Origin of the sequence: Streptomyces sp. NBC_01520 (assembly GCF_045040375.1) — a bacterium.
Taxonomy (GTDB): Bacteria; Actinomycetota; Actinomycetes; order Streptomycetales; family Streptomycetaceae; genus Streptomyces.
The window spans coordinates 6,358,751-6,416,421 of the sequence record NZ_CP109404.1 but is presented as its reverse complement, the minus strand read 5'-3'; the positions used below and the strand labels follow the sequence as shown (position 1 = coordinate 6,416,421).

The following is a 57,671-nucleotide window of genomic DNA, read 5'->3' as shown; positions in this document are numbered from 1 at the left end:
CTGCCCAACGAGTACGTCGCGGGTGGCCGTACCACCGCGGTAGCCATCAGCCCCACCTGCGTACCGGGTCGCTGCAAGATGTGGATCACGGCCGCAGGTGGTGGCATCTGGCGGACCGACAACGCGCTCGCCGACGAGCCGTCCTGGCGGTACCTCGGCGGGCCGCTGGGCATCAACGCCGCCGGTTCGGTGACCATCGACCGCAACGACGCCACCGGCAACACGATCTACGTCGGCACCGGCGAGGCCAACGGCTGCTCCTCCGGTTGCGTGGCCGGCGTGGGCATCTACAGGTCCACCGACGCCGGCGAAACCTGGACCGGGCCACTGGGCCAGGCGGAACTCGGTGGCAAGGGCATCGGCCAGATCGCGGTCAAGCGGGGTGACCCCCGGACGATTTACGTCGCCACCTCCACCGCGATGCGCGGTATGTCGAGCACCTGCTGCTCCGGGATCACCCGTCCGGTGCCCGACTCGGCCAAGTGGGGCCTCTACAAGTCCACCGATGGTGGAGCCACCTGGGCCTTCGTCCACAACGGGTCGGCCGACGCCGCGGCCTGCACCGGCAGCCAAGCCGAGTACGCCAACCAGACCGCCTGCTCGCCGGGGGGTGTCCAGGGCGTCGAACTGGACCCCAGCGACCCGGAGATCGTGTACGCGGGCTCGTGGGCGCGGGGCATCTGGCGGTCGCCGGACGGCGGCACCACCTGGACGCAGATCAAGCCGTCGCTCAAAGCGACGAACGCCTATACCCGGCCCGCCTTCGACGTGACCCGGCTGCCGAACGGCAAGACCCGGATGTACGTCCACGAGGGCAACATGAGCCAGCCGGCCTCCCGGATGTTCCGCACTGATGACGCGGCCGCCGACACCCCGGCCTTCACCGATCTGACCAGCTCCGACGTCACCAACCCCGGGTTCGCCTGGCTCGGCCTGTGCGGTTCGCTGTGCTGGTACGACATCTTCGTCCACACCCCGGAGGGGCACCCGGACATGGTCTACGTCGGCGGTTCCTACGCCTACGGCGACAGGATCGCCAACAAGCGGGGAGTGGTGCTCTCCACCGACGCCGGGGTGAGCGGCACCGACATGACGTTCGACGGCACCGACCAGCTGCATCCGAACGGCCTGCACCCGGACCAGCAGGCCCTGGCGACGAACCCCAACAACCCGTTCCAGTTCTTCGAGGCCAGCGACGGCGGCATGGTGCGGTCCAGCGGCACGCTCGTCGACCGCTCGGCGTGGTGCGACGACCCTCGCCGGATCCTGGACGAGAAATCGAAATCCCGCTGCAGGCAGATGCTCTCCCGCATCCCGTCCGAGCTGCGCAGCATCAACAAGGGTCTGTCCACATTGCAGTTCATCAGCCTGTCGGTCAGCCCGCACAACAGCAACGTGCTGCAGGGCGGGACGCAGGACAACGGCACCTGGCAGACCGACGGCAGCCCGAACCTGTGGCGGAACACCGCGATCGGCGACGGCGGCCAGTCGGGCTTCGACGTCGGCCGGCCGGAGTTCCGCTTCCACACCTTCAGCAGCGCGTCTGTGGAGGTGAACTTCAACAACGGGAACAACTCCGACTGGATCTGGACCGGCGACCCGATCAACGGGAAGGGCTTCAGCGAGTTCTACCCGCCGGTAATCAGCGACCCGAAGGTCAGCGGCACGATGTTCGCCGGCGCGGGACGGTCGGTCTACCGGACCAAGACGTTCGGGCTCGGTGACCGGACGCTCGAGGAGGCCAATCGGCTCTGCAACTCCAGGACCCGCGACCGCACCGTGGTATGCGGCGACTGGGTCGAACTCGGGTCCGAACCGCTCAACTCCACTTCCTGGGGCGACCGGTCCGGGCGCGGGGTGGTGGCCGTCGAGCGCACCACCGCCGACACCGCCACCGCCTGGGCGGCGACGGCCACCGGCCGTCTGTTCATCTCCCACAACGTCGACGCGGAGTCGGCGGCCTCGGTCTCCTGGACCCGGCTCGACGACGACGCGGTGACCCCGAACCGGTTCATCAGCAGCATCCACGTCGACCCCGCTGACGAAAACCACGCCTGGATCTCCTACAGCGGCTTCGACTCGGTCACGCCGACCACCCCTGGGCACGTGTTCGAGGTCCGGTTCGACCCGGCGACCGGCAAGGCCGACTGGACGGACCGCTCGTACGACTTCGGTGACCTGCCGGCCAATGACCTGGTGCGCGACGACGCCAACGGTGACCTCTACGCGGCAACCGACTTCGGCGTGCTGCGGCTCGCGGCCGGGACCACGACGTGGACCAAGAGTGCTCCAGGGATACCCAACGTCGAGGTGGCGGGCCTGACCGTCGTGCCGGGCAAGCGGATCCTCTACGCCGCGACCCACGGGCTCGGAGCCTGGAGGCTCAATCTCGGCTCTGAATGACACCGAGGAAACACCACGCGAGGGGCCGCACCCGCGGCCCCTCGTCCTGCCCCATCACCTCCTGGAGGTGGCAAGGCTCAGCTGATGTGCAGCTGCGTACAGAGAAAAAAGTGAGAAAGATGATCAAGCGTCGAATGGCCCTCGCGGCAGGTGTCGCTGCCCTCCTGGTCGGCTGCGGAACCACTTCCACGCCCGCCACCGGCGGCGACACGACCATCCGTGTCCAGGTCTCGGGCGAGCCTGAGGAGACTGCCGGATACAGCGCGATAGCGAAGTCCTACGAGCTGAGCCATCCCGGGACGAAGGTGCAACTCGTGCCCGTCGCGAATAAGTCCGATCACCTCACCCGCCTGTCGACGGCGTTCGCCGGCGGCGAGCCGCCGGATGTCTTCCTGATCAACTACCGGGAGTACGCCCAGTTCGCGGCCCGCGGCGCCATCGAACCGATCGGCCCCCGCCTGGCCGGCGTCGGCGTGGACACAGCGGACTACTACCAGCAGCCGATCAGCGCGTTCACGTACGACGGGCAGGTGCAGTGCATGCCCCAGAACCTCTCCTCGCTGGTCGTCTACTACAACCGCACGCTGTTCGCCGAGGCGGGTGTGCAAGCCCCGAAGCCGGGGTGGACCTTCGAGCAGTTCAAGGAAGCGGCCACCCGCCTCACCGGCGACGGCGTCCATGGCCTGGGAATGGATCCCTCCATCGTTCGCCTTGCTCCGTTCGTCTGGAGCAACGGCGGCGACATCGTCGACGACCCCCAGCACCCGACGCGACTCACGCTCGACACGCCCGCTGCGCGGCAGGCCCTGGAGTCGCTGGTGCAGCTTGTGCGCAACGACGGTGCGGGACCGGACAGAACCGAGCTCGCCGGTCAGGACCTGCAGGCCCGGTTCGCCTCCGGCAAGCTCGCGATGTTCCTCGATTCCCGTAAGGAAACCCCGGCCCTGCGCGAAGTGCAGGGTCTCGACTGGGACGTTGCCGCCCTGCCGGTGACCCGCAAGCCGGCCGGCGTCCTGCACTCGGACGCCTACTGCATCGCCCGCAAGTCGAAGCACCACGACGAAGCCGCCCGCTTCATCGCCTTCGCCACCGGGAAGGACGGCCAGCGGATCACCTCGCTGAGCGGACGTGTGGTGCCGTCCCTTCGCGAGGTCGCCAACTCGTCGGCCTTCCTCGCCCCTGTCAAGAAGCCGGCCAACTCCCAGGCGTTCCTCGACGTCCTTCCGTATCTCAAGAGCCTCCCGGTCCTGGCGACCTGGCCGGAGATCGAGGACATAGCCGGCGAGGAACTGGCCCGCGCCTTCTACGACGGCGCACCCGTGGATGACGTGATCAAGCGGATCGACAAGCGCACCCGGCCGTTGTTCACCTCCGGTAACGACACCCGATGAGGAGGAGGCTTCGGGCAGTGCTGATCACCGCAGGGGCCTGCGTAGCCCTGCTGACGGCCTGCACCCCTCCCACGGCAGACACCGAAGCCGGGCCCGGCACGGCAGACGGCGCTGCCATCTGCCCGAGCCCCAGCCCGGCAGCCAATATCTCGGACATACCGTCCGGGTTCAAGGTCGGCGACCTCGGCGTGGTCACCACCGTCAGCAAGCAGCACGACTTCACCTCCGTGGTGATCTCCACCCGGGAATCGATCCGGGAGGCCTTCGGACACGTGCACAAGCTGGCGGACCAGGCCGGCTTCACCGTCCTCAGCTCGCAGAATGACGGTATCGACGCGGAGATCTTCGTCAAAACGCCCCACGGCCAAGGGTTCGTCGGCATGAGCGAGGGGTCGTGCGGCAAGGCAATCGCGATCGTGGAACTACCGGAGCCCCCGAAATGACAGTGCATCAGGAGGCGCGTGTACGACGCCGAGCCCGACTTCGTGGCAGCACGGCAGGACGGGCCCTGGCAGCCTGCATGGTCGGGGTCGTGTTCTCCTTCCCGCTGGCCATCATGGCCATCGGCTCGCTGCGCAAGCCCGGGCTGCCGCCTCCTGGCGGGCTCGAACTCCTGCCGGACGTGATCCGGTCGGGGAACTACGAGACCGCTGCAGGGCTGATCCCGCTCGGCCAACAGCTGCTGAACTCGGTTCTTGTCGTGTCAACCGCGGTACCGGTCACCGTGCTTGTCGCCTCCTGGGCCGGGTTCGCGATCGTCATGGCGCGCCCCGCCGTACGACGCCTGCTGATCGGCATCGCGCTGGTGGTGCTCAGCATGCCCGCGTCCGCCATGTGGGTGCCGCGCAAGGTGATGCTGGAGCAGCTGGGGCTGACCGACCACGCCCTCGTCGTCGCGCTGCCCGCGGTCATGGGAACCACGCCGTTCTACGTGCTGCTCTTCGCATTCGCCTACCACCGCATCCCACGGTCCCTGTATGAGGTCGCGGCAGTCGAACAGGCATCGGTGTTCCGTATCTGGAGGTCGGTCGCATTCCCACTCGCCCGGCCGACCATGTTCGCCGTGGCCGCGCTCGCCTTCGCCACCTACTGGGGGAACTTCATCGACCCGCTCATCCTGCTCAGCACGGAGGAGGACTGGCCGCTCGCACTCGGCCTGCGCGCCCTCTCCGCACTCGAGCCGACACTGCATCCGCTCTACATGGCAGCAGCCGTCATGGCCACCGCCCCCGCCGCGCTCGCCTTCCTCGCCGCACAACGAGCGCTCGCCCCCCGCCGCAACTTGGAGACATGACCATGGGCATCGCAATCCACGGTGCGCACAAGTCCTACCGTTCACGCCGTAAGCAGCCCATCGCCGCCCTGACCGAGGTCGATCTGCACGTGGCCAGGGGCGAGCTCATGGTGGTCGTAGGACCGTCAGGTTCCGGAAAGAGCACTCTGCTCAGAGCGACCGCCGGACTCGAGACACTCGACGCCGGCCGAATCGAGATCGGTGGACGCGACGTCACGACGGCCGCACCGGGCGACCGGGACCTTTCACTGGTCTTCCAGGACTACGCGCTCTTCCCCCACCTCACGGTCGCCGAGAACATCGCCTTCGGCCAGCGCGCCCGAGGCGTGCCCAGGACCCAGATCACCACCGACGTCGACCAGGCCGCAACCATGCTCGGCCTCACCGCAGCTCTGGCCCGGTACCCCCGCGAACTGTCGGGCGGAGAGCGCCAACGCGTAGCACTCGCCCGGGCCTTGATCCGCCGCCCCAAGGCCTTCCTCCTCGACGAACCTCTCGCCAACCTCGACCCCGACCTGCGACTGCGCACGCGAGCCGAAATCCGCGAACTCCAGCGCCGCCTGGGCGTGTCGATGCTCTACGTCACCCATGACCAGACCGAGGCACTTGCTCTGGGCGACCGTATCGCCGTCGTGCGAGCAGGCCGCATCGAGCAGGTGGGCACACCTGACGAGCTCTACTCGCGCCCGAGCACGGCATTCATCGCACGCTTCATCGGAACTCTGCCGATGAACCTGCTGCCACCCGAAGCGCTGGGCCGCGAGAACGGTCCCGTGACCGGCATCCGACCTGAGCGCACACACCTGGCACAGGCCGGACACGGGCATCTGACGGGACGCGTCACCACCGTGGAGCCGAGCGGCGAAGAGACCGTCCTTCACGTCGTGTGCCCCGACACCACGCGCATTCTGGTCAGGGTGCCGTCCTCGGCCGATGTGCCCCGGCCCGGAAGCGAGACCGGCATCACCTGGAGCAATGCCGACGAGCACCACTTCGCTTCGGCAGAAGGACCACGCACCGCATGAACGAACAACACTGCCAACCCACTCGGCCCGCCCCTCGCCGCAGATGGGGCAGCGCGCGCACACCCTCACTCAGGCATCGGCCGACAGCACTGGCCCTGCCATGGCTCGTCGCCACAGCCCTTCTGGTGGGCGTCCCACTCATCGGCTCGGTATGGCTCGCCTTCACCGACTACTACGGCTTCGGCGCCCCCTCATTCACCGGCCTCGACAACTGGCGCCGGCTCGCCACCGACGAAACCTTCTGGCACTCCCTCGCCAACTCGGCCAAGATCGCGGCCATAGCCATACCCCTGCGAACCGCACTCGCCGTCGGCTGCGCGCTCCTGCTCCACCGCCGCAGCAGCGTGAACAGCGCCGCCCGCACCGCGGTATTCCTGCCGTCCATCATTCCTGACGCGGCCTGGGCTCTCCTGTGGCTCTGGCTGCTCAACCCTCTTTACGGGCCGCTTCCTCTCACCCTCGAAGCATTCGGCCTCCCCTCACCCGGCTGGTTCACCGACCCCACTGCCGCACGAGGCGGACTCGCGCTCGTCGCCTCCCTCCAGATGGGCGAGGGTTTCCTCGTCGCCCTCGCGGCACGCCGCCTCCTGCCGGACTCCCTGCACGAAGCCGCCGCCATGGAAGGCGCGGGACGCACCTTCACCTTCAGACGCATCACGCTGCCGCTGATGGCACCGATCCTCATATTGCTCGCACTGCGGGACGTCGTCCTCCTCCTGCACACCACGTTCATCCCAGCCCTGCTGATCACAGCCGGCGAACCGCACTCCGCGACACTGGTGGCACCGCTCTACGTCTACCGCCGCGCATTCCTGTACGGCGAGCTCGGGTATGCCAGCACCCTCTCGATCATGCTGCTGATCACCGCTGCCGCCGTCGCAGCCGTTCAACTGATCGTTCTTCACCGAACGCGTCTTCTCGAGCTGCTCTGACCTGAATCCGCAGGTAGTGGTGGAGGGCCGACGGCTGATACGTCGACAGGTGCGCTTCCGGTTCGAGAAGACCGGCCACTCCAGCAGCGGAGCCCGCAAGCAGGCAGGCTTCCCCCGCTGGGATGACTCGCGAGGGGACGCCGTTGACGGGCGGGCCACCTGACCACCAGTCACTGGTTCCGACCGGTGGCAGCCGCCCGCAAGGGCGTCAGGAAACGGCTTGCTTCTGCGTTCCACGAGATCACGAGGGCGTCCCGCGCACGGGTCACCGCGACGAAGAGCAGCGAGCGGGCGCGCTGGAGCTCACGCCTGTGGCGGGTACGGTCGGTCTTCTCCCACTGGTCCACCGATGCCCGGGGAACCAGGCCCTCGGTGACGCCTGCGATGATCATGCGCTGGTACTCCAGGCCCTTGAAGCGGTACATGGTCCCGATGTGTACCCCCTCGGGCTTCTTCGGACCTTCCGGGGTGATCTCGGTCGGCTCGACACCCCGTTGCTTCAGCCGGTAGGCGACCTGGGTGACCATGTCGGTGGGGGCGCGGTGCAGGAGACCCCGGCGCGACTGGCCGGATCGTGCATGACCCCCATGCCGCAGGGAGATCGATCGGACGGATCCTCACGTCCGCCACAAGATACATACGAGAGTGCTGCGAGGTCACACGAACAGCAGTCGACCGCTGCAGAGCCGGACGTTCTTCCCCCTACCGCCGCAACGTGGCTCCCCACCCCTCACACGCCGCGACCGCCCGCGCCACCACGCCGTTCGCCTCCGCACGCGGAACCGTCCGCCATCGTGATGACATCGCGATCCGGAACGTGATGCACCGGGTGCCCTCGTCCTCCGTGCGGGTGTGAACTCCCACGACGTCCACACCGGTCACCAGCGGGTCGGCGCTGTGCAGGACAGCCAGCAGATCCCCGACAGACGGTCCGGCCTCGGGCACGGCGAGCGTGACGTCCCGGGTCGCGACGGGCCAGGCCGTGGCCGCGTGTGGGCCGCTGGTGCGGAACGAGGATGCCACGGCGGCCTACAAGTGCCGAGATCATGAGCTCCGCCGCCGCCACAACGAGGAGCCGCCCGTCCCGGGCCACGACCTCGACCAGCCCCAGGTTCCCCACCGGTCGGCCCCCGACCTGCACGGTGACGGCGGAACGGGGCAGAAACCCTGCGTCGTCCCCGGGGACCAGCGCGACGTTGCGCCCGGCACCGGCCACCCGGTGCACCGCGCACGACGTCGCGTACCTGCTGCGCCTGACCGGTCTCCCTTCCGACACGGCACCATGACAGACCACGGCGACCCGCCGCTGCTCATCGCCGTCCCGCGAAAGCACCGTCCCCACCTCGAACAGGTGCGCCGGTCCCGGTCCGAGGCGGCCCGCACACGTCCCGGCCAGACCAGGCACCAGCGCCGGACGCACATGTGTGTGTCCCCCGTCGCCGCCGCGCGGCAGCAGGTCGGCCGCATCCGTCCCGGCCGGCCCCGCGGACCTCGTCACGAGCGAAAGGACCAGCTCCTGTACGTCACTCGGTGGAGTTCGAAGGACTCCCACACCGGCAGGTCGATGTGCAGCTGCCACCGCTGGCCCATCACGAAGCCGAAGCGGCGCAGGAAGTCGGGGGACCTGCGGGAGGGGTCGTGGCCCAGCACCTCGACCGTGCCCGAGGTGGGGTTGAGCAGGCCGGCGACACACTTGAGGGTCGTCGTCTTGCCCGCCCGTTGGGGCCGAGGACGCCGAGGACCTGACCGCCGTGAGCCTCGAAGGTGACGTCGCTGACGGCGGTGACGGTCCGTGTCTCGCGGTGCACGACCGAGCGCAGGGCGCCGCGCAGGCCGGGCTGACGCACCGTGACATCGAATTCCCGTGTCAGGTTCCGCACGGTGATCACGCGTCCACGTTCCCTTCGTCCACACGGTTCACGGCCTTGCGCAGCCGAGTGACCGGCTCCGGCAGGACACTGCGCTCACCGGCCGTGATTTCCTCGAGCAGGGCCACGGCCTCGCGGCCGAAGCTGCCGCGGTCCCCGTCGAGTGTCTCGAGCATCATCGTGCGCAAGGTCCACGCCTGGCGTTCCATGCGCCGCAGCCGGGGCAGCAGCACCTCCACGTCGGCGCCGAGCTCAAGGCACCGCTCGGTCCGGGCGACCATCATGCGTTTGTGCTCCCAGAGCACCTGCAGCCCCAGGACGTCGAACTCCCGCTCCCCGCGGCCGTACGCGTCGAGGTCCGCCGCCAGCGGTGCGAGGCCTTCGATGCCCCAGACGCGGTCCATCGCGGGTGCGGAGTCCTGGTACCTGCGGGAGGTGTCGCCGCGAGAACTGTTACGGCAGCTGTAGATAGCTGTTGTTGAACCTTTCTGATCATGGTGTGGTGTCGGCGTACGCGTGCCAGCGGCGGGCGCGCTGTTGGTGTCGGCGGCGCCAGGTGGACCACCACAGCAGGTGGTCGCGGTCTCGTCTGGGCGGCGGAAGGACCAAGGCCCGTAGCAGGCGGAGGAGTTCGTGGCTGCTGAGGGGGACGAGGTCGGCCTTGTGGGGATCGTCGCGGGTGGTCTGGGTCCACGTGGACGGCGGGCCGTTCCCTTGTGGCCCCCGGTGCAGCGCGTGGCTGTGCCGAGGGCCGATCGCCTTTGGGCGTCTACTTGATCTGTTTCGGTACTGGTCCCGGGGCTATCGGTCGATGCCGAGGTAGCGGGCGAGGTGGAGGATGATTTCTTGGGTGTATGGGGTGAGCCGGAACAGCGTTTTGCTGATCAGTTGGGTGGCGGCGGTGGTGAGGTTGGCGAGGCTGGCGGTGTTCGTCGGTACGTTCTTGATGTCGGGTTCGAGGGTTTGGACGAGGTCGTAGATGCTGGCGAAGCCTTCGCTCTGCAGGGCTTTGGCGAGGGAGGCGGGGGCGTTGGTGGTGGCGGCGACGGGGTCGAGGAGGCGGCTCACGAAGGTGACCCGGTGGAAGACGCGCCAGCAGGGGGGTTTCTGGTCGGCCTGGTGGGCTTGGCGCAGGGCGGCGGCCTGGGGTGAGGTGGCGAGCCAGAGCGGGTCGATGACCTTGCCGTAGAAGTCCTCGAAGTTGTCCTTGGTGACGTCGAGGTAGAAGGTCATGAAGCGGTAGGCGTCGACCCGGCCGGGGGCGTTGACGGGTTGGTTGGTGGTGGGGTCGTAGACGGGGGTTCCGCTGCCGGTGTAGCGCTGGAGGTCCCGGCCGCCGGGGCACTCGACGTCGAGCCCGAACGTCTTGGTGGAGGTTTTTGCCCTGGTGCGGGTGACGCTGCTGCCGCCGGACATGCTGGCCTCGAAGCCCATCTTCGCGCCGCCCGCCGCGCCCTTGAGTTCGAACATGCCGCCGCCGCTGATGGTGCCCTTGATGGAGTAGGAGCCGCCGGTGGTCTCGGTGACCGTGTCGGTGGTCTCGTTGGACTCGGCGAAGAAGCCGCCACCGGCGGTCCAGACGTAGGTATTGGCCAGGTTGCGCCGGGCGGAGGACTTGCTGGCGATCTCCTTGACCTTCTCGGTAGTCCGGTCGGGGGCGTGGGTTTCGGTGGAGACCGAGTCGTAGAAGCTCTGCAACTGTTGGGCCTGGCGTTCGACGCGGCGTTTGAGGGCGTACGCCTCGCGGGGTTTGAAGTAGCTGTACTCGGCGCCGTCACCGGCGGTGGGGTAGTGGGCGGGGTCGGAGAAGGGGCCGGTGAGGCCGTAGCCGACGAGCCCGTCGAGGGTGCCCTGCTTGGTGTACAAGGGGTTGATCTGGAATTCGATGATGTTCCAGTCGCGGGGGATGTCGGGGTTGGGCATCATCCGGTAGGCGACGAGCGCGCCGGTGTGTTCGAGGCGCAGGGCGAAGACGTCGGCGGTTTCGGACTGGACCAGGGCGTAGCCGGTGTTGGCCGGTACCCACCGCTGGCCGGCGGCCGGGTTGAGCGGGTGGTCCGGGTCTTCCCACGCGCCGCTGAGCGCGACGGCGCTGGTGCGGGTGGTGTTGCTGCCTTCGGAGACCTCGGCGTCGCTGGTCCAGCCGTTGGAGTAGTCGAGGCCGAATTCGAGGTTGCCCTCATTGGCGAGTTTGAAGATTGGTGCAGCTTTACCGAAGCCGAAGGGTGCAGCGATGCCGAGGACGTCGGCCGAGACCTCCCAGGAGAAATTCATCTTCGCCGAGACATCCATGCTGGTCTCCCGGCTGGACGACAGGGTGTTGGTGACCTCTTCGGCCTGGACGAAGGAAACCTTGGTGGCGTCGACGTAGTCGTCGGTACCGGGTCGCTTGACGAGGTTCTCGGAGGGGACCGGGGGCGCTCCCTCGATGTAGCCGACGAGTTGCGGGTCGAACTGGGCCTGGCCGACCCAGGTGCTGGCAAGGTTGCCGACCTTGTAGCCGGTCACCAGGTACCAGCGGCCGTCCTGCTGGTAGGTGTAGCAGCGTTTCATCACCCCGCGAACGCCCCGGTGCGGGACCCGTTGGACGTCGGCGTACTCGGCGACCGCCGGCGCGGTGCTGATCAGTTCGTGGAAGGTGGTGCGGATGCCGGTCAGGGCGGAGCGGACCTCGGCGGTGTCGGTGGAGATCGGTGCGGTGGACAGCACGACGGTGGGCTCGCCGCCGCTGGTGGTGGTGAGGTTGTTCCCGCGCGGTCCGGCGTCGAGGACCGGGGCGCCGGTGACGGTGGAGGCGGCGTCGAAGGGGTAGTAGCAGACCAGGTCTTCGGACTCGCCGCGCAGGCGGGTGAAGACGTTGTCGAGGATCTGTTCGCCGGTCCTCGCGGTCTGCCACACCCGGATCTCGTCCAGGTTGCCGGTGAAGGCGTCGCGCAGGGTGTTGTCGGTGGTGGTGACGCCGCCGACGGTGAACTGCTCGGGGCCGTAGCCGGCGGTCACGACGGTGTCGGTGGCCGGGACCGGGTCGGCGGGGGTGGCGTCGCCGTCGTGGTAGAGCCGGAACAGGTTGGCGCCCGGGTCGGGTGTCTTGACCCAGGTGGCGCCGTGCAGGCGGCCGGTGTAGGTGCTGGCGACGTCAGCAGTGGTGTTCCCGGTGTCCTCCGGGAACGTCCACTGGGCGACCAGCCCCGGCGTGGTTTCGGTGACCGCCACGCCGATCTTCGCCGCCTCCCGCGCCACGCTCCACAGCCGTACCTCGCTGATCACGCCGCGCAGCCCGTAGCCGGTCTGGCCGCTGCGGCAGCGGCCGATCTCCAGGACCTGATCATTGCCCGTCTGCGCCGTGCCGGTGAGAGTGGCGCTGCCCGCTGCTGCGCCGTTGACGTAGAACTGGATGTCGGAGGCGTTGAAGTTGTTCGGGTTGGGTTTGCGGGTGACCGCGACCCGGGTGAACACGCCGGCCTGAAGTCTGGTGGTCGAGACGGCAACGCCCGGCTGGACGGCCGCGGTGTTCTCGTAGGTGAAGGCGAGCGCCCCGTCGGGCTGAACATAGAGGTTGTACGGCACGGTCCCGCCGGCGCCGTCGGCCAGCCCGCCCTTGCAGACCAGGCCCTGAGTGCCGCCGAGGGTGTCGAGCCGCAGGGAGACCTCGATCGTCATGTCGCCGGTGATGTTGAGGGCGTCGGCGCGGCCCGTGTCGAGCCACGCGGCGCCGTCGAAGCGCAGTGCCCAGTCCTGCTCGAACGCCGCCGCGAGGTGGCTCCACTGCCCGGCAGGGTAGACGTCGCGGCTGCGGACGAGCTGGTCCCCGACCCCGGCGAGGACCTTGTATCCGGGGAAAGCGGAGCCAACGACCCTGGGGTTCCCGGCGATTGTCGCGTTGTTGCCCCGCCCGGTCAGGTCCGTGGTCCGCCGGCCGAGGAAGTTCCAGTAACCGAGCAGCCCCGCCTCCCGGCCGGTCAGCCGGCGGTCCTTGTCCGCCTTCAACTCCTCCGCGGTTCGGGCGCGCCCCCAGACGCGCACCTCGTCCATATGGACATATGCCAATCCGCCGGTGCCGGCTTGGCCGAGCCAGAGCTTGCCAGTACCTGAGAAGTGACCGGTCGCGGTGTCGCGAGCGACTTCCACACCGTCCCGGTAGATGATCTGCTGACGGTTGGTGCCCTCACGGTCGTACACGCACGCCCAGTGGTGCCAGCTCTGATCGCTGTAGCTGCTCGGGACTTCCACGCCGTCGCCCCAGAAATCCATGGTGAAGCCATTGCCAGCGCGGAACCCGATGTGCAGGCTTTTGTCCGTTGTGCCGTCGGCGCCGAGGCCAACCATGTAGTCGTTCCGGCCGGTCGCCAGGCGCTTGGCCCAGAACTCCACGGTGAAGGAGGTGCTGGTCAGGTTGATGCCGGTGCCGCAGTCGAGGGAGTCGTTGCTTCCGTTGAACTCGAGCGCCGAGGGGTAGGGCGCGCTGCAGACGCCGAGGGTGTACCGGGTGGCGGGGGTGCCGGGCAGGCTGGCGTGCACGATGCGGGTCTGCGGACCGATAGACCCCTGGTTGGCCCAGGCTTCCAGGGTGAGGTCGCCGACCATCGCCGCCCGGGGACGCTGGGCCGCCGGGAGAGCGAGCCGCTTGGTGCCATCGAAGGCGAACGCTCGCCCGGGGGCGTGGCCCCGCCACCTGTTGCCCCGACCGGCGACAACGTCGGCGGCCGTGCCGTCGGGGACGGCACCGGTGGCGCCACCGGCATCGACGGCGACGATCAGCGAGCCGTTGTCCAGGCGCTCCCCGGGACGGCCGGCGACGGCGGCGGTGTAGCTGTAGACGACCGTGCGAACCGGCGCGCCCGCCGGGACGGCGGCCGGGCTGACGCTCAGGGTGAAGGTGGTGGCGCCGACGGGCGCGGCGTCGCGCAGCGTGTGGACGACCCCTGCGACGCTGACCCGGGCGCTCGCCGCCAGCGCCACCGACAGCGGCGCGGCGAGGGTCACGGTGGCGGCCTGGACCGAGGCGACCGCGCCCAGCAGATCCCCGGTCGGGGTGCCGTTGAGAACGGCCGCGAACAGGTCGGCACGCCGGGGCACCAGAGCAAACGTCTCGGTGTGGGTAGTGCTGTTGACCGTACGGGTGATCGTCACCGTGCAGTGGTCGGCGTCCGGGCCGGCGGAGACGGTGAGGCTCAGCTCGGGCAGGGCGACCCCGATGTCCCGGCTGGCCAGCGTCAGCCGGCCGGAGGGCAGCGCGATCTGCTTGGCTGCCCGGGAGGCGGTGACGTCGTAGTAGACAGAGAAGAACTGCCCGTCGACACCGCGGAAGTACAGCACCACGTCACCGGTCGCGCTGTCGAGCAGGACCGGAGTGTCCTGGCTCCACGCGAACGCCAGCACCGCGCCGAAAACGCTCAGCCCGGCACTGTCGACCGAGACCGTCGGCATCGCCAGGGTCACGTCGTCGCCGCCCTGCAACCCGCCGCTGAGCACGGCCAACCTCGCCTGCTGGTCGGCCAGCAGCGTCTCGTCCCGGGCCAGTTGCGCCCGCGACTCCTCCTGACTGCTCAGCGCCGCGTTGTAGGGGCCGGCCACCGACCCCAACGCTCCCAGCAACTCGCTCGCACGGGGCGAGCGATCGGACGGCGATATCCAGCCCCCTTGGTCGTAGCAGTAGCCGGAGTTCACGAAGCTCCAGTACCTGTCGTTCCAGTACTGGTACGACGGCTGAAGCTGCCGCGCGGACTGCTCCGCCTCGTCGAGGAGACGCTGGGTCGCGACCATCCTCGCCTGCGTGGTCGTGACCGCGGTCTGGGCCGCGCTGAGCAGATCCATGTCGCTGGTCGGGTTCGGGCGCCCGATAGTGGACAGCGTCACCGACCGGGGCACCCGCGCGAGCCGCCCGTCGGCCGCGAGAGCCAGGTCGAGGGTTGCGAGCAGCGGGCTCCCGCCCGGGACGGCGGTCTCGACCGTCGGGCACGCCAGCAGAACCCTCGCCTGCCGCTTGGCCGCGCTCGGCCGGTCGGCGTAACCGGCAGCAGTCTCCTCCTGCTGGAAGTACAACACCGCCGACACCCCGGAAACCAGCGACCGGCCCGCAATACCGAACGTCTCCCTCGACAGGCCCGGACTGTCACCCACCGCCGCACCCGAGGTCAGCCACACCGCGCGACCCCGGACGGTGCCGTCGAACCCGTTGTCGGTGTGGTCGGCGACGCTGCTCCCACCACCCTCGTCAAAGCGGTAGTAGGTGACCAGCCCCGGCTCGACCCCGGCCAGCCGGCGACGGAAATCCCGAGTCAGGTCAGCGGCCGGCCGCGCCCTGCTCCAGACGCGAACCTCGTCGAGGTCACCCTTGAAGAACTCGGCGGCGCCGGTTCCCGACGGCCGGGCACCGACAAGCGTCACGACTCCCGAAGGAGCGGAAGGGGTGAACGACATTGGCCCGGAGGCCACCTCGACCCCGTCCACGTACAGCCGGCCCTTGGGTGTCGTGCCGCTCTCGAACACCGCCGCGACGTGGGTGAAGCGGTTGGTCGACACCGCCGCGTTGGGCGAGGTGACGGTGTTCCCGGCGCCGGGATGGGCCAGCGCGAAGGCCCCGGAGGCAGTCAGCCGCAGCGTGAACGATCCCGCCTGCGTCCCGTCCCCGGCGGCCACGATCACCCCACCGGCCGTGGCCGGGCTGACCCAGGCCTCCACCGTATAGCCGCCCTGCAACCGTGCACTCGGCCCACTTCCCAGGTCGACGTAACCGTCCTGCCCGTTCAGCCGCAGCGCCGCCCCCGCCCGGTCGGTCGGCAGCGGAACCGGCACCAGCGGCTTCTTCGTAAACGGATCCACCCCGGGCTCACGCTCCAGCACTGAGGCCGCGTACCGGGGGTCCGAGCTGGTGTAGAACTGGGTGCCCGCGAGATTGAAGAGCCCGTCGTCGGCCCGCTCGACGTTGAACGAGTCGAGCCGGCCGGTCACCTTGTTCACCGCGAACAACTGCCACCGCGACACGCCGTCGACCTGGGTGGGCAGCAACATCACCGCGAACTCACCATCGGCGACGTTGCGGACGAAGGACAATTGGCGGGTCGGCTCGTAGAACGGGTCACCGTCCAGGTCCCTCGTGCCGAGCGTGTCACTGCTGGACGCGGGCACGGTCTTGCTCCGGCTACGCCGGTACCGCACCTCCAGCACCGGCTTCACCGTCGCACCCACCTGCACGAACCGGTCGCACAGCATGGTGTTGGTCACCAGAGGCACCTTCGCACCGGCCGTCTGGGCGTAGTCCGTCCGGGCCGCGTCCCCGGACGCGCCGCCGCCGGTCAAGCGGAACAACGCGTCCGGATGCATCTCGTCCACGGACTGGCGGAACAACAGCAGGTACCGGCCGTCGGAGACAACCTGGAACGGCGCCTGACCACCCAACCGAGCCGTCGTGGACAGGAACGGATCCAGATCCTCGGACTGTAACTGCACACCGCCGGACACCTCAGCCCGCCCACCCGACCGCACCGCCGGCACCTCAACCGTCTCACCAGCACCGAAGCCGACCTCGGTCACCTCGGCCGGAAACGTGAGCAACGGCGGATTGTCGACCCAGTACGAACTGTCGATCTCGCCCCGCTCGCGGCTGCCCAGATCCAGGTTCAGCACGCTGTAGTAGATACGCCGGGAGTCGTCCATGGCGAACGCCACCGTCGTCCCCTGGTGACGCACCATCGTCGTATACACGTACTTCCTGTCGCTGTACACCCTGACCAGATTCTTGTTCGGCACTCACGACCTCCAAATCGACGGCCCACGTACGTGGGCACGAGAAACGGCGGGATCAGCTCATGCACTGAACCCTTCTAGCGAAAACCAACTACCTGGGCATCCGAATTGGCCATCCGGAACCCGTGGAGCAGCGACGAACCGACGCCGAAAATATGAAGCATGTACGGCGGAAGACTCCTGCCCGATCGAGAAAAAATTCGGAATCTTGTTCGGCAAATTTTGCCCGGACCACCTGAAAAGCTCCGAAGCCCACACGCGCAAAGCGGATCGGCTCGCACTGCGCGGACGACCGCTTAGATCACTCGGTGAACATCGAATACGGCCAGTGGATCAAGAGACATCATGGTCGGCCCCGGGTGGCGACCGTAATCGAACACCCGGCTTATTTCTTTGGAGGAGGGCAACTTCCGCGAAAAGAGGCTAAGTCGACCTGTTCGGTCTCGTTCGATTTCGATTCGGAACGAAATGGTGATACGAGCGGTCGACGGCTCGGGCTGTTGAGCTCTGACGGGTCGCCCTCTCGCGACTTCTTCGCCGACTATCCCCATAGCCGACCATATTCTCTACCCCTCCCCTGAGCAGTGTCCCCGATTCTCGGATACCGAGTTGCTGTGCGTCAAGAGGCGGTCGACTCAGCGTCACAGCCCATTCTTCCCCCGATGTTTTATCGCATGGTGCGTCCTTGGTTCGGCGGTGTTGGTTCTCGCCAAGATGCGATGTTCCGGTTTCATGTCGGTGGAATGGTGTCAGTGACGGCACGTCAGGTGTGGGGGGTTTGTGCTGGTGGTAGCGAGGTTGGGGGATCGGGTCACTGACATGGGGTGGTACATGGGGATCATGTCGCTGACACGGAGCGGTACACCCCCTTGTGCTCCGCTGTCATGGGAACGGCACTTCTGATCCTTGAGCGGCTGTGTGGCGGCATCGTGGGCTGGTATGGAGAACGGTGGCGTTGTTGGTGCGGGCGGCGGACTGCCTGTGGCGTCGCGGGTGGCACTACGTGGTCCGGCGGTCCGGCGGTTGCTTGCGCTGCAGGTGGGGGGTGAGCTGACTGCAGGCCACGTCGGGGTGGCTGCGGTAGCGCTGGGGGTGGCGGAGCGCACGGTGTGGCGGTGGCTGGCCGCCGCTGCTGAGAGCGATGAGGCCGCGGCTGCCGCTCCGGCGGACCGTAGCCGGGCCGGTGTGAGGTTCACGATCACCTCGGAGGTGCGCGGTCTGCTGGTGTTGTGGAAGGGGAACGTACGGGCGGTCCACCGGGAATTGACGGTCCGGGCGGCCCGCCAGTCCCCGTCCGGTGCAGTGCCGTCGCTGACGACGCTGCATCGGGCGATCCGTCGTGATCTGTCACGGCAGCCGTAGTTCCGGCGTCTGGGCTGGTCAGCGCGCTGAGGGGCTGGGTGCGGGCATGGGTGCGGCCACCGCGATCATGAACGTTTGTGACGACGTATCAAGAGACGGTGGCCGTAGAGGCCACGATAGCCGAGCAGGCGTGGGCCGAGACGTTCGGGAGGGCGATGGCTGCGGTCGCGGGCTGTTTCGCGCGGCGCGAGACGCGAGCGACTATGGCGGAGCTGGTCGCGGGGCTGCTGATGGAGGTGGACACGCGCAACTGCTGGACGCTCGGGCAGGCGCTGGGGCACCCGGGTCCGCACCGGCTGCAGCACCTGCTCTCCCGGGCCCGGTTCGACCACGAACGGGCACGGGGGGAGATCGCCCGCCTGGTGGCCGGTGAACTCGCGGGCCAGGAAGTGGTGTTGGTGGCCGACGAGACGGGGGACGCGAAGTCCTCCACAGACTGCGTGGGGGCCGGCCCGCAGTACTCCGGTGCGCTCGGCGGCGTCGGCCTGTGCCAGGTGGCGGTGCATCTGGCGGCGGTCACCGCAACCATGAAGGTGATCGTGGACCGGGCCCTGTACCTCCCGGCGGACTGGGCCGCGGACGAGGAGCGCCGCGAGGTGGCCGGGGTCCCGGAGGAGGTCGTGTTCGCGACGAAACCACAGCAGGCGCTGTCCATGGTGACCGGCGTGCTCGCGTCCGGTCTCGATGCCCGATGGTTCGCAGGCGACGAGGTGTACTGCGGTCGTGAACTGCGCCGGGGAATAAGGGCGTTGGGCCTGGGCTACACAGTCGGTATCGCCGCGACCTACCAGGTCACCGACGGGGCCGGCCACCGGTGGGAGGCCCGCAAGCTGATCAACAAGGTGCGGCCCGAGCAATGGCTGCGCCGGCGGACAGGGCACGGCGCGAAGGGCACCCGCGAGTACGACTGGGCCTGGCTCGAGGTCCGCCCCGACGACACTCCCGACGGGAACGGGAACGGGAACGAGAACGCGGCTGGGGCTGGGGCTGGCACGAGTGTGCTGGTCGCACGGCGGCACCGCTACACCGGCGAGGTGTCCTACTTCCGCTGCTGGGCACCCGGCGACGTCCCGCTCGGCACGCTGGTGGAAGTGATCTGCCGGAGGTGGCGGATCGAGGAGACCTTCCAACTCGCCAAGGGCTTCACCGGACTCGACCAGGGCCAGGTGACCTGCTGGAACTCCTGGATGCGCTGGTCACTGTTCTCCCTGATCGCCGCCGCCGTCCTCGCCCTCACGGCCGCAGCTGTCCATGATGGCTCCGAGCGGCAGCCCGGACTCGTCCCGCTGACCTGTCCCGAGCTCATCCGTCTCCTGCGGGCCATCGTGCTGTCACCACCCGCCCGCGACCGTGACCACGTCCTGCACTGGACCGCCTGGAGACGCCATCACCAAGCCGTCGCAACCGCCTGCCACCAGCAACGACACCGCCGCCACGACCAGCCGTGATCAAGAACTACAGCTGCCGTGACTGTCACGGGAGGCGCACCCGCAAGCACCCTCTCCTGCACCGGCGCCCGCCACGAGACCACCACCGGCAACCTCGACCTCCACGCCCGCCGGTACAACACCGCCACCGGCCGCTTCAACAGCACCGACCCGGTGACCCAGAGGAACCCCGGCCGCCGAACGGCCGGGGTTCCTCGATGCGGTGGTCTCGGCCGTCAGGTGGAACCGGCCCCGCCGTGAACCGTTCGCCCACACGCCTGCAGACCGCACAACATCACGGTCACGTGAATCGGGAAGATCAGCGTTGCAGGGTGAGGACGCCCGGCCGCCACGGCAGGCGGTTGTATTCGCCGCCCGCGTTGGGGTCCTTGCCCTGGTAGAGGAACTGCAGGTTGCAGGGATCGATGGTCATGGTCTGGTCGGGGTTGTTGCGGACCAGGTCACCGTGGCTGATGTCGTTGGTCCAGGTGGCACCGCTGTTGGCCCTGCCCGCGAAGGGGTTGCTCTCACTGGCGGCCTGCGGGGTCCATGACCCGTTCAGGCTGGAGGCCGTGAAGGAGCGGAAGTAGCGCCCGTTCGCGCCCATCGCCTCGACGATCATGAGGTACTGGTTCTGGCCCTGGACCTTGTAGACCTGTACGCCCTCGAAGAGGTTGGCCTTCGTGTCGCTCATGATCGTCGTGTACGACGATCCGAAGTTGCCCGGGAAGTTCCCGATCGGCATGCTCGCCCGGTAGATCTTGCCGTTGTCACCGGCGAAGAACAGGTACATGTTCTGGCCGTCGGCGATCAGGGTCTGGTCGATCGGGCCGGTGTCGGAGCCGGAGATGCTCCCGGTGAACAGCGGCTGCGGGGAGGACCAGCCGTTGGGGTTGGTGGGGTCGCTCGACGTGCGGTAGATGAAGGGCCACGCACCCCACTGGTATGCCAGCACCCAGATGTTCTTGGGTGCGAAGTAGAACAGCGTGGGCGCCACCGCGGCCTGGCTCATCCCACTCTGGCCGGCCGACGCCATGTCCGACCAGTTCGTGAAGGGACTGAACATCATCGAGCCGTACGACGATCCCGACACGTTCGACGCGTAGACCAGGTGCCTGCCGTTGTGCGTCACGGTGGTGAAGTCCTTCACCGCGGCCCACCCGTTCGCCGGCTGCGCCAGCACACCCGTCGACGTCCAGCGGTACGTCGACGGAAGAGAACACGTGCCGTCCGTCGGCGGTGTCCCGGTCAGACCGGTCCACTTCTGGTTGCTGCCACCGTTGCACGTCCACAACTGCACCGCCGTGCCGTTGGCCGTACCGGCGCTCGCGGCCTCCAGGCACAGCCCGGACTCCACGCCGACGACCGTGCCGTCGGAGTTCACCCGCCACTGCTGGTTCGCGCCGCCGGAACAGGTCCAGATCTGTACCCGGGTACCGGCCGTGGTGGCGTGGCCCGGAACATCCAGGCACTTGTTGCCGTACACCGTCAACTGGTTGGCGTCCGTCCACGTCCACTGCTGGTTGGTTCCGTTCCAGCAGTCGTAGATCTGCAGGGACGCGCCGTCGGTCTGGACGGCACCCGTCACATCGAGGCACCGGCCCGAACCGACACCGCGCAAGGCGCCACTGGCAGCCGCCTGAGCCGGAGTGGCGACGAGCATCGCCGCCAACGCGGCCAGGGCCGCGACCACGGCGGCGAGCACCGCAGACGGATGCCTGAGGCTGAAACTTCCTCTGCGCATAGGGACTTCCTCCAACTTGAGTAGACGGTTCCGGTTGGCCTCGTCGGAGGCCGAGCGCCCGGGTTGCACGGTCGAAGAGAGGGCGACGGCAAAGAGTTGGCGAGGTCATGACATACGTATACGCACGACTCCGCGCGGCACCGCGTTCGGGCGGTGCGACCCGGGGTCGTTGCTGCGCGATGGAGCGACTCGACGCGTTCGTCGTATCGAACAAGGGTCGAAGTGTCGGCCGCCCCCAATGATAGGGAGCCGGTGAACGGCGTCAACACCTCTCGCATGTATCGCTGTCGATACCGAAACATTTGCGGGAACCGGTGGACGAAATGTCGCACACCTCGACCCATGGCCGAGCCGCAACACACTTACCACTGGAGTGGAGGTGACCCAGCGAGGCCCGGACATCAAATGCTTTACGCCGACACGGAAGCGGCGAACAAGGGGCGACGCCCGGAGGTCGCCCAACTCACTAAACTTCGAAAGTTTCGAAAGAGCAGCAGAAAGTTTTCCTGGCGCGAGTATTGACGATGCATCATCAATACCTCAATCATTCCTGTCTGAGGAACCGGCCACAGCACGACACTTCGAACCGCGCCGGCCTTGGGGAATCCGTTCCGCAGGGCAGATCCACTCGACAACTGCACACAGATCCGTGCGCCACCGCGCCACCCCGTTCGCTCCGGTGAGGTTCGCACCAGCACGTCCTGGCTCTTCACGCGGTTGGAGAGGCAGGCGACGCCGCGTGGGGTCCCCCGACTGAGCCGCGATGGAGTACCCCCCATGCCTGTGTCGGAGATCAACCCGTCCCATGACCGCGGTGCCCGGTGATTCCGTGCTGCCCGGGCTCCGGCCCGCCCCGTCCGTCGAATGGGCGCGGACGCCGCAAACCCCTGCTTCAGTCCTTCCGTGATTTCTACCTTGGAGGCACAGTCATGGGCTCGTATGCCCTTCCCGGACCAGTGGTCCGCCGGCAGATCCGCAACCTGCTGTTGGCGCTGGTCGTCGGCGTCCTCGGTGCGGTCGCCACACTGGTCGCGCCGCCGACCGCACACGCAGCAGAGAGCACGCTCGGCGCCGCAGCGGCGCAGAGCGGCCGCTACTTCGGCACCGCCATCGCCTCGGGCAGGCTGGGCGACTCGACGTACACGACGATCGCCGGCCGTGAGTTCAACTCGGTGACGGCCGAGAACGAGATGAAGATCGACGCCACCGAACCGCAGCGGGGCCAGTTCAACTTCACCTCCGCTGATCGCGTCTACAACTGGGCGGTGCAGAACGGCAAGCAGGTGCGCGGCCACACCCTGGCCTGGCACTCCCAGCAGCCCGGCTGGATGCAGAGCCTGAGCGGCAGCACACTGCGCCAGGCGATGAATGACCACATCAATGGCGTGATGGGCCATTACAAGGGCAAGATCGCCCAGTGGGACGTCGTGAACGAGGCCTTCGCCGACGGCAGCTCGGGAGCCCGGCGGGACTCCAACCTGCAGCGCTCCGGCAACGACTGGATCGAGGTCGCATTCCGCACCGCGCGCGCCGCCGACCCGGCGGCCAAGCTCTGCTACAACGACTACAACGTCGAGAACTGGACCTGGGCCAAGACCCAGGCCATGTACGCCATGGTCCGGGACTTCAAGCAGCGCGGCGTGCCGATCGACTGCGTCGGCTTCCAGTCGCACTTCAACAGCGGAAGCCCCTACAACAGCAACTTCCGCACCACTCTGCAGAATTTCGCCGCCCTCGGCGTCGACGTGGCCGTCACCGAACTCGACATCCAGGGCGCCTCGGGCACGACTTACGCCAACGTGACCAACGACTGCCTGGCCGTCCCGCGCTGCCTCGGCATCACCGTCTGGGGTGTGCGTGACAGCGACTCCTGGCGATCGGAGGACTCACCGCTGCTGTTCAACAACGACGGCAGTAAGAAGTCCGCCTACACCTCCGTCCTCAACGCACTCAACGGCGGCTCCACCACGCCCCCTGCGGATTCCGGACAGATCAAGGGCGTTGGTTCGGGCCGCTGCCTGGACGTGCCGAGCGCCGGCACCGCCGACGGAACGCAGCTGCAACTGTGGGACTGCAACGGCAACACCAACCAGCAGTGGATTTCCACCGCCGGAGGCGAGCTCCGGGTCTACGGCAACAAGTGCCTGGACGCAGCCGGGACCGCTAACGGAGCCAAGGTCCAGATCTACAGCTGCTGGGGCGGCGACAACCAGAAATGGCGCCTCAACTCCGACGGATCCATCGTCGGCGTCCAGTCCGGCCTCTGCCTCGACGCCGTCGGCAACGGCACCGCCAACGGAACCCTGATCCAGCTCTACTCCTGCTCGAACGGCAGCAACCAACGCTGGACCCGTTCCTGAGGGGACCTGCCACGAAGAAAGGGCGAAAACGATGAGGGCCGTTGGTGCTTCTCCGCCCTTTCAGGTAGACGTCGTTGATGGTCCCTGGTCGCCTCCGTGGCGGCGGTGACCCTCGCGATCGGCAGGCTCGCCGCGCTGAATCCGGCGCCCGCCGCGGCTACGACAGTGAATCCCAGCAGCAGGCCGGCCACAACTCGGCCAACCAGCAGTTGGCAGGACTCCCTGCGGCTGTTCGGCGACGGCGGCGTCATCACGTCCATGACCGTCTGGAAGACGGGCAACACGACCGGCTGACCTGACCACGTGTACAGGCAACACGACCGGCTGACCTGACCACGTGTACAGGCAGCACGGCGGCTACCGGGTCCCCGTGCCCACAACCTGTTCGGTCCGCAGCCTCGTGGCTGCGGACCGAACAGGCGTCTGTCCGCCGTGGAAGCCGTGGGCACCGGAGCCCTGGTTCCGCTGCGCCGTGGCACGGCTGCCCGCCGCGTCGTCGAGGCCGCCCGCGCATCCGGAATCTGCGGCCGAGGGCCACACGGCGCCCTCGGGCAACGGTCCTCGTCACAGCCACCCATGAACAGGGAAGCGGTGCGTGACTCATCCGAGATCGGCCAGCGGGTCGTCCACCGTGTCGAGGCGCACGGGCAAGGAGCGCCCGCCACCCGGGGCATGTCCAACAGCCACTCCGCCGCCATCCGTTGGTCCTCCGTGGGTGAGTTCAGCGATACACGCTCGTCCGCGACCTGGCCGCCGGCCTCACCGCGTCACGCAGAGCGGGCCGCCGAGCGCGTCGGTGCGGGCGGCGAGCCGACCCGCCGCGTCCACCTCGTAGCTGAGTGTCGGGGGTCGTGGAAGGCCCGAGAGTCCCGGGTCCAGATACGCACCGAACACGGCCCGGACGGGCCGCTCTCTCGGTTTCAAGGAGTGTGGATCCGGGACGGCAGCTCGCGCCGCCGCTGGGGAAACGTAGCGGGACGCCCGTGCCGGCGTACTTGCCCCCTTGCCGATGCTCCGGTCCGCACGGCCACCCTCATGAATTCGCAGGTCGGACCGCCCAACGGGTCGCCCCGTCCGCTCGACCCGCTGCGATGAGGAAAACAGGTCGAGCGACCCACCCAAGCCACATAATCGCAGGTCAGGCGCCCTTCTCTGCAGGTTCCAAACTAGCTACGCACTCAACATGCGACGTCATCGGAAACACGCCACCCGGGGTGAGGCTGGAAAAAACTGCAGGTCAGGTGCCCTCTCCCGCATGCATGCGGGCCGCCGGGCGCGCAGAGCGTCAAAGGGGCGTCACGGCGGTAGGCGAGAGCATGACCGTCCCATGACATCCGCTCCGCCTGGACGGCCTGATCCCAGAAGCCGCGCGCGGCTCCTTTGAGGCGGCGCCATCTTGAAGCGGCTGGTCAGCTGGGGCGGCGGGACCCCGGTTCGCGGTGCTCGTACTGGTCGTGCGCGGCAGCCTGGGGTGCAGATCGTCCGGCAGGGCGGTTTGCCGAACTGGCTGACGCGTCGCCGGTGACCCGCCGTCCGCCGACCGGCTCGCGCCGTGAGCGCCTTCGGCCCTTCGCAGCCTCCGGCGACCTCGGAGAGGGCCACTGCCGACCACAGTGGCGTCAGGGGACTGCGATCCGTCGAGGCTGCCCCTGCGTCACCGGCCGGACCTCCCGGCTCGCTCACCTGGCGACCGCCTTTTCGCGGCGCCCGGCGTCACGCGGCGGAGCGGTGTGCACGCGACGCTTCGGCCAACGACCGGTGGTAGGCCGCGAGACGGGCCGCCCGGCCGATCGTCAGGGCTCCGACCAGGCGTCCCGCCCGGTGGTAACTGGCCTCCAACCGCCGGGTGGAGGAGTCGATCTCGTGGATCTCCACCGTGTCGGCGACGGCGGGGAGACCCACGGAACGAATCCGGACGCCGTGCAGGTCGGACCAGAAGGACGGAACCTCGTCGAAGGCGGGGCTCCCCGCACCGCGCAGCAGGGTGCGGGCCGCTGTCACCGCCTGATCCACCGCGTTGGTCCAGTGGCCGAGCGCCAGGGCCGCACCGTCCGCCAGCGGTTGCGGAGCCCTGGCGACGTCTCCCGCGACGACGACGTCGGGTACGGGCGTGCCGTCCAGGGCCAGGGCACGCAGGCGGGTGTCGCAGTGCACGCCGCCATCGGTGCGCAGGCCGGAGTCGCTGAGCCAATCGGTGGCGGGCAGAGCACCCAGGGCCAGGACCGCGGCATCGGCCGTGACGTCGGTCCCGTCGGTCAGTCGCGCGCCGGAAAGACCGCCGTCGGCGGCGGTCCGGAATTCCGTCACCGCCGTGTCGGTACGGAGGTCGATGCCCGCCTCCCGGTGCAGCATGGCGACGAATGCCCCCACCTCGGGTCCGACAACGCGCTCCAGGGGGGCGGCCCCCGTCTCCACGAGCGTGACGTCGAGACCGCGGGCCCGGCCGGCCGCGGCGATCTCGCCGCCGAGGAAGCCCGCGCCGACGACGAGCAGGGAGCGGCCTTGGGCGAGTGCGCCCCGCAGCCGCGTGGCGTCGTCGTGGCCGCGCAACGTGAACACACCCCTGGACGGAGCCGGAGGCCCGGCGCTTCGGCGGGCCGTGGCGCCGGTGGCGATCACCAACCCGTCGTACGGCAGTCGTGTCCCGTCCGAGAACGCGACGGTCCTGGCCCGGAGGTCCAGTGCGACCGCGGTCCGCCCCAGCAGCCAGCGGGCGCGGAGTCCGTCGGAGACCGGGAGTCTCGTGGCCGGCGGATCGTGCTCGGCGGTGAGGAACTCCTTGGACAGCGGGGGGCGGTCGTAGGGGGTGAGGCGTTCGTTCCCCACGAGGGTCAGCCTCCCGGTGAAGCCTTCGGCCCGCAGCGTCTCCGCTGCTCTGACACCGGCCAGGGAGGCGCCGACGATCACGATGTCCCGGGGGCGGGAAGAGGTGGCGGTCACGAGGCGGTCGCCGAGAGGGAGGTGATGGCGCGGACGGGGCAGGCGGCGGCGGCCTTCTCCACCTTCTCGCGCAGCACGTCGTCGGGGGTGGCGTCGTGGACGAGATAGTCCTCGTCGTCGAAGGAGAAGACCTCGGGCGCCGCGAAGACGCACTGCCCGTGGCTCTCACACAGGTTCATGTCCACGGAGATCTGCATGGGGCTCCTGCGGTGTTCGGAAGTGGTCGGTGAGCGACGCGCGCTCAGGCAGCCGGCGGATTGAAACGGGAGTAAGCGGGTTCGGACCACCGCAGCGGGGAGGCCGCCATGACCTCCCGTACGCCCGTGACGGCGAACTCGACGATCCGCTGCGCGCCGGGGATTCCGGCGGTCTCCTCCGCGTCCCAGACCGTGCGGGCACTGCCGGTGAGGTGCAGGGCGGTCCCCGTGTTCCAGCCGGGTACGAAGATGCCCGCGGACGCGTTGCGTTCCAGGTTGCCGAGGGTCAGGAACATGGCGTTGCCGGCGTAGTCGGGCCAACGCAGCAGGGTCGGGGAGAGGACGCGGACGAAGCCGGGGTTGCCGCCCCGGTGGGAGGCGTCCGCGTCGCCCCGGTCCGACGCGGTGGCGATGAAGAAGGTGTCCGCCTCGCGCAGCGTCCGCTGCTGGTCGGGACTGAGTTCGGTGCCGTGGATGACGGTGCGCGCGGCTTCCCCGTCGTCCGGCGCGAACCTGCGGTGGTCCCGTTTCTGTATGTACTTGGGGCAGTTGGCGACGACCTGGTCGAGTGCGACACGCAGTTGGTCACCGGTTCGGACGGCCCGTCCGTTGACGCGCATCCTGCGGCGGGTGGCCGGTTCGATCGCGATCGTGCCGATCCGGGCGGGGGCGCCGGCCCGGGCCTCGGTGAGGAGTCCGGCCAGCGGGTCCTCGGGCCGCGGCAGCGCGCCGATGGTCAGGGTGGAGCCCGCCGCTTCGAGGAAACCGGGCGGGCCGGTGAGCTGGGTGGCCCAGATCCGGCCGTCGCGGTCCGTGCCGCCGATCACGATCATCGGTTGTTGGGCCAGGAACGCGGCCGCGACGTCGGGGACGGCGTTCTGGATGGCTCTGCGTGAGAACTCCGCCTGTTGGGCGAGGCCCGCTCGCCCCTGCACAGTGATCTCGCCGCGGTGATAAGCGATCACGGCATGTCCTTCCGGCTGCGGAGCCCGTGCGTACGCCGGGGGACGTGGCGTACGCACGGGGCGGGGTGGTGGCTCGACACCGTGCGGTGCTTAGAAGAAGCCGCAGGTGGGGGCGTCGGCGGTCGGGGCGTCGGCCGGGTCGGCGCCGGTGGGCGCGTAGATCTCCAGGCGGATGCCGTCGGGGTCGGTGAAGAAGATCCCGCCGGAGGCCCCGCTCTCGCCGTGCGGCACGACTCCCTGGTAGGTGAACTCCGCGCCCAGCGTGCGCAGGACCTCCTCCGTGGCCCTGACCTCCTCGATCGTGTCGACCTGGAAGGAGAGGTGGTGCAGGCCGGGCTTGTCGGTCGCGAAGCTGCCCTCGCTCTGCTGCCAGAGAGTGACGAGGAGTCGCGAACCGCGACCGAGGAAGGCCCAGCGTCGGCCGTCCTCCTTGCCCTCGGCCAGAACCTCGAAGTCGAAGACCTCCCGGTAGAAGGCGAGCGAACGGTCCAGATCGGTGACGTTGAGGCCGATGTGGCCGGTCTGCAGGTTCTTCGCCTTGCTCATGGTCTCCCCCAAGTTGTCGTGGGGCCGCGAGACGCTCTCGCAACCGTTGAAAATGACTTTAGTGGTTAGAGGTGAAAGGGGTCAACCGCTGATCTTCCTTTGGCCGGTTAGTATCGGGAGGGCAGCTCCGACTGCCCCGCGACGGAAGGACCCAGCCATGCCGCACCCCTTCGGCGCCGACCCGCGGCCGCTCACCGGCGAACCGCTCGCGCTCGATCTGCTCAACACCCGCTGGATCGACGCCGAGGGGCACCACGACCTGCTCGACTCGGTCGACGGGCTCGCCGTCTGGCTGGCCGGTGCGTCCGTGTGGGCCCGGACCGGCCCCCTCACGCCGACGGCGGACCGGGCCACCCTCGAACGGCTGCTGGAGACCCGCGCGGCGCTCGACGCCCTGGTCCTGCGGGAGGACCCGTCGCCGGCGCGGGCCGTGGCCGCGCTCAACGATGTCCTGGCGAACGGCCGCATACGCCGGCGGCTGGAAGCCGACGGAGCACCGGGGTCCGTGGTCGAGCTGACGCAGCCGGCGTGGGCTCTCGCCTGGTACGCGGCCGAGAACTGGCTGCACCTGGTGGCCGAACGGCCTGACCGGATCCGCCCCTGCGCGAACGAGGCATGCGTACTGCACTTCTACGACGTCTCCAAGAACGGCACCCGCCGCTGGTGCTCGATGGCCGGATGCGGCAACCGGGCGAAAGCGCAGCGCCACTACGCGCGCCGCAGCACTTCCTGAACCGGCCGGTGCCGCGCACGCCGGACTGGCCCGGACCTCCAGGGAGGTCCAGGCCAGTCCTCGGGCACCGCTCACGGCAGGGACGTCGGCCGCGGTTCCTCGGGCGCCGGCGGGAACCCCTCGCCGGCCCGGCGGTCGCGCAACTGCGCGCGGCGCACCTTGCCGGAGGCGGTGCGTGGCAGGACCGGCACGAACTCCAGCACTTTGATCCACTCCTCCGAGGGAAGCTCAGCACACGCCGGCGCCAGGAGGGTCCGGGCGGTCTCCGGGCCGGGCAGGTGGCCGTCGGCCGGAACCACATACGCCTTCGGAGCCCACAGGCCCACCGGACCGGGCACCGGCACGACAGCCGCGTCGTCGACCGCCGGATGGCGCAAGAGGACTTCTTCCAGTTCTCGCGGAGAGATCCGGTGGCCGAAGGACTTGAACATGCCGTCCGAGCGCGCCAGGTAGCTGAGCGATCCGTCCAGCTCCCGCCGTGCCAGGTCGCCCGTGTGGTAGTGACCCCCGCTCAGTACCTTGTGCGTCCGTTCGGGGTCTCCGACGTAACGGCGCATCAGCCCCAGCAGCCGTACGAAAAGAGCCAGGCAGATCTCGCCGGGTTCGCCGTCGGGACGGGCGACCCGGTCTCGGGGTCCAGGAGCACGACCGCGTAACCGGGCAGCGGGAAGCCCATGCTGCCCGGCCGGCCAGGGCGACCGGGAGGGTTGCCGATCTGGGCGGTGTTCTCGGTCTGGCCGTATCCGTCGCGCAGGTCCAGGCCCCAGTGCCTGGCCACCAGGGCCGGTTCCAGGGGCCTCGCCCACGGCGACGACCTCCCGCAGTTCGGGCGGCCGGTCTCCCAGCCCTCGCGCTGCCAGGCCGCGCCATACGGTCGGCGGGGCGCAGAAGGCCGGCACCGCCCGGGTGCGCAGGACTTCGAGCACGTGTTCAGGAGTGCTGCGGGCGGTGTCCAGCGCGAGCACGGTCGCCTCGGCGGTCCACGGTACGAAGAGCGAGCTCCAGGCGTGCTTGGCCCATCCCGGCGCGGAGATGCTGAGGTGCACGTCCCCGGGGCGCACACCGTTCCCGTACATGCCGGAGAGGTGGCCGACGGGGGATCTGACGTGGATGTGCTCCACCATCTTCGACTGGGACGTGGTGCCGGAGGTGAGGTAGCGGAAGAGCGGGTCGTCCGACCCGGTCGACGCGTCGGGGGTGAAGCCCTCGGGTGCGGTGCGGGAGTCCGCGTACGCTGCCGGCCCGCGGCTTCGCCGCCGACGGCGATGCCGGTCCACTCACCCGTAAACGGGCCGAAGCGCGGGGTCAGATGCGCCTCGGCGATGACGTGGCGCACGCCTCCGCGATCCAGGCGGTCCCTCAGCTCGGCGGCCGTCACCGTGGTGTAGGTCGGGATGACGACGGCCCCCCGTTTGATGGCGGCCGGCATCGTCTCCCAGACCTTGACGCGGTTTCCGAGCATGAGGAGCACGGGTCGCCGCGGCGCACCCCCTGTGTGCACAGCCAGTTGGCGACCTGTCCCGAGCGGCGGGACAGCTCGCGGTAACCGGTCGTCCGGTCCGTCCGCGGTCCGCCGGTCCCGACGATGCGCAGTGCGGTGCGGTCGTGCGGGGCGGCGGCCGTGTCGAAGTGGTCCAGGGCCAGTTGAAGTGCTCGAACCGGGCCAGCGGAAGTCCGCGACTGCTTTCGCCAGGTCCGTGCGGTGCGGCAGACCGCACTCACCGAGTCGCGTCACGGCCACGTCGGCTGTGCCGCGCCACCCGCACCCGGTTTCCGCACCCGACCGTGCACCACTCGCGGCGGGAATGACTCTTGACGAAGTAGAGGACACAACCCGGCGCGGGGCATGCTCTCAGCAGCTCCGCGCCGGTGCCCGCGCCCGCGAACAGGGCCACCGCCTCGGCCGCGATCCGGGCCAGAGCCGCGCGCCGAGGATCGTCCTCGGACCGGCGGCCGATCACCGTGATGAGCCCCTCCCCCTGCACCAGTTTCCTGCCACGAGGCGGCCCGGCGGGCCCAGGCGTTGAGCACGGCGAGATCGGCCGGTTCCGCGATACCACCCGCCGTACGCACACCGGCGAGCGCCCGCAAGGAGCGCCGCAGGCCCAGGAAGTCCTCGAAGAGAGACGAATCCGCAGGGGCAGCTCGGAGCATTTCGTCAGCGACCGGCGCGGGGAACCGGACACGCTGTGCGGCAAGCCAAACGTCGAGGTCCGGCGGTTGGGCGAGGGCGTCGATCATCCTGCCGCGAACACCGCCCTTGATGTAGACGGTGTTCACCGGATCGAGGGGCAGCGGTTCGCCGGTGAGCGGAAGCTCTTCGAGAGCGGTCGACCGTGGGTCCTGCATCTGACCGAGGCCTACCCGAAAGGCCACTACCTGAACATATACAGATTTGGCGGGGTGCAGTGACAACCGTGGGACTTCGCGCCCGAGGCCGGGCGATTCCGTCCCGATGTGTGATCCCGCTCCAACGTCCTGCGGTGTGGCGATCACTGGTTCCGATCGGTGGCAGCCGCCCGCAAGGGCGTCAGGAAACGGCTTGCTTCTCCGTTCCACGAGATCACGAGGGCGTCCCGCGCACGGGTCACCGCGACGAAGAGCAGCGAGCGGGCGCGCTGGAGCTCACGCTTGTGGCGGGTACGGTCGGTCTTCTCCCACTGGTCGACCGATGCCCGGGGGACCAAGCCCTCGGAGACACCGGCGATGATCATGCGCTGGTACTCCAGGCCCTTGAAGCGGTACATGGTGCCGATGTGCACCCCCTCGGGCTTCTTCGGCCCGTCCGAGGTGATCTCGGTCGGCTCGATGCCCCGCTGCTTCAGCCGGTACGCGACCTCGGTGACCATGTCGTTCGTGGGCACACAGACCGCCACCGATTCGCGGGGCACGTCGTGCCAGGCGAGCACCTGGTCGGCCACCAGATCCAACTCGTCCTGCCAGCTCCCGGCTGAGCGGAGGGTGGGGCGCAGGCCGTGCAGCACGGAGCGGTAACCCGACAGTTCATCGGCTCCGCCGTCGAGGTCGTCGTACTCCGTGCCTTCCAGGAGGCCGAGCGCGGAGCCCAGGATCTCGCGGGTCGTGCGGTAGCTGAGAGTGAGTCTGGCCGACCTGCCGCGGATGTTGATGCCGAGGCTCCCGAGGGTGACCTGATTGTCGTAGATGCGCTGGTGGGTGTCGCCGACGAGGAAGATGTCGTCGGGGCCGGTGGGAACCATGGCCCGCAGCATCTTCCAGTGCGCGGGGCTCAGATCCTGCGCTTCGTCGACAACGACGTGCCGGTAGCGGTAGCGCAGCCAGGCGCCTGAGCCGGATTCGACGTGGATGTTGCCGAGGCCGCCGTTGTCGTCCTTCATCCGCTGGGCCTCGTCGATCTTCGCCTTGCGGGCGATCTCCAGCCGGGCCGCACGTTCGGCGACCTGCCGGTGCGTCTCGAGGCCTTTGAGGTCCAGGCGCTGGGTGAAGCGTTCGGTGAGCTGCCAGATCTGGGCTCGTTCGGCACGGTTCACACTGCGTCCGCGTCCCGCCCGACGGGCCTGGAAGTAGTCGGAACGGGTATGCGCGGCCTGGCCGAGGACCACCTGGTTCCACTCGTCGCTCAGGAATTCGGCCTCCCAGCGTCCCTCGCCCGCCTCGACCAGCATCTGCCGCCATTCGCGCAGGGCCTGGCCGTCGTCGATGCGCCGCTTGGCACTGCCGGGGTCGGCCTCCCGGACGACCCGGGTCGCCAACTGGTCGACGTGCACGATCTCCACACGGGCCAGCGTGTCGATGCCTCCGAGGGACAGCAGTCTCGCGCGCAGGTCGGCCGCGAGGTTCTTGTTGAACGTGGTGAACAGGACCGGTTTGCTGTGCCCGGGGGGCAGTCGGTCGACCAGGTGCTTGACCCGGTGGAGCGCCACGATGGTCTTACCCGTCCCAGGGCCGCCGCCGACCTTGGCAGCACCCCTGTACGTACGGTCCACCAGCTTGCGCTGCGTCGGGTGCAGGAAGATCTTCCAGCGGCCGAAGTCACCTTCCTCGATGATGCTCTGCAGTGATTCGTCGTCAGTGATGACCACGGCCGGTGAGCGTTCACCGGCCGCCTGCCAGTCGTCCGCGTCGGTGGAACGGTCCGTCGCGGCGACGGCCACGGGCTCGGTGACCTGTTCCCTGACCAGTTCGTACGGTGTGCCGTCCCGCAGCCGGAGGAGGACTTCCGCGGTGTGCCGGGGGGCAAACGTGGCGAGGCCCCGGACCTCGTCGTCCGTGGTCAGTTTCAGGACGATGGAGATGAGCGGCTCAGCGACACCGAGCGCGGCGAGCTGATCGGCGGTGTAATCGGCGAAGAGCGGGCGCGCACCGTCAGGTACGGACTCGATCTCCTCGGGAACGGCGTCCGCGACATCCTTGAGGTCGACGTAGTCGATCGCTCCGGTGATGCGGTTGATGCCGTACGCCAGCCGGTCGACATGCTCGTCGATGTGCTCGCGGTGCTTGACGGAGACGAGCAGCCAGTCGTCGTCCGTCAGGCGCAGGAGCAGCGCGCGGTAGGTGGGGTCCTGCCGGTCGACCCGCGCGGACCACAGGCGTCCGTCCTCCGTGTGCTGTCTGAGGTCGAAGCCGCCTGAACGGGGGGCTTTGCGGAAGTCGCGCTGGAAGCCGTACACCGCCCCAAGGGTCTTCTGGTCAAGCTTGGCGATCTCCCGGTCCGCCTTGTCGAGCAGACGCAGTGTGGCGCCTTCGGCGGGCACGGAAGGAGTGTTCATCGGTCGTGCTCCTCGTCGTGGTTCGGGTCGTGTGCGGGCGGCGCGGACAGGACGTCGCCCAGTTCCTGTACGTCCCACTCGGTGGCGGTGCGGACCATCCAGCCCGCGTGCCAGTAGGCCTCGTCGCGGTCGGCCGCGTCCTGGTCGACGGCACCGTCCGCGCCCGTGCGGTGGGCCAGTACCACGCCGATACGGTGGTGGGGCCAGGCCAGTTCTGCGGGCCAGGCGGCGTCGCCGAGTTCGTACCCGGCCTGGGGTGCGGGGGTGCCTCGGTCGGCCAGGGCGGCGGCGAGAGCGGGCAGGCCGGGATCTTCGACAAGGTATTCGATGACCTCGTTCCACGCCTCGTCGCGCGGAGCCGTGGCAGCGGCAGCCGTGGTCCCGCCCGTCGGCTCGTGGATCCGGCGCTGTGTGGTGAGCCATCCGGCACCACCGGTGACGGCAAGTTCGAGCGGGTCGAATCCGGCCAGGCCGCTCGCTGCCAGCTGGATGCCGTCACCCTCGCCGTCGTTGAGGAACTGCAGCAGGTTCGTCCAGTACAACCACGCCTGCCAGCGCCTGCGATGGGCGCGCTCGTCCCCGCCGAGGGCTGCCGCGCTGTCGTCAAGGACGGCGAGGGCACTCCATACGGCTCCTGCCTGACCCTGACGCAGGTCGAGTGCGACCGTCAGCGGGCAGCCGGCCGCGTCCTGGGTGGCCATGATCTGGACGGCGCCCTTCCCCCCCGAGAGCCGCTTCCCGCCGAGTGCGTCGCCGATGCGTTCGGCGACGGCCGGCCCGTCGGCCAGCGCCCGGCTGGTCGCGGACACGGCGGCGAAGCCGGCGAGGGCGCTCTGGGCGCAGGCGCGCCACAGCGGTGCGTGCGGGCGGGTCAGATAGCCGATGAGCAGTTCGACGGGGTTGGCCCAGACGTGGCGCGGCAGGTCACGGGTGTCGCCGCCGTGCAGGCGTCGGTGGACGTCGAGCGCCGTCTTCTGAGCGGTGTTCTGGTAGGGGTGCCACACCGGGTCGGTGGGCACAGGTCCGCGTCCCGTCCATGCCTGTACGTCGTCCCAGGTGAACTGGAACACCTGCCAGCCCTGTTCGGCGCGCAGCCTGGTGCGCTTGGCCGCATCGCCCGCGATCTCGTTGTGCGTGGGGCTCGCGTGGTAGCGATAGCCGTCGAGATAGACGGCGACGCGTCGCCTGTCGTCGTCGAGGGATCGGAAGACCACGTCGGGGCGGGTGAATCCGAGGTCGGTCTGGGTCTCCATCTGCCATCCGCTGACGGTCCCGTCGGGTGCGGTGAACCGCAGCACGGTGGCGTGGTCGCCGTCAGGGCGGTGCGCCGTGCGGACGCTCACCTCGTCGTCCTTCTCGGCCCAGGCGAGCAGCCCGCGCCGGAACAGCGCTTCGAGTTCGCTCTCCAGCTGGGGGACGAGGCTGATCTGCTGGGTGGTGGTGGCCTCCTTGACCTTCCAGGTGCCGCCGGTCTCGCCGAAGAGTTCACCGAGCATGTCGAGGGCTTCGTCCCGCGAGACCATGGCGTACTCGCTGTCGGCTACGTGCCTGAGCAGGCAACGGTGACAGACCGGCCTGTTCTCCTTGACGCAGACACAAGCCTGAATGGTCTGCCGGGCCAGCTCCAGGACACCGCGCAGCCCGTCCCGGCCGGCGAGGCGGTGCAGGTAGCCGGTGCCGCCCGGAAGCGTGTCGTACAGGACCAGGAAGTGGCGCCGGATCTCGGCGTCACTGCCCTCTCCGGCGGGCATGGAGTCGGTGACGACCGCCAGGTGGTCGGGGTCGCCGCCGTAGCTTCGGGCGATGCCGGCGAGGAGGACCGCCTTGAAGGAGACCAATCGCTCCTGGGTCTGGGCGGTGACGGCGGGGATGAGAATGCGCAGGGCCTCGGTGCGCAACCGGTGCGCGAGCAGCACCCGTACGCCGCCGTTGCCCTGGCCCTCCGGTGCGGCGTCCCGGGCCCGGGGGCACCAGGGCCGGTGGTACGAGGCGGTCTTCACCGGTACGAGCGCGTCCTGCTGCGCCGGGCCGCCGTCCGCGTCGGCGAAGCCGCAGGACTCGCACACCCAGAAGGGGTTGAGGCGGACCTCCTTCCCGGCGAAGGCGTCGCCGGACGGGGCCCCCGACTCGACGCGGGAGGCACCCGTGTTGATGTGGCGGATGGTCGCCTGTCGGCTGAACTCCCAGCCGAACACCGCCGTATCGTGCTCCCAGGCCTGGTCGACCTTGTCGTGGGGGATGTCGACGGCGGCCACGGTCGTGTAGTGCCGGCGCCGCCGCTCCTCCGTGTCGTCACGGACCCGGACGTCGTCGCGCACGTCTCGGGAGTGGACCCGGTGGGGCTCCAGGACCCGGTGGAGACAGCCGACGTCGCCGATGGCGCGCGACCGGCAGCGAGGGCAGCGTGAGGTGTCCTGCCGGGCGTTGTCCTCGCGGACGTGTCCGCAGTCGGGGCAGACCCGCCACCAGCGCCAGGCGGGGCGTTCCGGGCTGCCGATGTCGAGGCCGGTGATGTGGTGGCGGTAGCCCTGGACGTAGTAGTGGTTGCCCGGTGCCAGGTCGGTGAGGGCGAGCTTGGCAGAGCGTTCGTAGCGCAGCACCTTGCTCTCGTAGGTCTCCTTGCCGTCGTCACCCGTCTCTCGCCAGGTGAGGGTGGCTTCGAGTTCGGTGACGGAGTCGGCGAGGCTGTAGTTGGGGAGCAGGCCGAAGTCGACGAGGGCGTTGTGCGCGGTGTCCCGGGCGATCTCGCCGGCGCGCCGTGCGACGGCGCGGCGTTCGGCGCGCAGTTCGCGGGAGCGGCGCTGGTGTTCGGGGTCGCCCGCGACGAGTTCGGCGTTCGCGCGGTCGATCGCGGTGACACGGCGCTGCATCTCGCCGCGTCGTTCCGCCCAGCGGGCCGCGGCCTGGTCCAAGGCGTCGGTGAGGGTTTCGTCGTCGGCCGCGTCCTGGGGCGTTGCGGTTCCGGTGGCGAACGTCCGCAGTGCGGTGGCGGCTTCGGGACTGACTCCGGTGCCGTGCTCCTCGTCGTACGGAGGCAGGAGGTCCAGGAAGACCTCGACGAGCCGTGCTCCGTCGGCGAGGGCGGCGGTCTTGAACTCGTCGAGCCATCCGAAGGTGCCGAACAGGGCGGTGGCCAGCCTGGGGAGCGGGGCGACAGTGCCTGCGGCGTCCGTTGTGCTCAGTCTGCCCGCACCGGCGAGGTCCAGGAGATGGGCGAGGTACTGGCGGCGCAGGATGGCGACGGCGGACAGGAAGCAGCCCGGGGGCTGGATGTCGCCGGCGATCATCTGGGTCGGGTCGTCGAGGTAGTACCGGTCGCGCGGTCCCCGGTCGACCATGGTGAGCAGGTAGGCGTTGCCGGTGGAACGGCCCGCCCGGCCCACCCGCTGGACGTAGTTGGCGGGGCCTTTGGGCAGGGAGGCGAGGACGACGGCCGAGAGGTCGCCGATGTCGATGCCGAGTTCGAGGGTGGGCGTGCAGGAGAGTACCTGCGGATTGGCGTAGTGGGACCGTACGCCGGCTCGGAAGGCCTTCTCCACGGCTTCGCGCTCGGCGCGGCCGAGGGTGCCGGTGTGCTCGGCCGTGTTGATGGTGAAGACCCCGGCATCGCGGTACATACGCCGGTAGAAGTCTTCGGTGAAGTCCCGCTGCCGCAGGCCTGCACCGGTGTCACGGCCGGTGCGCAGACTTCCGCCGCAGCGGTAGCGAGGACATGGCTGGCCGTGCCACTGGTCGGCCAGGTCGGGGTGCGCGACCTGCTGCCAGGAGCAGTCCTCACAGTGCACGGTGGCGTCCGCGACGACATCGTCGGCGAGCTTGCGGACCTGGATGTGGCCGGGCTGGAGACCGTAGACGCGGGTGCTGCCGTCGGTCGCGGTGCGTACGGACAGCACGTCCAGGTCGGCGAGGGCGGGCAGCAGGCGAAGGAGGAAGTCGCCTGCCGCCTCCCGGCGCAGCCCCAGAGCACGCACGGCCCAGTCCTGGTACCAGCCGAGGCGGCCTGTCAGTACGTCGAAGTCGTCACTGCCCTGTTTGGGACTGCCGAGCAGGAAGGAAGGGGCGGAGACTCCGGGAGGGAAAGCAGGCATGCCGGGGGCGCGGCCGCCCCAGATCGGCCAGCGGCGCACTCCGGCCTGGTCGATCCAGTCGTCGAGCCACCGGTGTCGGATCGCGCCCCGGGTTCTCAATCTCTCCAGAAGGCCCCGGACGAAGCCGACGAGGCGCTCGGGTCCGGGTACGGAGCCGTCGGGGAGGGCGATGTCACCAGGTGTGGTGCGCAGGGTCTCCCATACGAGGGCCGCCACCGCGTCGGTGTCCGGCAGGGGCACGTCGGCGGCGACGGTGCGGGTGAGTTCGAGGGTTCGGCCCTGGCGGGAACGCAGCCCGAACTCCAGGGTTGTGGCGAAGGCGAGTCGTTGGGCGATCAGCTCCCAGGTCGCTTTGGAGCCTCTGCTGCGTTCCGACAGGAGGGTGTCGACGCCCTTGACGACATGGAGGTCGGGCGGGATGACGGCGGCCCGTACGTCCTGCCGTTCGGCGACCTCCTCGATGATGTCCGCCGCGAGGTCGTTCAGCGCGATGGGGGTGTCCTCGTCGATGCGCCGGGCGATCAGGGAGCGCAGCGAGAAGGTGTACGAGCGGCTGGCCACGTAACCGGCACGATGTGCGGCGTCCTGAACGGAGTCGTTGAACAGGAGGGTCTTGTTCTCCCCCAGTTCCTTGATGAGCTCGCCGCCGGTGAAGAGCTGAGTGAGAGAGGCCGCGGCGAGTGCGGCGAGTCCGGTGCCCAGGTAGCGGATGCTGTTGACGGTGCGGCAGGCGGGGCACTGGTCCCTATCGGCCGCCCTGTCACCGGCCAGGTCGACGACGACGAACGCGGCGTCGTGCAGGGCTCTCGGTGAGCGGGGGGTTCCGGAGTCCCCGTGCCGGGGTTCGAAGTCCGTCTCGGGCGACAGCGGGACGAGGCGCCCGGAATCCGCCTCGAAGCGCATGACGGTGGAGCCGCTGCGGACGGGTTCCCGGGCGAAGGCGGTCGTGAACGCTTCGGCGCCGGTCGCCGCGATCATGTTGCGGACCCGGCGCTTGTCCCGTCCCACCGAGGCGAGGCGGATCCGGCCCGCGTCCAGCTCCAGGGTGGCGGGGTCGGCCTCCGGGGAGAACGCCGCCCATCCGGAGCGACCGCACTCGCGGCAGAAAATCGCCGGCAGGAAGGTCTGGGCCGGCCGCGGGGCACTGTCGTCGCCGGGCTCGGCCGGCCGTTCGTCGGCGGGCTCGGGGAGCGCCGCCCCGGGGTCGGAACCGGTCCTGGACTCGGGCACCGGCTTGCCCAGGGGCTTGATGCGTTCGTCGTCCCAGCGGAACTCGGCCCGTGCGGGGCCGACTCCGCGAAGGACCCGGGACACGGAGCGCACCCAGTGGTGGATCTCGATCGACAGCAGGGGACGCGCGGGATCCTTCGGGTCGCGGGCCATCGAAAGGAGCGCGATGTAGCGGGCGAGGGCGTCGGCGGCCACCTCGGGCCGCTGCTGGACGGCCATGCCCCAGTGGTAGGCGTACCGTGGCAGCCCTTCCAGTACGTCGGCCATGGTGCGGGGAGCGCCGTCCAGGATCTCCAGCACGGCGGCGGTCAAGCGGTGGCTGCGCAACCGCTCCCCCAGCTGCCCGGGGGTCAGACCGCTTTCGTGGGTGAAGGCCGCCATCAGCCGGTCGGCGGCGTCCTCGTCGCGGGTGGGGTCGCCGTGCTCCAGCACGTCGTGAGGGGAGGGGAAGGGCAGCGAGAAGTCGGTCTCCCCGGCGAAGTCCTTGATGCTCTGCCGGTCCTCGGCGACGACGGCGTCGGGGGGGAACGGTACGCCGAAGACCTGTTCGGCCACGGCGAGCATGGACGTGGCGGAGGCGTCGGTGCCGCCTTCGCCGAGGGTCGCGGACGTGGCGACCGGGCACACCGGGCCGAGCGGCCGGCCCGGTTCTGCGAGCCCTGTGACGGCGCCGAGCCGCCTCAGCAGCATCGCGACATCGGTGCCCTGCGCACCGTCGTACGTGTGGAATTCGTCCAGGACGACGTAGGTGAGCGAGGAGTCCTTCCACAGCCGCTGGTCCTCGGGGCGCTGCACCAGCAGGTCGAGCATCTTGTAGTTGGTAATGAGGATGTCGGGCCTCGTGCGCCGGATCTCGTCCCGGTCGACGGCGACCTCGGGCACCGACTGCTTGAAATCCTGCGAGGCCGTGTCCCCGATGTAGAGACCGGCCCGGACCGTTCCCTTCAGCCGGTCGTCACCGGCCAGGTACGTGTTGATGCGGTTCGCCTGGTCGGTGGCGAGCGCGTTCATCGGGTAGAGCAGGACGGCCTTGACGCCCTCGCGGCCTGCCTGCCGCTCACGCAGGCAGTGGTCGATGAGGGGGACGAGGAAGGACTCGGTCTTGCCGGATCCCGTGCCGGTGGTGACGAGCGTCGGTCTGGCCGGCCCGTGCAGAGTGGACAACCGCTCCCAGGCCTGTTCCTGGTGCCGGTGGGGCCGGAAGGGGCGCGGCCACCAGGTCAGGTGTTTCTGCCAGCCGTCGTCCTCGGCCGCTCGGAACGGGGTGCGGATCCTCAGGTAGGGGCCGCGGAAGATGCCGTCGTCCGCGTCGGCGAGGAAGTGCTCCAGGGCGCTGCGGGTGGCTTCGTCGGCCAGCGCGTACGTCGTCGAGAGGTACTGGCCGAGGCTGCCCCGTACCTGTTCGGCGGCGAGAGTCGGTCGCACGCGCCCCTCCTTCTTCGGTGGTTCCGGGAGGCCAACGGTAACGGCCGGGCCGGTCCCCGGATCCGGCGGAGGCCCGGGCACTCCCGTTCCGTGGCCCGGTGCACGCCGCCGTCAGACGCCGAGCTTCCTGCCGATGTGTGCGACGTGCACCTTCCTCGTCTCCGGGACGAGTCGGAAATGCAGCCTGCCGGGCTTGGGCGGAATGTTGAAGTGCAGGTCGAAAAGCTGCTGCGTCCCGTCCAGATCCGTGAACCAGCACGACCTGCGGCGCTGCTCGTGTTCGGGGCGCGTGGAGCCGGGCCACAGGGGGCCTTCCGGGCGGGTGTCCGGGTCCCAGTCCGTGATCGCCTTGTCCAGTTCGGCGAGCCGCCTGAGGACGACGGGCAGCTGGACCGGAAGCAACGCCTGCACCTGCTGCTCCACATGGGGCAGGAAGCCCAGTCGCGGAAACAGTTCGGCCCGCTTCTCCCACAGCGTCGCACCGCTGTGCACGTCGGCGAGTCCGGTCCTGATCAGCCATGCGGCGCGCTCGCGGATCCACGTCAGATGGTCTTCGACATGGTCCCGTGCCGAGAGGTGCCGTACCTCGACCTCGCCGCTTTCGGTGTCCGTGCCGCCGTCGTCCGCGTCGACGAGCTGCTCGCGCTCCACCCGCAGCGACGAGGTGTCCCAGCGGGCCGCGACAGGTAAGGACACGGCCAGCCCGTCGAGCAGGTGCGCGGCGCCGATCCCGTCGGCCCGGATCCCCTCGTGCCGGTACTCGACGTCGTACGGCTCCTTCTCCTCCGGGAAGGCCACCTTGAAGGGCGACTTGTTCTGCATCTGCCGCAGCCGGACCCAGGCGTCCCTGTTGCGGGGGTTCCCGGCCCACTTCCCGATCGGGTAACCCTCGGCGATCTGCAAGGACTTGAGCTCCACCGCGCTGACGAGCACGGTCGGTGTCCTGTCCTCCTTGGCCACGACCCGGGTCGTCCGGGCGAACTCCGTCATGGCCCGGTCCGCGTGTGCCGGCTCGCAGCCGGTACCGCAGGAGATCTCGTTCAGGAACAGCAGCGGCATGTGTGGCCCCCTCCGCGATGGTGCCCGGCCCCGCCCCGGTGCCGGTCGTGGTGTACGTGCTCGGGTCAGCTGACTCCTCAGTCGAGCAGCTGGTCGAGCGTGTTCTCCAGCTCGTCGAAGAAGCCGTCCGGCCACTGGTCGATCAGCCCGTCCTCGTCGATCCGGGGAGTGATCACCCGCGTGTCCCCGCCTTCGCGGCGGAAGTAGTGCACAGCAGCCTGTTCGGGGGCGAGGACGCCCTCCTTGACCGCGAGCCTCATTCCGTTGAGCACGTGGTCGCTGTGGGACTCGACCACCAGTTGCGCGCCCTGCGCCGCGGAGGCGGCGGCAAGCGCCGCCATCCGTGTCTGGCCGTGCGGGTGCAGGTGCGCCTCGGGATTCTCCAGCAGCACCAGCGCACCGGGCGTGGCGGTCAGGCAGGCGACGACGATCGGCAGGGCGTATGTCAGGCCGAAGCCGACGTTCGTGGGGCGGCGCCTGGTCGTGGACAGGCCGTCCGGGAAGCCGTACGACAGCCGGACGGCGTCCGTGCCGTCGATGGGTGTGGCCTGCAGGTCCACGCCGGGGCAGAGGTCGCCCATCCAGGCGTTGACCTGGTCGAGAAGCCGGTGTGAGGCTGCCTTCGGATGGCGCATCGGACCGTCGGGGACGTCGTCGCGGGCGTGGTGCCGGAGGAAGTTGACGGTGTGTTCCCCCCGTACTCCGAGAAACCCGCGCCCGATCACCATGTGGTGGTCCCGGGGGTAGCGCTCGGACGGGGTGATGCGGTCGGCGTGGAGGTACTGGAAGCCGCCGGTGAAGTAGCCGGGGACGGTCGCCGCGTCGCCGGTCGGCCGGTCGGCGCCCTCGGTGAGCGGCAGTTCGACGGAGGTCAGGGGGAGCAGATTCTGCTCGGGGGCGTATCCGACGGTCCAGGAGTAGCGATAGGCGCCTTCGCTGACGGCGAGGGTGATCGCGGGTTCGTCCCCGGTGAAGTCCTCGTGCAGGACGTCCTGCCCGACGCCGATGGTGACGAGCTCGCCGTTGAGCAGGAAGCCGTTGTCGTGCCGCGTCCGGTGGGGTTTGCCTCCCGCGATCTCCAGGGCCAGCGTCCCCGCGTGGTCGAGGTCCCCCGCGGTGTGCGACTGGTGGAGCAGGGCCAGGGCCTGGAGGACGCTGCTCTTCCCGGAGGAGTTCAGCCCGGTGAGCAGGGTGAGGGGCGCGAGGGGCAACTCCGCGTGCTGGAACGCCTTGAAATTGGTCAGCGTCAGCCGTTCAATCACTGCTCAGTACCCCCCGGAAGAGCTTCCCCATGTCCTCGAACCGCCGCTGCACCTTCTTCGGATCGCCGGTGGCGATGGAGATGGCCCGGTCGAAGTCCCAGTCCTTCATGAGGTCGAAGAACCCCGCGCGGACCTTGTCACCGGACGCTACCAGCGCGTCACGCTCATGATCGGCCAAGTTCGCGAGATTGACGGCGACTGTCTCGAAAAGGGCCTTGTTGATGGGCGACTTGCGGGCCTGCCCCCGCCATTTCCGGAACGCGTACTGCCCGAAGATGCCAGTGGCGCCCTTCATGGCCTCGCGGAACTGCCGCGCCTCGTCCTGGCGTTGCTGCGGTGACAGACGGTTGATGCGGTGCATGGTGTCGACCAGGAACTGGTCGAAGTCCCGCTGCCGGTAGTCCGCCGGCACCGACAGCCGGAAGGCCAGGAAGCGCAGCACCATCTCCCGGTCGGACATCCGCTCGTTGGAGATGCTCCAGCCCGTGGCCTCGCCGAAGGCCGGCTCCTCGGCCAGATCGGCGAGGAACACCCGGGCGTCTCCCTTGACGAGCGCGTGCCGGATCTCCTGACGGGTCAACGGCATGCCACCGGTGTTGATCCGGGCGAAGATGTTGAACGTGACGTCCTCGGGCGTGCCCTGCTGGATGATGTGCACGACGAGCTGGGTCTCGCGCAGCCGGATGCGCAGCCGGCCGCTCAGGTCGTTGTACCGCTTGCCGCTGAAGTCGTGCAGATAGTCCAGCCCGCGCAGCGCCAGCGGCTCCATGCCGACGGCCTCCGGCGCCATGAAGCGTGCGATCGAGGTGAGCCGCTGGATGCCGTCGACGACCGCCCAGTTGTCGTCCTCGTCCTGGGCCATGTGGAACGACGAGATCGGGATGCGCAACAGAAGCGACTCGATGAGCCTGCTCTGCTGGACGTCGCTCCAGATGCCGGCCCGCCGCTGGAAGTCCGGAGCCAGGTCGATCATCTTTTCCCGGAGCCGGGAGAGCAGCAGATCGACCGTACTGGCCTGGGTCTCGATCTTGATGCTCTCCGGCTCGAACGGGAACACCCCGGTCTGCGACTCGACCTCGTCGGCCGGCTGTTCCAGCTCGACCCCGGTCGGTAATCCGTCCGATCCGATCTCGAGGGGGCTGTGCACGCCCGGGATCGGGTCCGTCTCCCAATCGGCGACATAACGCTGGTAGCCGACAGTCTTCTCCCGTCCCGCCGGCCGCCGGAAGCCGCTGTCCTCCAGCTCGTCCATGCCGTTACCCCACCGTCCCTCGCCGTCCCGCTGTGCGTCGCCGCCCGTCGGACCAGCCTATAGAGGCGGTGGCTCAGGAATGCTGCGGACGGCACGGCAGGTCGAACTCCGCCCGAACGGTCTTCCCGACAGGCACCCGGTCGTGCACCGACCACCGGTCGGCCAGTGCCTCCACGAGGAGCAGCCCCCGGCCCGCGTCGTCGGCGGGCCCCGGTCGACCAAGGCTGCCTGGTGCGGGCGGTCGGCGCTCGCCGCTCGCATCGGACACCTCGACCCGCAGGACGGCCCCGGGGGCGCGGCTCAGCACAAGCTCGAAATCCCGCCCCGGCACCCGCCCGTGCGTGACGGCGTTGGCCGCCAGCTCGGCAACGACCAGGGCGGCCGTATCGGACAGCTCGCTGCCGAGCGGAATGCCCCACCGGTCGAGCTGGAGCACGGCCAGGCGTCGGGCGAGCCTGGCGCCGCGCGGGGTGGAGCTAAAGCGCTGGGTGAACGTGTGGGCGGCACGCAGTGGCAGGCCGCTGGGAGCCGTGGGGGTGGCGGGGGTGGTCATGAGGGCCAAGGTGGCGCGGACCGGCGCGGGTCACCAGATCAGCAGGCCGTACGGTGAGCGGGCGTACCGGTACACGGGGTGACGCCGGGTCGCGCGGAGTGCGACCCTCAGGCCCCCAGGACCCACCGGACGGTCGCAAGCACGCTGAGGGTCAGCGGTGGCGCCAGCCACCAGGGGCCCATCGCGCGCCGCACCGTGGGAGGGGCCACTGTGATGACCAGAGCGATGGCGCTGACTGCGATGGTGAGGAAGCACAGCAGTGTGATGGCGCCGTATGCGTCCTTGTCCCAGACTCCCGACGGGCGGATCGTCCACGCCGAGTAGCAGAGACCGGCCGCGAGCAGGTGCAGGATCCCAAGAGGTACGGCCATCACCCAGCGCAGGCACCCGCCGTCCTCGGTCGCGTGCCTGATTTCCGTACGGTCGGACATCAGCGCATCGCCTCCCTGGCGTGGGAGAGGTCGTTGTCGAAACCCCGACCGTATGCCTGAGCGTCACTTCCCTCCCAGTAGGGTCCGCCGTTGTACCGCGCGGCGAGTTCCTGGTACTGAGCGGGTGTCATCTCCTCCGCGGGCACGTCGACGAATTCACTCTCGGCTTTGAGCTGAGCCAGATACTCGGACGCGATGAAGATGTTCTGTCCTGGGTCCTGGAGCGACTCCTCCACAACCGAGCGTTGGTGTTCGGTGAGGTTGTCCGGATCGTAGCCGAGCACCTCGGCGCCTCGTCGGACCTGGATGGCGATGGGCCCGAAGGACGTCTCGTCGGGGTCTCCGCCAACGCGCCACGGAAGATTCTCCGGCGAGATCGGGCTCAGTCCCCAGGGAGCGTCAGCCTGTTCTCGAGCGGTGTCGGTGAGGTCGTCCATCCACCCGTACTGGCCCCCGATCTCCTGCCATGCGATACCTGCGACCATGTCGGCGGGTAGTCCGGAATTATTTGCAGCAGCCTGGATGATCTCTCTGTTCGCGGCGATCCAGTCCTTCTTCTCCTGGTCCGAGGACGGCGGGTCCCAGTATCCGTCTTTCGCCTGAGGCAGGTTTGCCACCTGCATCCGAATGTCACGAAGCGTCGGCGAGACGGGACTGTCCCCGACCTGGGCGGCGTAGTCGTGCTTGGGGCCGCTACCGGGGAGACGGGTGAGAGGATTGCTACTGGCCTCATGAGCCTCGCGCTGCATGGCGGCGATGGCCGAGAAGATGTCCACGCGCGGGACGTTTCGCAGTCGGAATTCCGGAAGCAGGTCGTAGGCCTGTTTCATGACGTGTACGCAGATGTCGCGAGCTTCCTTCTCCGTCGTCCTGGCAAGGTGAAAATTACCTCCCGCGGCATCATGCAGCCGGTTCGCCTCGTCCTTGATGTCGTCCACATCCATGGTCAACTCGGCGAAGAAGTCGAGCACGCCCGTCGTGCCCCGCATGTCCTCCCACTGACGCATGGGCTCCGCGTCCTGAGCCTCACGGGTGATCGCGGTGCCCTTGGTGGCGATCAGCTCAGCCAGTGCCTGTTCATTGGCCTTGCCGTTGGAGTAGTGACTCTTCGCGGTCGTCAGCGCGTAGGCATAGCTCCTGAGCGCACCGGCTGCCTTGCCGTAGCCCTCTGCGAGGTTGGTCACCAGCTTGCGTGCCTCAGCGACGCGAGCCTCATAGTGCCGGCTTCCCTCACTGTGCCAGTGCGTCTTCTTCTCAGCCCGCTCAGCGGGCTCGTCAGCCTCCGCCAGCATGTTGTGTATGCGAAGGAATTCATCGGCGTTCCGCTCCACGAGGGCCGGGTTGCAGCCTTCCAGAAACTCGACATCGCTGCGGTGACTCAGCCCGCTCACTTCGCCTCCGGTGGTATGTAGCTGCCGTCACGCAGGATCGATTCCAGGAATTGCTGAGCATTGCCGTCGTCCACCGTCACGAAGTCCGCCCCGGTGCTTTTGAGTCGCGTGGCGAGAGCGGCGTAAAGCGCGACCGCGTCCTGGTACTGATCGTCAGCGAATCTGCCGAAGCGTTCGACCTGCGCGGCCACGTCACCGTGCGCCCTGGGTTCCCGCGCCAGGGTGCACAGGTCGCCATCCGGCCGCCCCTCGTGCAGAAAACCCGCGATCTCGATCAGCAGATTGGCGTTTCCGTTGATGGACGCGCTGTTGTAGTCGAGTGCGCCAGCGGCGTGCGCACCTCCGGGGCCGCCCCCCTGGTCGGCCGGCAGCTGATTGAGCCGCATACCGGTAGCCCGGCGTGCCTGCGCCTCGGCCTTCAGGCCGGCCCATTCCTCATCGAACGACACGCATCCCCCTGCAGTGGCCGCCTCTTGGCATGAAGCAAATAATCCTATCGGATGTGTCCCGACACCCCTCGGAACGGCGCGAACCTCAGGCGGCAGTAGGCGGGCGTACACCTCTGTGTAGTGCCCGGGACGCGGGGCAGCGCAATCCGCCCTCGGCTCTTCGGAGGTCGATCACCCGGTGAATTCGGCCTCGGTCGGCAGGAGTTGAGCCGTACACTTCGGCAGTGCACGGTGACGGCGTCCGGCCGTTGCACGCCATTGCGGAAGGACATCGCATGCAGGATTCTCCGGACTCGATGGAGAACGCCGAGCCGGAGGAGAACGGCCGGAGCGATGCCGCCGATTCACCTGTCGTGGATGGTCCGACACCCGACTCGGGCATCGGCTCGACGACGGAAGCAACGGTCCTCGCGGAGGTGCTCCCGGGAATCGCCGTCGTCTTCGGTGAGGTCCCGGCGGAACTCAAGCCCGATCTGCTCGACTTCGGGCTCGTGTCGACCGCCGACCGCAAGCAGATCTCCGCAGTCCTCGCCGCGATCGGAGACACGGCGACCGTGGCCGGAAACCTCGCAAGCGCGCTTGCCAACGCGCAGGGCCTCTACAGGATCAGCGACGCGACACAGGCCCTGCTGAACGCCGGCGCAACGCTCGCGGTGAAGGACGGCGCGAACCTCGGAACAGTGATGTTCGGGGGCCGCTTCTTCGCTCAGGCCCGCCTCATCCCTGTCAAGACGGTGAGCACGGCGAAGACCGCGGCCTCGATCGGGCCGGCGCTGGCCATGATCGCCCTTCAGATGCAGCTGAGTGAGGTCACGGGCCTTGTCAGGACCAACGTCGAGCTGACAGGCCAGGTACTCACAAGCATCCGCAACGAGCAGCGGGCCGAACTGACGGGTCTCGTCGCCACCATCGATCGCGCGGTTGACCAGGCGCGAGAGATCGAATCGGTCCCAGCCTCCTTGTGGGAAAGCGTCGCGGGCAGTGAAGCGTCGCTGCGTAAGCAGCTCGACCTGTACCGGCGGAACGTCGGCGGCCACGTCGGGAAGATCGATCGGAACGATGCGCGGCGCTGCCGTGAGTATCTCCAGACGAACGCCGAGGCCATCTTCTTCGACGCCTTCGCCCTGCTGGACTCCCTCAAGGCTTGGACCGGGTACAAGGCGCTTCAAGTCGGGAAGGCGAGAGACGCCGGCCGCGATGACGCCGGCGAGGCGCGGCTCGTCGATGTCATCGTGCGCGACACTCGCACGGAGTTCGACTCCGCTCTCGCCGACACGAAGAGCCTCGTCGACTCGCTGACACGGGAGCTGCGCATGGCCGAGCTCCCCGGACGCGACACACTGGCACAGTCACTCACGGGGAAGCGGAAGGACGCGAAGGCAGCCCGCCAAACCTCCGCCCGTCTTCTGGAGGCAATCCAGCCTCTTGCCGATGTGCTCCATCCACCGGCCCCTCCACTCAAGGCTCCGGGTGCCGTCTGCGCACCCAAATCGCTGACTCTCGAGCCGTACCTCCGCATCCTGCGATGGTTCCTCGACGACGAGGAGACCCTGCGCGTCCTCGGCTTCCCCGACCAGCTCGATGGCCCCGGTTCGATTTCCGCGATCCTCGGCGGAGCGATGGAGATGTTGGTGGCATCGAAGGACAAGGCCGAGGTGAAGACGCTGGTCGCCGTCACGGATCGCCGCATCATCACGGCCAAGACGAGCGCATTCCTTGAGCAGGCCGAGATCCGTCAGGACATCCCGATCGACCGAGTGCGATACGTCCGAGCAGCGACCACACAGGACAAGAGCGCGCGCTTGGCAATCGATCTCATCACGCGTGACGAGAACATCCGGTGGCTCTTCCACACCGACATCGACACCACGCAGGTGGACGCGCTCGCCGCAGCGCTCGCCGAGTCGATGACGATCCCGGACGTCGAACGCGATGCGCTTCAACGGCGGCCCTTCGCCTCCATCGAGGCGGGCACGAAGGGCGAGAGCACGGGCACGAGGGCTACACAACCGACCGAACCCGCGGCCGCGACCTGAGATGCCGAGCAGGCCTGGGGCGTCGGTGCGGTAAGGGCGAGTTGGCCGTCCGACCGCTCGACCGGGAAGAGCGGCCGAGCGGCATGACCCATACACCCCTGTAGCACCGAGCCGGACGGGTTCTACCCGGATCCCTCTCCGGTGATCACCCTGAGCCGCTGCTGGCCGGGGATCGGGAGGCTCGTCTGCCCTTCCCACTCAGCGGAAGGAACCTCGACCCGCAGCCCCAGGTCCACATCGGCGAGCTGGTCGAACAGGTTCTTGTCGAGCGTGATGAATCTTTCACATCCCTCGTCCAGCGCAGTGACCAGGTGAACCGCGTCGTGGGAGTCCAGCCGGTGGCGCAGTGCCAGGCGACGGGCTTCCTCCGCGATCTCCTGGTGCAGCTCGACCCGGATGATGTCCGAACGCCGGAACCAGCCATCGATCAGGTCGCTCGCCGCGGCGAGCGTTGCTCCGCGCGCGGGTTGGCTGCGCCGTTTGTCCGTCAGCTTGGCCTCACCCTTGTGGAAGGTCTCGGTATAGACGAGCTCCGACATAACCAGAGAGCAGGCCCCCTGCTCAAAGTCCTGCACGAGCTTGAAGCAGGCATCGAACTTGTCCTCGTGGTCGCCTCCCGCGCGAGTCATCCCCTTGATCACCTCGATAAAGATGCAGGAGTCCAAGTAGATACGTGGCGCGACCGACTTGCGCGGGCGGCTCACTCGCCGTCCTCGGAGGCGCCCGCGTCGCGCTGGCGCCGTACAAAGTCCACGGAGCTCAGGCCATTCGTCCAGTCAGGTGCCACACCGGCCCAGTCCTCCACGCTCACTTGTCTTTGCGGAGCCTCGAACAACTTCAGTCGGTCGACACGCAGGTGCACAGGCTGGTTACTGGCGTTGCGCGACAGGTCCCCCCGAGCCGTCACGATCTCACCCATGTGCCGCTTCACCTGATCGATTACCTCGTCATCTGTCGTGTTGCAGCGGAGGGCCAGCCCTCGCGCCTCGTTGAACAACGAGAACTGAGGGGTCTTCCCTCGCAGGTTGACCTTGTCCAACCGTCCCTGAAACGAACTGCGCGCTCGTACTTTGACCTTGACCGCTTGGAGAGCGTGCATCCGGACAGCCGGCGTCAGTGGGACAGCCTGCGACCACGGAGACGAACGATCGGTCCGAACCCGAAGGCCTGCCACCCCGCGCCTCCCCACCAATCCGGTGAGATCCGCGACTCTCCTCACCGTCGTCTCGTCTTCGCACGACGGAATCTCTGGGCGCTCTTCCAGTTCCCGGACGACGCACAGCAGCCGGTGGCCGACATCAGCGTCTCCATGGTCCAGCGGCCGAGCCGCAAGATCGGCGCTGCCTTCGGCCAATCCCGCGAGGCTCCACTCCCCGCCGCCGCCCATACCTTTAAGCAGACGGTTGAGACCGCCGATCACGTCTTGCAGAGCAGACAACGTGATGTCGCCGAGCTGCCCTTCGACCTTCATCTCGACATCCACGACTCACCCCCAGTCAGCGCAGACTACCTACGTGGCAGCCAACGGCGCAGGTGTACGTCGAGCCGTTCCACGTACGTCTGTGTCGCGTGCCTGGGCCGCGACACTTCCGCCCGGTTCCCGATCGTCTACCGGGTCAAGACGACAACGATTCACAGGGCGGGCAGTCACGGCACCCGAAGCGTTCCCCGGTCCGGCTGCGCCTGTATGCGGACGAGCCCTCAGCCAGAGGGACGCCATGGCCTGGTCGCCGCAGCGCGAACGGCTCGCCTTCGTCACCAACGACGGTCTCTTCCGGATCATCGAGGAAACCGGCTCCGCGCTGGTGGAGTCGCAGGGTGAGGTCATCGAGGCGTGCGCCTTGTCACCGCAGAGAGACCGCGTCGCGACGGGCGAACACGACAGGACCGTACGCGTACGGGAGGCGGACACGGGAGTTGAACTCACCGTCCTGACAGACCACCAGGACCGGGTGGGAAGTGTTGCGTGGTCCTCCAGCGGCCGGTACGTGGCCAGCGCGTCCGACGACCGCACGTGCCGCCTCTGGGACGTACCCGAGAGCCGGCAGCTCACCGTTCTGCGCGGTCATGAGAACTACGCGGACGACGTCTCGTGGGCACCGGACGAACAACGGGTCATCACCCGCGGCCGAAACCTGGACCGCAGCGGTATGGGACGTGGCTACCGGTCGGCGTCTCGACGTCCTCAAAGGTCATGAAGGCCGGGTCCGAACAGTTGCCTGGTCCCCGGACGGCCAGTATCTCGCCACGGGCTCGGACGACCGCACCGTTCGAGTCTGGTCGGCCTCCACCATCGAGGAGATCGCGGTTGTCGGCGTCCACCAGGACAAGGTGGCGTCGGTCGCTTGGTCACAGGACAGCACACGCCTGCTGACCGCTTCGTTCGACGGAACGGCCCGCATCTGGCCGGCTTCCCCCGACTACGACCAGCTTGAGGCTCATGCCCGCGGCCGGGTGTTCCGGACCCTGACCCAGGACGAACGCCGTCGTCACCTGCTGCCGCTCACAACGACGTGAGAGCAGCTCAGTAGCGCTGCTCCACCGTCCGGTCATCCGTGCTCACCAGGTAGTCGTCCGGGTCGAGGTTCATGGCCTTGCGGGCAGACGACGACCAGTACAGGGTGTTGCGCTGCCGATCGACCCACGCGCCGCCGATCTCGAACCCCAGCTCCAGGCGCAACGGCACGATGTCCGCCTGCCAGCGCCGCACCCACTCGTCGAGGGGAGGCCGTCGCGGACTGTGTAGGTGCGAAGTTACATGGTCCTCGCCATGGTGGCGTCCCTTCAAGAACTGCAGCACTAGTCTGCAAACTCGTCGACAAGGTCGAGTTTGCGCTTCAGCCCGTTGCCCGTCCTGTACGGCCACTTCCCTTCGTGATGAAGGCGACCCACTACGACCCCCGGGGCAATCCCGATTTCGCGGGCAAACCTTCTGACGCTGTCGATAGTTTTCAATCCACCTAGGCGAACCGCATGCTGTGGCGGGATGAGGACGTCTCCCGCGAACCTGTCAGCCTCCAGCTCGCTTGGGTCATCCATTTCCCCCTTACGATCCGGCTCGACTCGCACGCCTTGTTTGCTGTGCAGCAGAACGTGACCCAGCTCGTGAAACACTGTAAACCAGAACTGATCGTCACTCTTGTAGCGAAGACTCAACTGCACAACGGCCTTTGTCGGCGATACCCATCTCGTTGCGCCGCAGGATCGACTACCCGTAATCTCCTTCACGAAGACCACGGCTACACCATTGCGGGCACAGGTTTTCACCAACTCTGGCCCGAAGACTTCCGGCGCAAGCAACGTCAGGGAACGCAACTTGGGGATTTCCGCTTGCAGACCGCTTTTATTGAATGGAGCGCACGGTGTCGCCTGTGCCGCGACCTCTCCCAGACGAAGCCAAGCTGCGACAGCCCCCACCTTGGCTTCGAAAGCCTTCGTCTGCCTGAACGCCACAGCTGGCGTCTCGTAGAGTTCCGCCCACGCGCTCAGGCTTGAGACTCCGAAGAAGGCGAGGAGCTGCTCCCAACGGGACGCCTTGTCCGACGGCTCCTGCGGAATATATCCACGACCGATCAGCTCTTTTACCGGAAGCGCTTTGCACCATTCATCAAAGGCGACCGCGTCTCGCGTTTCTCGCAGACGCCTCTTCGTGGACTGGTAGTCAGCCTCAAGCCGATTCCAGAAACGTGCACGGATCCCCGTGACACTTTCCAGCTTCTCGGCAACGTCCGGCGAAAGTGAAACGGTGCCTTTAGTGAGCTGATTAAGGTGTTTCGGGCTTAGCCCCGCCCTCAAGGCAAACTCTCGTTGCGTCATCCCGGAGTCCTCAAGGTACTCAAGAATGGTTTCGCCCGGCGGAACTGCATAATCCGGCTCACCAGCAGTATACAGTTCACGGACAGCGCTCTTGTTACTCATGTGCGTTACCCCCACTCCGGATACTGCTCGCTAGTGGTAGTCCTCGATCTCTTCGATGGTAACGGCCGTCACGCTTGCCCACTTGAGGCCACCCTGTTCGTCTTCCTCATGTTCCGTCGGAGAGAAGACCAACCTCCAGTTGGCTGTGAGATGCAGGGACAGGCATCCATCTTTATCGCCTGACATTGCATGGCACTTCCCGAGCGCTGGTGGCCGCATGTCCTCCAGATTCTCCGCTGCGCGCAGCGCAGCGAGGCGTTGCGCGATCTTTCTGGCCAACTCGGCTCCGTACGTCCGACGCATCTCCCTCTCGGACTCACAGATCTTGCCGACCTTCCGATCCGCGTACGACACGTCCATTGTACCCACCGCCCCCGGCGAACGTTTACGAAATCGGTAAACGTCATCCTATCGAGATAGGGGCCAGCCCAGTAGCCCAAGATCACAGCATCGTACCTAGTCGTAGCTTGAGGTGACCATCAGACTGACCAGTAACATGACGGATCGACGCGAACCGTACGTGGGCAGCACCCACCCAGACAACCCGCCCCACTCCGCGCAGGTCGGCCACCAAGATCAAAGAGGCTCACGCCAGGAACGACAGCACCCCCCTGCCATTGCCGGGCCGACCCTCTGCGACAGCGGCGGCGAACGACTCTTCACGCGCGGCCTGATGCAACCTGGGCGTATGCCGGTGCGCCAGATCTGCGACTCGTACGCTGGGTCAGCGTACGAGTGCGGAGAGTAGACAGCGCCCGTAACGACGCGTGAGCATGGGTGGGTTGGCGGGACGGTACGTGGAGGTGGGTCGGTTGGACGAAGTGGCGGGTGCGGTTGGCGCCTGTGGGGGCGCGGCGGGCAACGGTGCTGCTGAGCCGGAGGCTTCGGACAGCCTGAAGGCCTTCGGGGAGGTCCTGAAGGCGTTCCGGGCGCGGGCCCGGCTGACGCAGGAACAGTTCGCGACGCGGGTGCGGTACTCGGTGCCGACCGTGGGCTCGATCGAGCAGGGGCGGCGGTTTCCGTCGGCGGAGTTCGTCGAACGGGCGGAAGAGGTCCTGGACGCTTTCGGGGCGCTGCGGGGTGGGGCGCGGCATCTGTCGCGGCGGCCGGGGCTGGCGAGCTGGTTCCGGCAGTGGGCGGTGCTGGAGGCGGAGGCGGTGAGCCTCTACACGTACGAATGCCGGTTGATTCCGGGGCTGTTGCAGACGGAGGCATACGCGCGGCGGTTGTTCGTCAACCAGTTGCCACCCTTGGGCGATAACCAGATCGAGGCGCAGTTGGCGGCTCGGCTGGAGCGGCAGCGGTTACTGCGGGAGCGGCCGAACACGGCTTACAGCTTCATTTTGGAGGAGGGCGTGTTCCTGCGGTGTACGGGAGGGCCCGACGTGACGCGGGAGCTCATCGAGCACGTGCTGAGGCTTGCGGAGCTACGGAACATCGAGATCCAGATCATGCCGCAGATGCGGGTGGATCATGCAGGGTTGGATGGGCCCATCCAACTGCTGGAGACCCGGGATAACAAGTGGTTGGCGTACTGCGAGGGACAGGAGAGCGGCCAACTCAACTCCGACCGCAAAGTGGTCAGCATGCTCCAGATGCGGTATGCCAGGATGCGGTCACAGGCTCTTTCCCTGGAGGACTCCACGAGCCTGTTGCGGAGTATGCGAGGAGCAGCATGATCACCACAGAACTTACCTGGTTCAAGAGCAGCTACAGCGGAGGTTCCGGCGACAGTTGCGTCGAGGTGGCAACCGCCCCCGAGGCGGTCCACGTCCGAGACTCGAAGGTCGAGCAGGGTCCTCGGCTCGCCCTCTCACCCGCATCGTGGACGAGCTTCGTCTCGTACGCCTCTCAGGCCTGATCGAGCGCCCCGTGCCGGTTCGGATCCGGCTCCGGGGCGCTCCTCTCAGGCGTCCTTCATCCGCTGGGTGAAGTAGGCGTGCGCGGCGCGCATCTCCGTCTCGCGGTCGGCCTTGTAGAAGGGTGCGGTGTAACCCTCGGGAGGCTCGGATCGCTCGCCCGCATTGAAGGCGAGGAGTTGCTCGTAATGGTCCTTGGTCTGGCCGAAGCCAAAAGTGTGCCGAGTGCCACCGATCTTACGCTCGCTTGCGTCGAACCACGTGACCTCGTCGAAGTCCTGCATGATCGGGAAACGGGACTTATACATGGCAACCAGAGCATCAGCACTCACACCCAGCCATACGGCTACCAGCGCGTCGATCTCAACGAGTGCGGCCCTCCGAGTACGTTCACTCCGGAGCGGCGTGTTCCGTGTCCAGGTCGGTGCTACATCGTGGAGAGAGCTAACTGATCGTTTCAGAATGAGTTGAGCCGTGGGTCTTGCGCTCGACGATCTTGGTCGGCAAGGTGTCCGGCGTGCGTGCTGATCTTGTTCCTGACGACCTGTGGGAGCGGGTGGCCCCGTTGCTGCCGCCCGCCCCCGAACGGCGCCATCGCCACCCGGGGCGGCTGCGTGTTCCCGATCGAGTGGCGCTCGCCGGCGTCATGTACGTGCTGCGGACCGGTGTCGCGTGGCGTGACGTCCCCGCGGAGGCGGTGGGCTGTTCCGGGGTGACGGCCTGGCGCCGACTGCGGGACTGGACCGAGGCCGGCGTCTGGCTGCGCCTGCACACCGCCCTGTTGATCGAGCTTCGTCGCGCCAGCCTGCTGGACCTGGACGACTGCTCCGTGGACGGATCGCACGTCCGGGCGCTCAAAGGGGGGACCACGTCGGACCCTCGCCCGTCGATCGGGCCCGCTCTGGCTCGAAGCACCACCTGATCGTCGACCGTAACGGAACCCCGCTCGCCGTCACGCTCACCGGTGGCAACCGGCACGACGTCACCCAGCTCCTGCCCCTGCTCGACGCCGTTCCGTCGATCCGGGGTCTGCGGGGGCGTCCCCGCCGCAAGCCCCGGCGTCTGTATGCCGACCGGGGCTACGACTTCGACAAGTACCGCCGCCTGCTGTGGAAGCGCGGCATCAAGCCGATGATCGCCCGACGCGGCGTCGCTCACGGCTCCGGACTGGGCAAGGTGCGCTGGGTGGTCGAGCGCGCCTTCGCCTGGTTGCACCAGTTCAAACGGCTCCGAACCCGCTACGAGCGCCGCGCCGATCTCCACCAGGGCCTGCTCGAACTGGCCTGCAGCCTCATATGCCTGCGCCGCCTCCGAACTTCATTCTGAAAGATCAGTATGGGGCGACGCATCGAAGTTGGTGGCAGGGTAGCGAAGTCGGGTTCCTGCCCTTGCGAGCTGAACTCAGGTGAGGTCGAAGGTGACACTCGCGGAGCCGTCCCAGTCCGGTGCCTCCACGAGCGTGAGGGTTCCATCCTCGGCCTCGACGACTCGCACCGTGATCCCGCCGCAGTCCTCACCTGGAAACGCAATGGAGAAGTGGGGATCCATCTCCATGAGGAAGTCCCAGCCTTCGCGTTGGGTTGCGTCAAGGGCGTTGGCATGCCGACCGGTCGCCCGCCACTTGCCGACCGCGTCGAGAGTGGCAGTGATGTTGATGTCGTACATCTCAAGGCAAATCGACTGATTAACCCACCATTCGAGGCGGCCCTGACCCACGAATCGATCCATGAGCACACTATGCAACTGTGCAGGCCGACCGGGCGAGCCTGCACAGCTGCCGGCCGTCGTGGGGCAGGCCGCGACACAGAACTGCATGGGGCAGACCGGACGGGGCCTCGCCTCATCCGGCGGGCACCCCACACGCCTTCGCCGCCTTGCGACCTCATTCTGAAACCATCAGTAAGGCCGGGCCACGCGCACGCCCACGGCTCGTAGGCCTTCCATGTCTGGTCGTACAATTCCGCCCAGAGTTCGGCGTAGGCATTCGTCAGGCAGTTGAGCCGTAGAGTGCGTAGGAGCAAGGCTGACGCGAGCGGATGATCCTCAGCCGAAGTCGGGAGACGGCGTGCCGGAGTGACATCAAGGTGTCGTACACGCGTGGTCCGCAATAGGTAGTCAACGGGGATACCCGACCAGAACCCAGCCGAGAGTGCCGTTCCACGATTGCTCGGCAAAGCGGCACTGCGCACGGCATGAATGTGAGTCCCACCGGGCGGGATTAGCGCTACATAGAGGCTGCGTTCCGTGTCAGGAGCAATGAACTCTCGCCATACAACCCGGAAGAAGTCTGTGTAAGGCCGCCGTGACCACTCCTCCAGCCACGCACCCACCTCTCCATCCGTGACCTTCTCCTCAGCCGCCAGCCGGGACTCCGCAACCGCCGCCCGCGCCAGACTAACTGCCGTATCGGAGCCTCGTAGATCGGCCAACCGGCGGTGGTCAATCCAGCGGTCCTGCCTCCCCTTGTAGACCGGCTCATCAGCCACGTAGGTGTACTCGGACTCTGGCACAGCGTCATCCGAAAGCGTCTGCGGGTTGACGCCCAACACCTCGCTGCTGCCCTGGCTCGGCTGCTTGAACATCGGATTCGCCAGGCCGAGTTGCGGACCTTTGATGATCACCTCGGACCAGCTGACCGGAAGGTGTCGTACACCGTTCCCGTCCGGCAAGTTGTAGTCGATTAGGCCTTCATCCTTGGCTGTCTTCTCGTTATAACCACCTGCGATCTGAGGGCTGTACATAGCAAGCCGTACTGGGTAGTCAGCGAGCGCTCTGATGGCGTCCGCCTCTGCTGTACTGACTGGTGACAGAAGTCGCGCCTGGGATGCTGGCTGGTCCTCATCGCCGGTCAGCCTCTGCCACTCGGCCAACGTCTCCTCAGTGACCCGCACGATTCGCTTCCTGTGAGGTCGCTCGTCCCACCTTCCTCCGAAGCGCACCCCCGGATCGGGCGCCTCGCCGTCGTCGTCATACGACCTGCGCAGCGCGTCTACGGAGAACAGCCACGACAGGTGGTCGAAGGCGATCTGACCCTCGC

At 68.2% G+C, this 57,671-nt stretch carries 47 protein-coding genes and 2 pseudogenes (2 of these 49 running past the window's edge); 17 read left to right on the top strand and 32 right to left on the bottom strand.

The window, feature by feature from the left end; genetic code table 11:
• The 6 genes from OG524_RS28960 to OG524_RS28935 form a co-directional block, all read left to right on the top strand.
• Positions 1-2,403: the 3' portion of a hypothetical protein gene (locus OG524_RS28960; RefSeq protein ID WP_405811945.1), read on the top strand. 141 nt of this gene lie to the left of the window's left edge; only the last 2,403 of its 2,544 coding nucleotides appear in the window; the start codon falls outside the window, past its left edge; its stop codon occupies positions 2,401-2,403.
• A 119-nt stretch (positions 2,404-2,522) separates the two neighbouring features.
• On the top strand, positions 2,523-3,794 hold the full coding sequence (locus OG524_RS28955) for an ABC transporter substrate-binding protein (protein ID WP_405387771.1): 1,272 nt from the start codon (positions 2,523-2,525) through the stop codon (positions 3,792-3,794).
• A gap of 17 nt (positions 3,795-3,811) precedes the next feature.
• Positions 3,812-4,237 (top strand): hypothetical protein, encoded by a 426-nt coding sequence (locus OG524_RS28950; RefSeq protein ID WP_405387772.1) that lies wholly within the window; start codon positions 3,812-3,814, stop codon positions 4,235-4,237.
• A gap of 89 nt (positions 4,238-4,326) precedes the next feature.
• The gene (locus tag OG524_RS28945; protein WP_405387773.1) at positions 4,327-5,088 is read left to right on the top strand and encodes a carbohydrate ABC transporter permease; all 762 of its coding nucleotides are present in this window, start codon (positions 4,327-4,329) and stop codon (positions 5,086-5,088) included.
• Positions 5,089-5,090: 2 nt separating this feature from the next.
• A complete protein-coding gene (locus tag OG524_RS28940; protein ID WP_405387774.1) occupies positions 5,091-6,113 on the top strand; it encodes an ABC transporter ATP-binding protein in 1,023 nt (340 codons plus the stop codon).
• A gap of 125 nt (positions 6,114-6,238) precedes the next feature.
• Complete coding sequence (locus tag OG524_RS28935; RefSeq protein ID WP_405387775.1) at positions 6,239-7,045, top strand: carbohydrate ABC transporter permease; 807 nt, start codon at positions 6,239-6,241, stop codon at positions 7,043-7,045.
• Between the two features lie 170 nt (positions 7,046-7,215).
• Here the strand turns inward: OG524_RS28935 and OG524_RS28930 are convergent, their stop codons facing one another.
• The 5 genes from OG524_RS28930 to OG524_RS28910 all read right to left on the bottom strand — a co-directional run bounded on the left by OG524_RS28930 (position 7,216) and on the right by OG524_RS28910 (position 16,662).
• Positions 7,216-7,572, bottom strand: a complete 357-nt coding sequence (locus tag OG524_RS28930) for a 3'-5' exonuclease (protein WP_405811944.1) — start codon at positions 7,570-7,572, stop codon at positions 7,216-7,218.
• A gap of 175 nt (positions 7,573-7,747) precedes the next feature.
• Positions 7,748-8,068, bottom strand: coding sequence for a hypothetical protein (locus OG524_RS28925; protein WP_405387777.1), 321 nt, complete (start codon positions 8,066-8,068; stop codon positions 7,748-7,750).
• 471 nt (positions 8,069-8,539) lie between these two features.
• Positions 8,540-8,959: an ATP-binding cassette domain-containing protein gene (locus tag OG524_RS28920; RefSeq protein ID WP_405387778.1), complete on the bottom strand. Its 420-nt coding sequence runs from the start codon at positions 8,957-8,959 to the stop codon at positions 8,540-8,542.
• Positions 8,931-9,317 (bottom strand): hypothetical protein, encoded by a 387-nt coding sequence (locus OG524_RS28915; RefSeq protein WP_405387779.1) that lies wholly within the window; start codon positions 9,315-9,317, stop codon positions 8,931-8,933. Before OG524_RS28915 ends, OG524_RS28920 begins: the two co-directional genes overlap by 29 nt.
• Before the next feature lie 397 nt (positions 9,318-9,714).
• Positions 9,715-16,662 carry a LamG domain-containing protein gene (locus OG524_RS28910; protein ID WP_405811943.1) on the bottom strand — a complete coding sequence of 2,316 codons (6,948 nt, stop codon included), beginning with the start codon at positions 16,660-16,662 and terminating at the stop codon, positions 9,715-9,717.
• Positions 16,663-18,098: 1,436 nt separating this feature from the next.
• Between OG524_RS28910 and OG524_RS28905 the strand changes: the two genes are divergently transcribed.
• Both OG524_RS28905 and OG524_RS28900 read left to right on the top strand, forming a co-directional pair.
• Complete coding sequence (locus tag OG524_RS28905; protein ID WP_405811942.1) at positions 18,099-19,469, top strand: IS701 family transposase; 1,371 nt, start codon at positions 18,099-18,101, stop codon at positions 19,467-19,469.
• Between the two features lie 18 nt (positions 19,470-19,487).
• A complete protein-coding gene (locus tag OG524_RS28900; protein ID WP_405387782.1) occupies positions 19,488-19,709 on the top strand; it encodes a hypothetical protein in 222 nt (73 codons plus the stop codon).
• A gap of 58 nt (positions 19,710-19,767) precedes the next feature.
• Here OG524_RS28900 and OG524_RS28895 read toward each other — a convergent pair whose 3' ends face one another.
• Positions 19,768-21,192, bottom strand: a complete 1,425-nt coding sequence (locus tag OG524_RS28895) for a non-reducing end alpha-L-arabinofuranosidase family hydrolase (protein WP_405811941.1) — start codon at positions 21,190-21,192, stop codon at positions 19,768-19,770.
• Positions 21,193-22,121: 929 nt separating this feature from the next.
• Between OG524_RS28895 and OG524_RS28890 the strand changes: the two genes are divergently transcribed.
• Positions 22,122-23,552: an endo-1,4-beta-xylanase gene (locus OG524_RS28890; RefSeq protein WP_405387785.1), complete on the top strand. Its 1,431-nt coding sequence runs from the start codon at positions 22,122-22,124 to the stop codon at positions 23,550-23,552.
• A gap of 105 nt (positions 23,553-23,657) precedes the next feature.
• Positions 23,658-23,846 carry a hypothetical protein gene (locus tag OG524_RS28885; RefSeq protein ID WP_405811940.1) on the top strand — a complete coding sequence of 63 codons (189 nt, stop codon included), beginning with the start codon at positions 23,658-23,660 and terminating at the stop codon, positions 23,844-23,846.
• A 465-nt stretch (positions 23,847-24,311) separates the two neighbouring features.
• Here OG524_RS28885 and OG524_RS28880 read toward each other — a convergent pair whose 3' ends face one another.
• From OG524_RS28880 to OG524_RS28860, 5 genes are all read right to left on the bottom strand, one after another.
• Complete coding sequence (locus OG524_RS28880) at positions 24,312-24,476, bottom strand: hypothetical protein (protein ID WP_405811939.1); 165 nt, start codon at positions 24,474-24,476, stop codon at positions 24,312-24,314.
• A gap of 789 nt (positions 24,477-25,265) precedes the next feature.
• Positions 25,266-26,492, bottom strand: a complete 1,227-nt coding sequence (locus OG524_RS28875; protein ID WP_405811938.1) for an NAD(P)/FAD-dependent oxidoreductase — start codon at positions 26,490-26,492, stop codon at positions 25,266-25,268.
• Positions 26,489-26,689 (bottom strand): ferredoxin, encoded by a 201-nt coding sequence (locus OG524_RS28870; protein ID WP_405387788.1) that lies wholly within the window; start codon positions 26,687-26,689, stop codon positions 26,489-26,491. The genes OG524_RS28875 and OG524_RS28870 overlap by 4 nt, the downstream gene beginning before the upstream one ends.
• 44 nt (positions 26,690-26,733) lie before the next feature.
• Positions 26,734-27,654, bottom strand: coding sequence for a pyridoxamine 5'-phosphate oxidase family protein (locus tag OG524_RS28865; protein ID WP_405811937.1), 921 nt, complete (start codon positions 27,652-27,654; stop codon positions 26,734-26,736).
• Between the two features lie 90 nt (positions 27,655-27,744).
• Positions 27,745-28,200: a VOC family protein gene (locus OG524_RS28860; protein ID WP_405811936.1), complete on the bottom strand. Its 456-nt coding sequence runs from the start codon at positions 28,198-28,200 to the stop codon at positions 27,745-27,747.
• Between the two features lie 157 nt (positions 28,201-28,357).
• Between OG524_RS28860 and OG524_RS28855 the strand changes: the two genes are divergently transcribed.
• Positions 28,358-28,933 (top strand): CGNR zinc finger domain-containing protein, encoded by a 576-nt coding sequence (locus OG524_RS28855; protein WP_405387791.1) that lies wholly within the window; start codon positions 28,358-28,360, stop codon positions 28,931-28,933.
• A 71-nt stretch (positions 28,934-29,004) separates the two neighbouring features.
• Here the strand turns inward: OG524_RS28855 and OG524_RS28850 are convergent, their stop codons facing one another.
• The 14 genes and pseudogenes from OG524_RS28850 to OG524_RS28785 form a co-directional block, all read right to left on the bottom strand.
• A complete protein-coding gene (locus OG524_RS28850; RefSeq protein WP_405812515.1) occupies positions 29,005-29,364 on the bottom strand; it encodes an AMP-binding enzyme in 360 nt (119 codons plus the stop codon).
• A gap of 125 nt (positions 29,365-29,489) precedes the next feature.
• Entirely contained in the window at positions 29,490-29,711 is a 222-nt protein-coding gene (locus OG524_RS28845; protein ID WP_405812514.1) for an AMP-binding protein, read from the bottom strand.
• An 82-nt stretch (positions 29,712-29,793) separates the two neighbouring features.
• Positions 29,794-30,210, bottom strand: a pseudogene (locus OG524_RS28840) (AMP-binding protein); the annotation flags it as partial.
• 441 nt (positions 30,211-30,651) lie between these two features.
• On the bottom strand, positions 30,652-30,828 hold the full coding sequence (locus OG524_RS28835; protein WP_405812513.1) for a CGNR zinc finger domain-containing protein: 177 nt from the start codon (positions 30,826-30,828) through the stop codon (positions 30,652-30,654).
• A 121-nt stretch (positions 30,829-30,949) separates the two neighbouring features.
• Positions 30,950-31,174, bottom strand: a pseudogene (locus OG524_RS28830) (ABATE domain-containing protein); the annotation flags it as partial.
• 251 nt (positions 31,175-31,425) lie between these two features.
• A complete protein-coding gene (locus OG524_RS28825; RefSeq protein WP_405811935.1) occupies positions 31,426-33,681 on the bottom strand; it encodes a UvrD-helicase domain-containing protein in 2,256 nt (751 codons plus the stop codon).
• A complete protein-coding gene (locus OG524_RS28820) occupies positions 33,678-40,424 on the bottom strand; it encodes a DEAD/DEAH box helicase (RefSeq protein WP_405387793.1) in 6,747 nt (2,248 codons plus the stop codon). Before OG524_RS28820 ends, OG524_RS28825 begins: the two co-directional genes overlap by 4 nt.
• 111 nt (positions 40,425-40,535) lie before the next feature.
• Entirely contained in the window at positions 40,536-41,483 is a 948-nt protein-coding gene (locus OG524_RS28815; RefSeq protein WP_405387794.1) for a hypothetical protein, read from the bottom strand.
• 77 nt (positions 41,484-41,560) lie between these two features.
• On the bottom strand, positions 41,561-42,745 hold the full coding sequence (locus OG524_RS28810; protein WP_405387795.1) for a DUF3696 domain-containing protein: 1,185 nt from the start codon (positions 42,743-42,745) through the stop codon (positions 41,561-41,563).
• Complete coding sequence (locus OG524_RS28805) at positions 42,738-43,997, bottom strand: DUF262 domain-containing protein (RefSeq protein WP_405811934.1); 1,260 nt, start codon at positions 43,995-43,997, stop codon at positions 42,738-42,740. Before OG524_RS28805 ends, OG524_RS28810 begins: the two co-directional genes overlap by 8 nt.
• Before the next feature lie 73 nt (positions 43,998-44,070).
• On the bottom strand, positions 44,071-44,550 hold the full coding sequence (locus OG524_RS28800) for an ATP-binding protein (protein ID WP_405811933.1): 480 nt from the start codon (positions 44,548-44,550) through the stop codon (positions 44,071-44,073).
• A gap of 107 nt (positions 44,551-44,657) precedes the next feature.
• Positions 44,658-44,981 (bottom strand): hypothetical protein, encoded by a 324-nt coding sequence (locus OG524_RS28795; protein WP_405387798.1) that lies wholly within the window; start codon positions 44,979-44,981, stop codon positions 44,658-44,660.
• Complete coding sequence (locus OG524_RS28790) at positions 44,981-46,372, bottom strand: hypothetical protein (protein WP_405811932.1); 1,392 nt, start codon at positions 46,370-46,372, stop codon at positions 44,981-44,983. The genes OG524_RS28795 and OG524_RS28790 overlap by 1 nt, the downstream gene beginning before the upstream one ends.
• Positions 46,369-46,821, bottom strand: coding sequence for a hypothetical protein (locus OG524_RS28785; RefSeq protein WP_405811931.1), 453 nt, complete (start codon positions 46,819-46,821; stop codon positions 46,369-46,371). Before OG524_RS28785 ends, OG524_RS28790 begins: the two co-directional genes overlap by 4 nt.
• Positions 46,822-47,096: 275 nt before the next feature.
• Here OG524_RS28785 and OG524_RS28780 point away from each other — a divergent pair, with 275 nt between their 5' ends.
• Positions 47,097-48,857, top strand: a complete 1,761-nt coding sequence (locus OG524_RS28780; RefSeq protein WP_405811930.1) for a hypothetical protein — start codon at positions 47,097-47,099, stop codon at positions 48,855-48,857.
• A 122-nt stretch (positions 48,858-48,979) separates the two neighbouring features.
• Here the strand turns inward: OG524_RS28780 and OG524_RS28775 are convergent, their stop codons facing one another.
• Complete coding sequence (locus tag OG524_RS28775; RefSeq protein ID WP_405811929.1) at positions 48,980-49,561, bottom strand: type II toxin-antitoxin system VapC family toxin; 582 nt, start codon at positions 49,559-49,561, stop codon at positions 48,980-48,982.
• Positions 49,558-50,340: a hypothetical protein gene (locus OG524_RS28770; protein WP_405811928.1), complete on the bottom strand. Its 783-nt coding sequence runs from the start codon at positions 50,338-50,340 to the stop codon at positions 49,558-49,560. Before OG524_RS28770 ends, OG524_RS28775 begins: the two co-directional genes overlap by 4 nt.
• A gap of 235 nt (positions 50,341-50,575) precedes the next feature.
• Here OG524_RS28770 and OG524_RS28765 point away from each other — a divergent pair, with 235 nt between their 5' ends.
• Positions 50,576-51,055, top strand: coding sequence for a WD40 repeat domain-containing protein (locus OG524_RS28765; RefSeq protein WP_405811927.1), 480 nt, complete (start codon positions 50,576-50,578; stop codon positions 51,053-51,055).
• Positions 51,015-51,374: a WD40 repeat domain-containing protein gene (locus tag OG524_RS28760; protein ID WP_405811926.1), complete on the top strand. Its 360-nt coding sequence runs from the start codon at positions 51,015-51,017 to the stop codon at positions 51,372-51,374. Before OG524_RS28765 ends, OG524_RS28760 begins: the two co-directional genes overlap by 41 nt.
• Before the next feature lie 7 nt (positions 51,375-51,381).
• On the opposite strand, the gene OG524_RS28755 is transcribed toward OG524_RS28760, so the two are convergent.
• The 3 genes from OG524_RS28755 to OG524_RS28745 form a co-directional block, all read right to left on the bottom strand.
• Positions 51,382-51,543, bottom strand: a complete 162-nt coding sequence (locus tag OG524_RS28755) for a hypothetical protein (RefSeq protein ID WP_405811925.1) — start codon at positions 51,541-51,543, stop codon at positions 51,382-51,384.
• A gap of 113 nt (positions 51,544-51,656) precedes the next feature.
• Positions 51,657-52,775, bottom strand: a complete 1,119-nt coding sequence (locus OG524_RS28750; RefSeq protein WP_405811924.1) for a helix-turn-helix domain-containing protein — start codon at positions 52,773-52,775, stop codon at positions 51,657-51,659.
• 30 nt (positions 52,776-52,805) lie between these two features.
• Positions 52,806-53,078 carry a type II toxin-antitoxin system RelE/ParE family toxin gene (locus OG524_RS28745; protein ID WP_405812512.1) on the bottom strand — a complete coding sequence of 91 codons (273 nt, stop codon included), beginning with the start codon at positions 53,076-53,078 and terminating at the stop codon, positions 52,806-52,808.
• Positions 53,079-53,587: 509 nt separating this feature from the next.
• On the opposite strand from OG524_RS28745, the gene OG524_RS28740 reads away from it, so the two are divergent.
• Entirely contained in the window at positions 53,588-54,454 is an 867-nt protein-coding gene (locus OG524_RS28740) for a helix-turn-helix domain-containing protein (RefSeq protein WP_405811923.1), read from the top strand.
• Complete coding sequence (locus tag OG524_RS28735) at positions 54,451-54,636, top strand: DUF397 domain-containing protein (RefSeq protein WP_405811922.1); 186 nt, start codon at positions 54,451-54,453, stop codon at positions 54,634-54,636. Before OG524_RS28740 ends, OG524_RS28735 begins: the two co-directional genes overlap by 4 nt.
• Positions 54,637-54,681: 45 nt before the next feature.
• Here the strand turns inward: OG524_RS28735 and OG524_RS28730 are convergent, their stop codons facing one another.
• Positions 54,682-54,918 carry a hypothetical protein gene (locus tag OG524_RS28730; protein ID WP_405811921.1) on the bottom strand — a complete coding sequence of 79 codons (237 nt, stop codon included), beginning with the start codon at positions 54,916-54,918 and terminating at the stop codon, positions 54,682-54,684.
• A 233-nt stretch (positions 54,919-55,151) separates the two neighbouring features.
• Between OG524_RS28730 and OG524_RS28725 the strand changes: the two genes are divergently transcribed.
• Positions 55,152-55,960, top strand: a protein-coding gene (locus OG524_RS28725) for an IS5 family transposase (RefSeq protein WP_405808419.1) whose coding sequence is annotated in 2 segments (ribosomal slippage) — positions 55,152-55,491 and positions 55,491-55,960 — 810 coding nt in all. Because the reading frame shifts where the segments join, the coding sequence is not laid out codon by codon here.
• On the opposite strand, the gene OG524_RS28720 is transcribed toward OG524_RS28725, so the two are convergent.
• Positions 55,873-57,671, bottom strand: the end of a protein-coding gene (locus OG524_RS28720; RefSeq protein WP_405811920.1) for a hypothetical protein. The gene runs 3,958 nt beyond the window's last position; the window shows 1,799 of its 5,757 coding nt (coding positions 3,959-5,757); the start codon falls outside the window, past its right edge — the gene reads right to left on this strand; it ends in the stop codon at positions 55,873-55,875. The two genes, OG524_RS28725 and OG524_RS28720, sit on opposite strands and share 88 nt — an antisense overlap.

Excerpts from the sequence above, each read along its gene's own strand:
- OG524_RS28850 (WP_405812515.1), bottom strand. The coding sequence starts at position 29,364 with ATGTTCAAGTCCTTCGGCCACCGGATCTCTCCGCGAGAACTGGAAGAA.
- OG524_RS28955 (WP_405387771.1), top strand. The coding sequence starts at position 2,523 with ATGATCAAGCGTCGAATGGCCCTCGCGGCAGGTGTCGCTGCCCTCCTG.
- OG524_RS28745 (WP_405812512.1), bottom strand. The coding sequence starts at position 53,078 with ATGCGTCGGACGTACGGAGCCGAGTTGGCCAGAAAGATCGCGCAACGC.
- OG524_RS28800 (WP_405811933.1), bottom strand. The coding sequence starts at position 44,550 with ATGACCACCCCCGCCACCCCCACGGCTCCCAGCGGCCTGCCACTGCGT.
- OG524_RS28890 (WP_405387785.1), top strand. The coding sequence starts at position 22,122 with ATGGGCTCGTATGCCCTTCCCGGACCAGTGGTCCGCCGGCAGATCCGC.
- OG524_RS28735 (WP_405811922.1), top strand. The coding sequence starts at position 54,451 with ATGATCACCACAGAACTTACCTGGTTCAAGAGCAGCTACAGCGGAGGT.
- OG524_RS28795 (WP_405387798.1), bottom strand. The coding sequence starts at position 44,981 with ATGTCCGACCGTACGGAAATCAGGCACGCGACCGAGGACGGCGGGTGC.
- OG524_RS28805 (WP_405811934.1), bottom strand. The coding sequence starts at position 43,997 with ATGGACGAGCTGGAGGACAGCGGCTTCCGGCGGCCGGCGGGACGGGAG.
- OG524_RS28750 (WP_405811924.1), bottom strand. The coding sequence starts at position 52,775 with ATGAGTAACAAGAGCGCTGTCCGTGAACTGTATACTGCTGGTGAGCCG.
- OG524_RS28825 (WP_405811935.1), bottom strand. The coding sequence starts at position 33,681 with ATGAACACTCCTTCCGTGCCCGCCGAAGGCGCCACACTGCGTCTGCTC.
- OG524_RS28915 (WP_405387779.1), bottom strand. The coding sequence starts at position 9,317 with ATGGACCGCGTCTGGGGCATCGAAGGCCTCGCACCGCTGGCGGCGGAC.
- OG524_RS28765 (WP_405811927.1), top strand. The coding sequence starts at position 50,576 with ATGGCCTGGTCGCCGCAGCGCGAACGGCTCGCCTTCGTCACCAACGAC.
- OG524_RS28895 (WP_405811941.1), bottom strand. The coding sequence starts at position 21,192 with ATGCGCAGAGGAAGTTTCAGCCTCAGGCATCCGTCTGCGGTGCTCGCC.
- OG524_RS28870 (WP_405387788.1), bottom strand. The coding sequence starts at position 26,689 with ATGCAGATCTCCGTGGACATGAACCTGTGTGAGAGCCACGGGCAGTGC.
- OG524_RS28780 (WP_405811930.1), top strand. The coding sequence starts at position 47,097 with ATGCAGGATTCTCCGGACTCGATGGAGAACGCCGAGCCGGAGGAGAAC.
- OG524_RS28730 (WP_405811921.1), bottom strand. The coding sequence starts at position 54,918 with ATGCAGGACTTCGACGAGGTCACGTGGTTCGACGCAAGCGAGCGTAAG.
- OG524_RS28930 (WP_405811944.1), bottom strand. The coding sequence starts at position 7,572 with ATGGTCACCCAGGTCGCCTACCGGCTGAAGCAACGGGGTGTCGAGCCG.
- OG524_RS28860 (WP_405811936.1), bottom strand. The coding sequence starts at position 28,200 with ATGAGCAAGGCGAAGAACCTGCAGACCGGCCACATCGGCCTCAACGTC.
- OG524_RS28855 (WP_405387791.1), top strand. The coding sequence starts at position 28,358 with ATGCCGCACCCCTTCGGCGCCGACCCGCGGCCGCTCACCGGCGAACCG.
- OG524_RS28940 (WP_405387774.1), top strand. The coding sequence starts at position 5,091 with ATGGGCATCGCAATCCACGGTGCGCACAAGTCCTACCGTTCACGCCGT.
- OG524_RS28815 (WP_405387794.1), bottom strand. The coding sequence starts at position 41,483 with ATGCCGCTGCTGTTCCTGAACGAGATCTCCTGCGGTACCGGCTGCGAG.